A 57,671-nucleotide genomic window follows, 5' to 3' on the forward strand; every position below is an offset into this window, starting at 1 on the left:
TCCCTTTAAGCCTTGAATATTTGAGGATTTCCCCATGCGACTTCAACCTCCTGTGGTAGGGTAGGTATAGATTGAAGCTCTTTGTCAGGTGCTTCGTATCTTCGATAGTTGCTGGGGATTTCCCTTCATTAGTGGATTATATTACACGCCAGAATTTATATGTTTCGGGGCTCCCCGCAAAGTATCTGAATCAACTTCGAAGCAAGACCCCACTTTGTTGGGATATTTTATGGTATACAATATACCGATATTGCATTATTATTATCTGAAAACGACCCAAAGGTGATCATGATGAGAAGTTATTTTATTTTGGCGATGTGCGTGTTGTTCTTAATTCAATATTTTGTTCAATCGGAGTGGTTACTCTATATATTGGCGGTTTTTGCGAGTGTTGCTTTTATGGGAAGCCTGACATTGGCGAGGACGGTTCCCCGCGTTTTTAGCATCCTTATGTTTATTGCCGGCGTTGTACTGACTGGGTTAAAGGGACAAGGACTGGACGCTATCGCGCAAGGAATCACATCCAACATTCCATTGCTGACTCTTTTGGTTTTAGTGCCTTTATTATCGATCCCATTTAAAATGGGTGGTTTTTTTGATTCCATATTGATCTATTTAAGAAGATATCAGAATAAACCGGGAAAAATGTTTGCTGGAATAACTGTGGTGCTTTTCTTCCTGGGTCCTATACTTAATCTGGGTTCCATTCGAATAGTCCATGAGCTGCTCAAGGACTTGCGGTTAAATGCTGCCTTTTTGTCCAAAGCATATCTTGTAGGATTTTCCACAACCATTTTATGGTCGCCCTATTATGCAGCGGTGGGGGTAGTGCTGCTGTATCTTCATGTATCAATCGGGAGCTATATGGCTTATGGATTTGGAATAGCCGTTTTATTTTTGCTTATCGGTAATGTGATGTTTGGACTCTGGGCAAAAAGGAATAAGCTCGAAACAAATTATAATGAAAGTGGAGCAATCACACTTGACCATCGTAAAAGAATGAAGCTGCTCCCTGTTGTAATCATTGCGCTGATGCTCATAACCATTGCTGCTGAATACGTGACTCATTGGTCGATGCTCGTATTAGTTAGTCTTCTGGCCCTTGTATTTCCGCTGCTCTGGTGTATGTTCTCGAAGCAATGGGGGATATTCAAGCATCAAATTATCGAATATCGGGATAAGGCTGTACCCGTCATGAACAATGAAATCATTATGTATATTAGTGCTGGCTTCTTTGGGCAATCGCTTAAGGGATCAAGCTTTGGTCAAGGGATTCAAGTGTTTATGAATCAATTATCGCAAACTTCGTTTCTATTATTTGCCCTATTTATTATGATCACGATGGTTTGTATTACCTTTGTGGGGATTCATCAGGTGGTTGTAGTCACAGTCCTTGCCACTCAAATGGATCCTGTTACGCTGGGAACATCCAAAGAAATTTTGGCAATGGTATTGATGCTGGCCTGGTCCGCCTCCTCCATATTGAGTCCTGTAAATCCGATTAACCTATTGGTTAGCAACCTGGTGAAAAGGACGAGTATAGATGTCGGAATCAGGGATAACGGCCTCTATTTACTCATTGTGTCTGCAATTGGACTCTGTATCCTTACGCTTTTTCATTAGTTTAAAAGAAAATGTACAGGTTTCGCTTAATGAGGATGGAATGAGGTCTCGTCAAACCATTCTAGAGAAGATCCTCATTCCATCCAATATCAGCATATCATTCCTGTGTTCTGAGGATTAACCTAGTAATCCGGATTGCTTGACTTCTGTGTAGAAGCGGTTGAACTCTTCAATGTTGAGCTGTTGGGCCGCATCGGACAGTGCGGCAGCAGGGTTGGGATGCACCTCGACCATGATGCCGTCCGCTCCTGCGGCCAAGGCAGCCTTCGCGCAAGGAGCGAAGATCGCTTTGCGGCCTGTTGAATGCGTGACGTCCACAAGCACCGGCAGATGGCTTTCCTGCTTCAGTATCGGAACAGCAGATATATCGAGTGTGTTGCGCGTCGCATTCTCGTACGTACGAATTCCACGTTCGATTAGCATCACCTGTTTATTCCCCCGGGAGAGAATGTACTCGGCAGCATGAAGGAATTCATCAATAGTAGCAGCGATGCCTCGCTTCAGCAGAATGGGTGTCCGTACTTCACCTGCCGCCTTCAGCAGTTCGAAGTTTTGCATATTTCTGGCTCCGATTTGAATGACGTCTATATAATCGCAGGCTAGCTCAATATGAGCGGGGTCCACGATTTCACTGATGGTTTTAAGACCAAACTCTTGGGAGACCTCTTTCAAAATTTTCAAGCCGTCTATTCCTAAGCCCTGAAAATCATATGGAGATGTTCTCGGCTTAAACGCACCTCCGCGCATTACCGTAATTCCCTCTTGTTTCAGAGCAGCTGCGACTTGCCGAACTTGCTCGTAGCTTTCGACTGAGCAAGGTCCCGCGACCATTACCGGGCGACCCCCTCCTACAGCAATATCCCCGATAGTAACAACGGTGTCTTCCTTTTGCCTTTTCCGGCTGACAAGCAGATGATTTTCTCCGATTTCTTGAGTAATCAGAGCTTTCTCAGATAACAAGTCCTTCAATTGCAGGTTGATTTCATCTAATCGTTCTCTTAATTGCACAGCATGTAATTGACTCATACCCATTCAGCTCCTTCAAATAAATGAATGTTGGAAAACGCAAAAAAACTCCATCGCAAGGGACGAGGAGCCGTGGTACCACCCTTATTAGAAAATCACCCTTCAGGACAAATTGAATGGAAGGAATGCTTTTCTCACTTTGAGCCCGTTAACGTCGGGATTACGGGTACTCCTAGAAGCTGCCGGGGAAAAAGCAACTGTTCAGAGACCAGCTCAGGAGTGAACTTCGGCGGACTGTTCGTTCGGGTGCTTTCAATCGGTGGCACTCCGTCCCTGTAATGAACCTGTTCCGCGTACTCTTTCCATCATCGCTTGTTTGTTAATGCAGTTGATTAATCTGGTTTTCGTATGATTAAGATGCATTGTAATCCAAAATGAGATGAGGATGCAAGAAGCTGAATTAACGCAGGTCTGCTTTATTGCTGCGAAGCAGCTAACTCATCCATGAAGGAGACAGGGCAGCCTGTTGTCTTAGTTTAGTATATGCAGGGGTTGGCAATAATGGAATTCATAATAACTGGAATATAGGTGAATTTTTTATGAATCCTCAACGTTTTTCTTTTTTACAAATAAGCACCATTCTGATGCTTTCCATCGGCATGATGAACCATGTCATTGTAATCCCGGTTCTAATGGAGGTTTCAGGTCGGGATGCCTGGATAAGCGTGCTCGCAGCAACCATTGTTTTCGTTCCCATATTTTTTTTGATAGCCTACATTATTCAAAAGACGACTGGTAATCGGAATTTATCTATTATTGAGTGGCTTCGCGAGAAGTACGGCAAATGGGTAGCTGGCTGTATCGCACTCGTACTTACTCTTACACTGTTTACGTCAGCGCTGTTTACGGGAAAGGACTTTAAAATTTGGACGAACTCCTCTTATTTACCTCAAACGCCGCCTAGTGTCATTGCAATTATTCTTGTTGGGGTGGCGTACTACATATCGCTGCAAGGGATTCGTGCTATAGCTTATAGCTCTGCTATACTTTTGCCGCTTGTTATTATATTCGGCGAATTTGTCATGGTTTCTAACTATCCCCACAAAGATTACTTGATGCTGTTTCCACTTTTTGAATACGGAAAATCCCAGGCCATGAACGGCATTCTTTTTGTAGGCACGGGGTTAATCGAGGTTATGTATTTAATTTTTTTGCAGCAGCACATTAAAGCGAAGATTAAGAAACGGCATGTTGTTATTCTAGGCTTAATAATGGCGGGATTGACTATTGGACCTGTGATGGGCTCTATCGCCGCGTTCGGGCCTGTTGAAGCTCAAATCCAAAGGTATCCAGCTTTTGAAGAGTGGAGATTGGTTAAAATTGGTAATTATATCGAACATGTGGACTTTTTGTCCATTTATCAATGGGTGTGCGGTGCTTTCATCCGGATAAGTCTCGCCTTGAATATGATAGGAGAGCTGATTCCCAAGCGGAAAAAGCTTCTCTCAGCTTTAATAGCCGTTGTAATGGCCGTATTACTCATTAGCGAAATTGGAGATATTACCTTTCTCTATATAATGAAAACCTATTATTTTCCCATCACGTTTTACACTTTGCTCGGTCTGCTAGTCATTTTATTCGTATTCGTTCTGTTTGCTAAAGGAGATGAGGTGCGGAAAATTAATGAGTCTTAATTCACTTAAAGTGGAATTTAAGGATTGCTCGGATGTTATTTTCTACAGCCACCCCTTTTCTGAATACTGTGAGGTGACTTTGGTATATTGCAGTACGCTTTGTGATGCGAAACTTATCAACGATATGGTTCTGCCGGCATTGATGCGCATCTGGAGCTCCACTACATTCGCAAACGTTGATAGTATTAACACGGCTAAAGATATTAATATGCTCTACGAAACATCAGGCTCTGCATACAGCTCCAAAATTTTTACCGGACATGTCATGATATGGTTTAGTCATTTGGAAGCTGTCTTTAGCTTAAATATTGAAAAAATTCCTAACCGCAATACGGAAGAGACCAATATCGACGTATCCATTCGTGGAGCTAAAGATGGTTTAGTCGAGAGTTTTGATACGAATGTTGGCTTGATCCGCAAAAGATTGCCCACATCAACACTGGCTCTGGAAAGCTACAGGATTGGAGCAGATAGCCAAACCAGGGCAGGTTTGATGTTTCTTAAAGATAAGCTTGATGCAACGATTCTGGAAACCATCCGTGAAAAGCTGGCCAAGGTGCAGCATAAGCTGGATGATCTGTCCAGCGCTACGCAGCTGGAGGAAATTATTTCGGATAAGCCTTACAGTATATTTCCACTTACGGCTTACTCCGGCAGAGCCGATTTCATAGTCTCCTGCTTGATGAAAGGAAGATTCGTAATTCTATTGGACGGTGTACCGGGGGCTATTATAGCTCCTGCTTCCTTATCGTTGCTTTTAAAAACGCCGGAGGATATGCACTTTAATTTTATATCATCGACCTTCGGACGTCTTTTGCGTATATTCAGTCTCATTTTTTCGATTTTTTTACCGAGCTTTTTTGTCGCGCTGACTGGATTTCATCAAGACCAAATACCGTTTCCTTTATTAGCAACCATTGTTATGACAAGGCTTGGCATCCCTTTATCTTCACCCATGGAGATGTTTCTCATCTTATTATTGCTGGAAACCTTTAAAGAAGCGGGCTATCGGCTTCCATCGATGATCGGACAAACCTTGACGGTTGTGGGTGGATTAATTATTGGGGATGCAGCGATAAGAGCTGGATTAACTTCGCCCTCCATGGTTGTCGTAGCGGCAATATCAATTGTGGCAGGGTCGACCTTGATCAGCCAGACCCTATCGGGAACTGTGAGCGTGTTGAGATACTTTACTCTGTTGCTGGCTTCATTTCTTGGTATGTATGGCTTTATGGTTTCCTTGCTGTTGGTCACTGTCTATTTGTCAGGTTTAACGTCTTTCGGCGTGCCTTATTTAGCTCCTGTATCGCCCATTACTTTTAAAGATATGCTAAGAGCCTTTATTATGTTGCCAAGAAAGCTGGGAGGCTTCGTTCCTGCACATCTAAGAAGAAAAGACAAAGGATAGATGACCTTGAAAAAGATGGCTTCGATAATCAAATTAAAGCTGGTCATCCTGCTGATGTTTTTGCTCTCAGGCTGCTGGGATTATAAAGAAATTCATCAAATAACCTATGTAACGGCCATTGGAATTGATTATAAGGATAAAGTGTTTACGGTGTACCTCCTGGCCTTGAATTTTGCCAATATTGCTCAAAGAGAAGGTGTGCGTCCACCCAAGCATAATTCTTTGGTAGGAACAGGAAAAGGGGCTACGGTTACCGAAGCGATGTTTGATTTGTATAACTCGGAGCAACAGCGTGTTTATTGGGGACACGTATCGACAATGATTATAGGGGAAGCCGCGCTCAAGGAAATTACAGTCGAGCAATTGACCGATACCATTAACCGATACCGTGAAATCCGCTATAACATCTGGATCTACGGAACCGATGTACCGATTAATAAATTATTGGATATTCAGCCGAACTTCGGTTATTCTCCCTATGATTCCAAATTAATGAAGCCGGATAAAACGTATAGTCAATTCTCCACCATAAAACCCATGTATTTATATCGTTTTTTATCCGAGTATTACGAGAGGGGAGTAACAGCAATGCTGCCCAAGCTTGTATACGAAAAATCCCATTGGACGGAAAACAGCAAACCAACGCCTCATCTTGTCATTGATGGAGCTTACTTTTACTCCTATAAAAAATTCCGCGGGGAAGTCTCTTTCTCTCAAATGAATGGTAAAAGGTATTTGGACATAGAGGCGGAGCGTATGCTTATAACGATTAAGCAGAATGGGCAAGCGACCGCAACCTTTGTATTAAATCGACCGGAAATAATAACCAGGCACACTATTCAAGATGGACAAGTTTATTACGATATAGAAATTCTTTTGACAGGTTATTTGGATGAACTAATCAAAGAGATGAGCCAAGCAACGATGAATTCACTTTTACAGAAAAAGGTGGAGCAGGAAGTCAGGAAAACGTTTGAGGCTGGAAAGAAAATAAAAGCAGACATATTAAATTTGAATACGCCTGTATTTCGTTTTGATTTTTCGGACTGGAACGAATTTATTTGGCCGAATCCGGACATGGATAATATTCATATCAGAAATATTGATGTCAAAGTGCTGATCAAATACACGGGGAAATATAAGGGAAGAATTGATTGATGAATTACAAAAAAATGGAAAAAAAGCCCCGTGAGCCAATCTGGCCAAGGGGCTATTTCCTTATGTTTTATGTTTCTACTAATGAATGTCTTTCTTCTTGAACCGTCCGCCTTTGACGTCATGGATGTTGCCAATTGCAAGAAAAGCTTTAGGATCAAGCTCGTCGACAATGGATTTAAGCTTAGCTTCCTCCAGACGGGTGATGACACTGAAGATGACCTTTTTATCATCGCCGGTAAAAGCTCCCGAGCCATTCAGATAAGTTACGCCGCGTCCAAGCCGGAAGGTTATAGCTTCACCGATTTTCTCATACTCATCGCTGATCAGCCAAACCGATTTGGATTGATCCAATCCTTCGATTGTAATATCAATCAATTTAAAAGCAATATAATACGCAATTAGTGAATACATGGCATGATCCCAACCAAATACAAAGCCGGCGCTGCCGAGAATGAAAAAGTTGAAGAACATGACGATCTCGCCCACTGAAAACGCGGACTTCTTGCTAACGAGAATGGCGACTATTTCTGTACCATCCAAAGAGCCTCCTGAACGGATAACGAGACCAACACCGATTCCCAGTATAATACCCCCGAATACGGCAGCGAGCAGAGGATCGATGGTTATTGGCTTCACAGGATGAAGAAGCGTAGTTCCGATAGACATTATAATAACGGAAAACAGGGTTGAAAAGGCAAAGGTTTTGCCTATTTGCTTATACCCGATTAATAAAAAAGGCAGGTTCAGAATAACCAGAAACACACCAAGCGGTATATTAGTCAAATGAGAAATGATGATGGAAATACCGACGATCCCGCCGTCAATGATGTTGTTAGGTACAAGGAATATTTCCAAACCTACTGAGAATAAGGCGGATCCAATTATCATTAAAAGGGTGCGACGCAAAAATTTGGCCCAGGATTGCTTGCGATGCTGGGAATGGGGCTGTTCATTTTGATATGTGCTGGATGACATGTAGGGCTCCTCTTTTCCGAATCTCATTCATTTGTATTGTAGTTTAACGTTATGGATTTGAATGAGTGCGGTATGTAATAGAGGAAAATTTAAGAATAGCGAGCAGATGCCTCTTGAGTAATTCACGAATTCTGGAATGCACAAAGTATAAGAAAAGGACAAGTAACAATAAGTAGAAATAAAATGATTCCAATGGTGAGGTTTCGTTTCTCGGCAGTAATGATTTATGTAGATATAAGGATTGTTTGGACAATGAAGGCTCCAGGTGCATGAAGGTATGAGTATCATTATATTGCCCTAGTGCGCTCTGTTCATACGGGAGATGTTGAGAAATGGGAGGAGTCAACGGAAAGACGAAGAAACCAATGATGATCCAAATTAATACAATCCTATGACGTTTTCGTACATGCAAAAGTAGCCCCTCCAAACCCCGAAAATCCTAGTTGAATTGCTTGAATTGTAGCATTTTCCGATAGTCTGAGTCAAACCAGAAGAGCCTGGGCCAACGTGACGACTCATTAAATCTTCAGCTAATTTTAAAGTTAAATTAATAAAGCTAGTCCATAATGGGGTCTATCAGCAGCAACGCTGAAGGAGTAAACCACATCTTAGATACTACAACTTTAGAAAGGGAGTCATACTATTGAACTACAAATTATCGAACCGTAAATGGATGGTAGCTACCCTGCTATTATTTGTTGCATTAGTCGTTTATATTACTGTGTATCCTCCGAAAAGTACGGCAGCAGAAACTTTGGCTGTAGTTAATGGAGTGAAGATCGACAAGGAGCAGCTTTATAAAACAGTGCTTGCAAGCAGCGGCGCACAAACAGTGAACAGCATGATTGAGAAGGAACTGATCCGGCAGGAGGCCGTGAAGGCGGGCGTTCAGGTTCAGCCTGCTGACCTGGATAAGGAGCTGGCAACCTTGAAGCTTAATTTCCCTTCCGAGGCGGAGTTTAATCAAGCCCTTGCTGCGAATGGTCTTACGCTGGATAGCTTGAAAGAAGAGATGATGCCTCAAGTTATGATGCAAAAAATATTGGAGCCGCAAGTGACAGTCAGCGACGATGAGATTAAGCAATATTACGATGCCAATTTGGAAACTTTAAAAATCGCAGAGCAGGTTAAGGCATCCCATATTCTAGTTGCTACTAAAGAAGAAGCAGATGCGATTTTGGCTGATTTGAAGAATGGGGCAGATTTTGCAAAGATAGCGCAAGAAAAGTCTCAGGATGAGGGCTCGAAGGAAAATGGCGGGGATCTTGGCTTTTTTGGACGCGGGACAATGGAAGCTCCTTTCGAAACTGCAGCGTTTTCCTTGAAAGTCGGCAGCTTAAGTGATGTGGTTTCAACGGATAGCGGCTTTCATATCATCAAAGTAACGGATCATAAGGATGCATCGACTCCTACCTTGGAAGATAAGAAGACAGAAATCCATGATAAGCTGGTCAGTCAGAAAGTAAGCGAAATGTCGAGCACTTGGTTGAACCAGAAGAAATCCGAGGCTACAATTGAGAACTATTTAAGCAAGGGTGCGGCAAGTTAATTTGAGCTAACGTTGGCGCACATAGGCGTTACTTGCAGGGACTGCTTTCCAAGTCTAAGGACTTAGGGAGGCGGTCTTTTTTTTGTGATGTAAAAGTGGTTTATTTGTCCAGATTTGAAACTGAAAATTTGCTGAAAGAAAGCTGAATAAAAGCTGATAGCCAATCCGAGTTTATTTTCTCAATTTTCTTGTAAAACGCAGTCACAGCAAGGCTTTAGCACTTTCAGGGTTCTTTCAGCTAGCCATCAAGTTCAATTCAGATACAACCATCATAATGAAATCATTAATAAACCAAAGAAGAAAGAGGCGCGGTACGGCTACAACATCCAAAACTAATTCGTATGAGCAATCTGTATGCTTACATAGTCACAACGATATAGCAGGAGATAACGATGTGATTCGTGTAGGGTAACAGGATTCGGCTTGCGTGCGTAATTTGGGCGAAGGTCATTAAGTAAAAGAAAGATACTTGCGTTAGTTGAAGCCAAGTTTTAAGTTGGGGAGGCATATCGTTCATGAAGAAAAAAGGAATTATTATAGCCATAGCTGCTGTAGTAGTATGCGGTGGCGGCACCTACGCTTATTTAAATAAGGGAACGTTGTTTCAGAGCAAGCAGCAAACGGCAGTAAAGGAAACAACGTATACGGTTAAAAAGGGCAATATCCGCTCGGTTATTTCAGGTACAGCCCAGCTTGAGGCGCAAGAGCAGCAGACGATTGTTCCCCCCAAGGAAGGCATGATCAAAACAATCAACCTTACTCGAAATCAAACGGTGAAGAAGGGAGATTTGCTTCTCGAGCTTTCCGACTCCTCCTTGGACGAGAAGCTGGATCAAGCAAAGCTGACACTCAGCGGCTATCAATCCGATATGGAGGATTTACAAACCCAATCCGCAGCGTTGAAGACCTTTGCGCCAGCCAGCGGTAAGCTAATTCTTTCAACTAATATCAGCGAAGGTGCATCGGTTTCCAAATCCACTAAAATTGCCACGATTGCGGATACAGATACATTGACGGTCACCCTTCCCTTTTTGCAAGAGGAAGCCGCACAAATTCACAACGGAGATAGTGTCCAGTTAACTATTGATGGGTACATGCTAACCAAATCAGGCGTGGTCAATTCGGTATCCCAGTCCGTGAAGTCCGATGCGAAGGGCAATCGGTTGATTGACGTAGCCATACGTGTTGATAATGACGGATCGATGGATGCCGGCCAAACTGTGAAGGGCTCTATTACGGTCGAAGGCTTGAAGATTGAATCGAAAGGCTCAGCCGCTTTGCAATATAAAACCTCGGTTACGGTATTGGCAGGGGTAACGGGTACTGTGGATCAACTGGTAATTAAAGAAAATCAAATGGTCAATAAAGGTGATTTGATCGATACGATCATAAGCGACACACTGAAAAAGGACATTACAAATAAACAAAATCAGATCGATCAATCCCTCAAGAGCATTAAAGACATAGAGGATCAGATTGAGAAGCTGAAGGTTCTTGCGCCCTTTGACGGAGTATTCTCTACTGATTTCGTCGACCAGAAGAAAAATGTGCTGACGGCTTATCCAGTAGGAACAACCATTGCCAGCAATGTACAGCTTGGCGCTGTAGCCAATCTGGAAACTTTGCAGCTCCCGATCAAGGTAGATGAGCTTGACCTGCCCAAAATCAAAGTTGGACAGAAAGCGGAGGTTAAGGTGGATGCTGTAACAGGCAAAGTATTTAACGGCGAAGTAACTCAGGTGTCAACCGTAGGAACGGTTACCAATGGAGTTACCTTCTATACAGCAGTAGTAACATTGAAAAATGTATCCGAGCTCAAAAACACGATGACAGCTACGGCTGATATCATTATAGAAGACAAAAAGAACGTTCTCGTATTGCCGGTGGATGCGGTTAAACAACGGGCTGGCAAACGCATCGTTACATTGAAAAATGCCGACGGAACTACCGAAGCGGATCACGAAGTAAAGATTGGCTCGAACACCAGCACGATGATGGAAATTACAGATGGCCTGAAGGAAGGCGACTCTGTCGTTGTCCAGTCAGCCAACTCAACGAAGAAGCTTTCCCAATCTGAAATTGATGCCATGAGAAATCAGTTCCAGCAAGGCGCACGCAACGGTAACACCGGTGGTGGTGGAGGTGGCGGCGGATTCCAGGGCGGACGTCCTCCAGGCTTCTAAATCTCCGAGGGAAGGGAAGGTGATAAGATATGAAAATGATAGAATTACAAAATATTAAAAAATCTTATTCCCGCGGAGTCGAGGAACTGATGATTCTCAAAGACATTTCTCTCTCTATAGATAAAGGAGAATTCGTAGCGATTGTCGGCCCCAGCGGATCCGGTAAATCCACTTTGATGAATACCATCGGGCTGCTGGATGTGCCCACCTCCGGGTCTTATATACTTGATGGGGTAGCAACGGAAAAAATGAAGGACGACGAGCTCGCAGGACTTCGGAATCGCAAGATCGGATTTATATTTCAACAATTTAATCTGCTGCCGCGCCTCACAGCTATCGAAAATGTGGAGCTGCCGATGATCTATTACGGAACTCCGAAGAAAGAACGGAGAGAACGGTCGCAGAGCATGCTCGAAATGCTGGGGATGGGCCAACGCTCCCACCATAAACCGAGTGAATTGTCAGGCGGCCAGCAGCAGCGTGTAGCGATTGCCCGTGCTTTGGCTATTGGTCCCTCCCTTCTGTTGGCAGACGAGCCGACAGGGGCGTTAGACTCCAAGACAGGTCAAGAGGTGTTGGAGCTGATGCTTCACTTGAACGAAATCGGAAATACCATCGTATTGATCACACATGATCTGCATATTGCGGAAAATGCCAAAAGAATTGTTACGATAAGGGATGGATTAATTGTCGGTGATCTGATCAATGAACCTCAAACGCAGAAGGCTGAAGCGGTAGAGGTGACCGTATGAGAATCATGGAACTGATGCAGATGGCGCTGAAGACCGTAAGCGCGAATTGGATGCGAACTTTGCTGACGATGCTGGGCGTTATCATAGGCGTCAGCTCAGTAGTGACGCTGGTTGCGATCGGTAAAGGCACTTCAGCCCAAATTGCCAAGCAGTACGAAAATATGGGTACCAATCTGCTGGTGGTTAATTTATTGAATCAAGGACGAGCCACGCAGCTTAATTATAGTGATATCATGACCTTTGAGCAGTTTCCTGAAATTGCTGCAATTGCTCCTACCGTTTCTTCCAGTCTGAACGTTAAATACGATACTACACAAGAATCCTATTCCGTGTTGGGCTCCAATGAACGTTATATGAGCATCTTGAAAGCATCGATTAACAAAGGCCGTTTTATTACGGAAGCCGATCTGGATTTACGAACGAATGTGGCGGTGCTGGGTGCTACTGTATCCAAGGAGCTTTTCGGTACAGCGGATCCACTGGATAAAATTATTAATATCAATGGGTTTCAGTTCACTGTTGTCGGTCTGCTAAATACTAAAGGATCCAGCATCGGTGGAACATCAGCGGATGACTCAGTCATCATTCCTTTGACCACTGCGCAGCGCCAGTTGAGTCTGGGAGCCATTAGAACTACGTATGTTGAAGCCACAACAAAGGAAGATATCACCACGGCTCAAAGCACTTTAACATCCTTTTTGACATACAAGTTTAAAAGCTCTTCCGGATTTCGCTTTACCAACCAGGATCAACTGCTTTCGGCGAGCACGGAGGCTTCCAATACTTTAACGAGCCAACTCGTGAGCGTTGCTTGTATCTCGTTGCTGGTTGGCGGTATAGGGATTATGAATATTATGCTTGTTACGGTAAGTGAACGGACCCGAGAGATTGGTATCCGTAAGTCGATAGGTGCCAAGCGGAAAAATATTCTTCTGCAATTTCTGTTCGAAGCCGTCGTAATAAGTGGATTAGGCGGGCTTATCGGGCTATTGATAGGAGTAGGGCTTGCCAAGGCGTGGCCATATTTCAATCCCAAGCAAATGACGGTCGTTTCTTTCGATATCAGTATGTACGCATTTCTGTTTTCTGTTCTTGTTGGTGTTATTTTCGGATTGTATCCGGCTAACAAAGCATCCAAGCTGCGGCCTATCGATGCTTTGCGCACTGATTAATCCATTATCAAACCCAAGCTCTTCTTCGAAAAACCAGCAAACTGCTTACGAAGTAAGTATTGCTACAGCAAAACTCCAAGGAGGTACATCCTATGATTATTAACCGACTACGCGAGGCGGCTTCTTCACGAATCGTCCGTATAACGGCCATCCTATTTACTGCACTTTGCATCGCTTTCTCCGCTTGGACATCGGGGATTTCATTTGCAGGAAAAGAAGGCGTGTTTATTAACAGCTCCGTCTATTTCACCTTGGAGAATGTGTCTATTTCCAAAGGCTCCAGCAATCAAACGATGCAATTTCAGCTCCAGTTAAATAATGATGGAGATTCCATCCTGGATTACAACTATTACGGTGTGAAAGTAACCTCGGCTTCGGGGGGCAGCTATTATGCTCAACTGAGCAAGCAGGCGAATGCTCAAGTGCCTGGTCATACTGCTGTAAGCTACTACTATGTGTCTACTATTCCAGCAGGTTTAGATGCCTCACAGCTGCAGGTAACGGTATTTGAACGCAATGGAAATGGCTCCAGCGTACGGGATATTGGTTCGCTTTCGGTAGCAAACGCACAATCCATTGGACAAACCAATAACCAGCTGCTTGTAAATTTATCTGATGTGGATACGGCTGTCACAACCAATTCCTTTGTATCTTATCAAGCCGTCAAGGCAGTTACTCTTCCCCAGGACGGCAAATGGACGCTGCTTGTGGATGCAATGGTAACTCCTACAGGAACGGAAACGATAACTTTACCATCAGGCATCAAATATTTACTGCATGATGGACAGGGCAGAACCTTAACCCTATCGTCCAATGCCGTTCAAGGCACTTCCATTAATGCGGGTCAATCGAAGCATATTTTGTTGACTACGACTATGGATACATTGCCTTCAACAGATGCCATGACCCTCGATCTGTCGCTTGACAGCACCGGCATCACATCCTTGGGCAAGCTATCCTTAGCGCCGCTGTTCCAATTAGCCAAAATGGGGGAACGAGTTCCTTATGTTCTTAATGGGCGCGAAGGAATTACCATCGAGCTGCAAAAGGCTGATGCTCAGGAGATAAACAACAAGAACGGCGCGCTCCTTACCGCTGTGCTGCATAATGACAGCAAGAGCACCATTAAAGCTCCTACACTTCAAGGCGTATTGATTTCTAAAGAAGCAACACTTTCCGTAAATACTTCTGCAGTGGTTGTGCCGGAAACGTATCTGGCTCCCGGTGAATCAGGATCTTACAGGTTCGCGGCGCAGCTGCCCGAAGGCACTGCTGCTGAGAAACTTCAATTTCTTGTATCCGAAGCGGTAACGGATGTTTCCGCATCTAATAAGACGAATACGAACACCAATACAGGTACAAATACAAATACACCAGCCTCAACTGGCAGCAACACTACAGCTAATTCAACTACGACAGGTTCAAATGCTTCATCCGGCGGAACCCAGAACAGTACAGAAGCTGGTTCAATTCCGATATTAGCGGCTAGCTTGTCAGAAGGTCTGTCTGCTGGGTCAAACATGAACAATATTCCACAATATGAGCTGGGACAATCCATTGTGTTCGATTCTAGCAGCGAGCTGATTGATCCTAATCTGAAGGTTTCATTGGTAGAGCTTAATGGCCATACCGATTCAGAGAACGGATACCAAACCGTTGTTGCCAAATTCAAGCTTATGAATAATAGCAATGAAACGCTGACCATTCCGAATTTCGGTACTTCCTTGACCGATTCGAGCGGTACGACTTATCCGGGTGCCCGCCAAACGACTACTTTGCAGGAGCTTATCCCGAATACAGCTTACGTTTACAGCTATTCCTATATGCTTCCTCCAGCTGCTACAGGCCAATTTAAGCTTAGCATAACGGATGCTTCCAATACTTCGAGCATTAAAGTGCCGATTGCTAACTATAAGGTGAGCGTGGCTCAAACAGGAGAAGAAGATCCGCAAGCAGTGGCCAAAAAGCTATCGCTCTATCCATTCGATGTAACATTGGACTACTGGGCTATTAACGCACAGTACAGCAGCGGCAGCTATACCTATACGCTCAAAGGAAACTTTGACATTAAGAAGTCAGAACAAGTCATTGTAGACGATTCCTTCTCTACACTGGAATTTGAAGTGGTTGACGCCACTAATCGTATACTTGGCAGCACGACTAACAAGCTGCAGGGAACGGGCAAGCTGATCAGCGGGCTACAAACCATTACATTTGCCAATGTAAAATCAGAGCAGCTTGAATATCCGGTAACCATCCGGGCCTACGAGGTCATCACGACTTCTACAGGTACAGCGAAACGACTGCTTGCTACTTTAACACAATAAAATTAGTGCGAGTTCAAAAAATCAATGTGTTAGCATAAAAGAAAGTGCTCTATTGCAGAACTATTGCAGTAGAGCCTTTTGTCGTAAGAAAATGGAAATTTTCAGCAAATCTTCAGCTTCCTCTAAAGAAACGTTCAGTTTTCCCTCAGCATGGATTCAGGCATGAAGCTTATGATTGGAATGTATTCAGGTATAAACAATAGCGGAGCGCTGAGTTGAGCGGATATCGCTTTATAGATGATAAGAAAAAGGTTAGTTTTATAAAAAACAAGAATTGTGAAAGTGTGGATGAAGTACATATCGATGGAGGCTGATGGATGAATATTTCAAGCAGCAGTTATTTCAGGTCTCGCCATTCAGGAATGAGAAGTTGATAATAATTCTTGTCGGTTTAAGTGTGTTTTTTAATATAAATCAGTATAATATAGATCACAAAGACTACTATAAGGCGGTAGATCCATATGCAACAATTAAAAGGAATAAAAATATTGCTCGTAGATGACGAGCCCAATATCGTTCAGTTCCTGGAGCTTGGCTTACAAAATGAAGGCTTTGAAGTACAAACAGCTAACGATGGCATGACCGCTATTAGCATGATGAAGCAATTTCAGCCTCATGTCGCTATTCTTGATGTGATGATGCCGGGAATGGATGGCTTCGAGGTGTGCCGGATGATCAAAAAAACAGAAAATGTAGCCGTAATAATGTTGACCGCCAAGGATGAGGTAGATGACCGTGTGAAGGGGTTAACGTTAGGTGCGGATGATTATATGATAAAACCGTTCAGCTTTGAAGAGCTGCTTGCGAGAATTTATGCCAGAGTCCGCAACCAGTTTCCGAACCTGTTCGGGGAGGTTGTTATCGGAAAATTTAATATTGATGACCGGCGTAAAGAGATCAAGCTGGAAAATCGGGTGCTGGAGCTCTCACCGACCGAATATGAGCTGCTTAAATTTTTAGTCGTCAATCATGGCTTGGTTCTAAGTAAAACGGTAATTTTGGATAAAGTTTGGGGTTATGATTTTGGAGGGGAAGAAAATATTGTAGAGGTGTACATTCGTGCTTTAAGGGATAAATTAAATGACAAGAACCATCAAATCATAAGAACCCTGCGAGGGCTAGGATACCGAGTTGATCTGGTATGAAGGATGCTCTTAAAACCATTTTCTCTCCCAATTCACTCCGGTTTCAACTATTATCCCGTTCCTTATTGATTCTTGCCTGTTTGCTTGTCCTTATTGGTCTTGTTCAATATGCTTTTATGCGGGAGAACATTTATAGAAATAAAGCTACCAGTATTCAAAGCCAGATTCTTTCGATCCCACCGAATGCCTGGCAGCAGTTTGGCGCAAATTCCAACAATAATACTAATAATAGTAATGGTAACGGAAATAATAGCGGTGGCGAAAATCGTGCTGAGAATCGTGCTGAGAATCGTGCTGAAAATCGTCTTGATAATCGAAATGATAACCGTCCGCCAGATAATCGTAATGATAATAAAATCGACAATAAAGCCGATAACAAGCCTGAAAATAAAACGGACAATAAACCCGAAAATAATCGTCAAGATAACCGGCCTGGCAACAGGTCGCCTTTCTTTTTCATTCCTGAGGCCAATCTGGCCTACATTGATTCGAACGGCAATCATACCGTATTGACGAATGGGCCTAGTGATACGGCTCCTCCTGAGCTTGAAACCCAAGAGTATTTGGATGTGCTGGCTCAGGGCAAACCTAAATTAAACTACAGAGTCATTAATTCGGGTGGTCACGAACAACTGATGGTCCTGCAAGCGGTTGGCTCGGCATCAAGACAAACGCTGGGGCTTGTTCAGGTCAGCACGATGACAGGTCCCCTCAGGGAGCTGCTCATTCGGCAGCTGCTTACCTTCTTGTTTCTTGCTGTCGTTGCTATGCTGTTTGGATTGTTAGGCTTTCTGCCGGTGCTTAGAAAAACATTAGTCCCCTTATTCAACATGGTTAAAACCGTGGAGAAGATTAATGCAGGGAATTTGGAGACACGCTTCCCAACTCGACAGGGCCAGATGGAAATAGACCGGTTATCCGAATCGTTTAACGGAATGTTAATGCGCTTGGAAGCCTCCTTTGAAGCGGAGAAAGAGACTAAAGAGCAGATGCGCCGATTTATAGCCGATGCTTCTCATGAGCTTCGTACACCATTAACGTCTATCAATGGATTTCTGGAAGTATTGCTCCGCGGCGCGGCCAGCCAGCCGGACCAGCTGCATAAAGCATTAACAAGCATGCACAGCGAGTCGGAGCGCCTCAATAAGCTAGTCCATGATTTGCTGGTGCTGGCTAAGCTGGATAAATCTCCTCACATCCAGCTGTCTGATGGTATGTTGGATTCGGTTGTTCGGGATATGGAAGCGCAGCTTCGTATATTGGCAGGCAACAGACAGCTAAGCTTCAAGATTTCACCCAACATGAAATGCAAATTTGACTCGGATAAAATGAAGCAAGTGATACTGAATTTATTCCAAAATGCGGTACAGCATACGGACAATGAAAAGGGGCATATTGAAGTTTCGTTATCATGGGAGGACCATGGAATTTTATTATCGGTTAAAGATAATGGACATGGGATTTCCGAGGAGCATTTGCCGCATGTGTTTGACAGATTTTACAGAAGCGATTCTTCAAGGACGCGAAAATATGGAGGGGCAGGCTTAGGCTTAGCCATTACCCAGTCCATCGTTGACATTCATGGAGGCACCATTCGTGTCGAAAGCCGCGAGGGGGAAGGCTGTACATTTTTGGTATGGATTCCCGAGTAGGCTACTTGGGAGTTAATCCAATCAAGCCAGCTCCGATAGACGCGTCTTCAAAGCGTAAGCCTGACATAACCTATGGTAAGCCTAACCTAAGCACAAGGCGAGCCTTGGCGAGTGAATCTCAAATAAATGTGACGAAACCTTCTAATCCACTTGAAAAAGCAGGATTGAAGGTTTTTTTCTGCCCAATCGTTCGGATAAGGTCAAGGCTGAAGTTTTCTAATATGAGGTTACCTGGAATTTCTGGAGCTAATTCCAGGATTACATGACTGGTTAGGTGCCTGGAATTGCTCCTTCTAATCAAGTGCTCAGTGAGAAAAAGTCTTTTATAACATGGAATTAACGGGATATTTTCCTGTTTTATCCCCAGTTTTGACCCTCTTGCCTAATATTAACTGGAGGATTTCCAGGTATTCTTACGGGGACTTATAGCTGTCGCTGTTTGCTATTGGCACTCATCTTTTGGGATTCATTGTGTACTTATTCATTTTCAGCCCACATTCAGCAACTATTCAATTAATGCTCAGTTAGCGTTAAGGGACGATTCAGATTGAGGGGCTATGATGAAGGTACAGGAGGAGAGGCCGTATGAGTACTCAATATTCCATCATCGTTCCGGTCTTTAATGAAGAGGGAGTCATTTATACAACTTATCGATGTTTGAAACAGGTTATGGAGCAGATAGGCGAGGCCTATGAACTGCTGTTTGTTAATGATGGAAGCCGTGACAACACTGCTTTTCTGCTCAACAGCTACAGTGAATGGGACGAAACCGTCAAGCTAATTAATTTCTCTCGTCATTATGGTCATCAGATTGCGATTACAGCCGGCATGGACTATGCGGTTGGAGAAGCTGTGGTGATCATTGACTCTAATATGCAAAGCTCATCAATAGAGCTAATTCCAGATATGATCGCAAAGTGGAAAGAAGGCTTTGACGTTGTATATATGAAACGAGCTGCACAAAAAGAAGCTACGTTGCTTAAGAAGCAAATAGCCGGGTTATTCTCACGTATACTGCGGACATCAACGGATAGTATCATAGCATTGGATTCAAGTGAATTCCGTTTATTGGACCGCAAGGTTTATGAGGAATTGAGGCAGTTCTCAGGTAAAAACCACTTGCTTGATGGTATGGTCAGCTGGGTGGGCTACAGTCAAACGATTATAGTAGATGAACAAGGGGAACAGGTGGCGGAAAAGCCGCAGCTCCCTTTTAAAAAGCTGCTGAAGCTTTGTCTGAATGTTATTACCTCCTACTCCTTCAAGCCGTTGAAGATTGTAGGCTATTTGGGAGGAGTTCTTTCAAGCGTGGGCCTCCTTTATCTCGGGGCGTTTGTATATTTCAAACTCTTTATAGATGCGGCACTTCCGATGTGGCATTCGCTTGCTGCTTTTCAGTTGTTTTCAACAGGTTTTATTTTGATGATCATGGGTATCCTCGGGGTGTATATCGGTCGTATTTATGCTGTGGCTAAAAGTCGTCCCTTATACATGGTGCGTGATTCCAGCGGCGTTGCGATAAAGGAAAGCAGAATGAAGGGTGTGAGCTGATGCGTAAAACTCATACCAAAATCCTTCTGTTGAAATCCGGTTTGGTAGGAGGAGTGAATGCCTGTATTGACTTTGCTCTGTTTGCCCTTCTTACTTATGCTGGAATTCCGTATTTGGCTTCCCAATATATGTCCTCCATATTCAGTGGAATTAACAGCTTTCATCTTAATCGAAGATGGACCTTCCAAAGCACTGGAAACACAAATGGAGGGGAAATTGTTAAATTTCTGGTGCTTAATATTTTGAGCTTGCTGCTCACTTCGGGACTGCTAATTCTTTTTCACCAATATATGGGTTGGCCTGTCGTTGTGAGTAAATGCTTTTCGATGGGATTTGGATGGTTACTGAATTTCTGGGGTAATCGCCTATGGGTATTTGAACAATCTCATCAAGCGTATGCCGGGTATCTGTTCAACTCAGATCAACCAAATGATTCTTCAGATAAGCTCGACGGTTATTTATGAATCGAATAATATATTCGGTTTCCATGTCAAAACTTGAAATATCCTTACTTTTAAATGGATCCAAAAGAATGTAGGGACGAATCATGCTTTGTAAGGAGAATATATGTGGTTCTAAGTAACTAGCATTAAATTTGGTTTCCAAGATGTTCTCAAGGAGAGATTTGTACTTTTGACGAAACTCAGGCACATCAATTAGTCGAGAGATTAAGGTGTTATATCCTTGGATAGGAACATAATCGTACTCCATTACTTTACCATGTATATCTCTTCCCCAGGTCGCATCGTAATCCCAAGGAATAATCTCAAATAGCCCAGACTCTCCGCTTCGGTAAAGGGCATAGTTTTGGATGAAACCATCATAATTTTGCGTGCAGACAATTCCAACCAGCCATAGTAAAAATTTATTCACATCTATCAAGTTGGAGATTTCATTTTTAAATTCAGACTGAGGGACCGTATTTATTTTATAAATAAGTTCCCGTATATATCGAAAATCCTCTTTGAGTCCGACTTTTAGGCTGTAGCCTGCTTCAAGGGAATGTTTGATCTTATTTTCCGGTGTTATTAAAGAAAAGTTAGCATCATCATTGCTTGCATAAAAAATTTGTCCGGGTTGTAAACCTCTTTTTTTTAGAAATAGGTCATCTACTGATTCTAATTGTAAATAGACTCCTATAGTAGAACCGTTCAGCTTTAATAGAATGTGTTCCGCGGCAGGTGCTAGATTTCCAATATCTTTAAAAAAATCAAAGGAAAGTTTACTGCGTATCATCGAGGGGTCTAAATACTCGGCATTTAAATGATATTCTCTAGCACCTAGAAATAATTTTGGTGAGTGAATAGTGAGTCGTAATGATTTTTTCTTTAGTTTTCGAATGTGGTATCCACGGTAAGCAACACCAATGTCATATTGCTTTTGGCTAGCTTTTAGTTTTGCAGGGACGGGGTCTTCGCTCCACATATGATCTCGAAGAGTTTTATATTCATTTTTTTTTATAAAAATTTGATAAATAGGAACTTCTTTGGGCAAATCCACTATATCACCTACCTTTATTTTTAAATTAGAATATGCGGAGTTTCAATATTTCGTGACTTTGCCTAGATCAACAATAGTACACTCGCATAAAATATTTTACTCCCGTCATATAGGGAAAACGATAAGTGAGGTGGTTTTGTTGGTAGCCCTAACAGAGCACGAAATACAAGAATTGGTTCATGAAACTATAGGCACTGAGCTTGAGAAGTTTTTAAAACAAAATCCAAAGGAACCTGAATTACGCAAAAACTCTAAGGGATCCAAAGACTCTGAAAGTTCGAAGGGTTCGAAAGGTTCTGGAGGTTCGAAAGGTTCTAAGGGTTCGAGAGGCTCTGGAGGCTCGAAGGGTTCGAAAGGCTCTAAGGGCTCGAAAGGCTCAAAAGGCTCGAAAGGCTCGAAAGGCCAAAAAGGACCGAAAGGTCCGTTAGGAGGTCCGCTAGGAGGTCCAAAAGGTCCGAAGGGTTCGAAAGGTTCGAAAGGTTCGAGAGGCTCGAAAGGCTCGAAGGATGAGAAAGGCTCGAAGGGCTCGAAGGATGCGAAAGGCTCGAAAGGCTCGAAAGGCTCGAAAGGCTCGAAAGGCTCGAAAGGCTCGAAAGGCTCGAAAGGCTCGAAAGGCTCGAAAGGCTCGAAAGGCTCGAAGGATGCGAAAGGCTCGAAGGGCTCGAAGGATGCGAAGGGCTCGAAAGGCTCGAAAGGCTCGAAAGGCTCGAAAGGCTCGAAGGATGCGAAGGACTCGAAAGGGGCCAAAGACTCTGAAGGAACAAAAGGGTCCAAAGGGTCTAAAGACAAGGAGGGTCCGAAGGGGAAGAGGTAGTGAAAATAGTGGATTGTTAATATATCCCAATGATATAAATTAGGGCTTTTCCCAATCATTATGACTGAGGGAAAGCTCTTTATTTTTTGAGTAAAGAAAGTGCGACTTCCCTAAAGTGGATTGTTCATCCTAATGAATGTAAAAATATAGAAATTATGCCCTGATTGTCGCTTGATAATAGGGGTATTGGCGGAAAAATAAAGATACTGGGTACATGTACCATTCACTAAGGCACAGAATTTAATATATATGAGGTGTAACCCATTAATCAAAGAGATGAGGGATTGAGTTCTATGGATAAAGAAAGTCTTAGTTTAATGATAGGTAGAACTGTACGTATCAACAGGGGAGGACCTGAGTCCAAGAAGGGGAAACTGTTCTCCGCCAAGGATGACCATATCGTAGTAGACATTGAAAATGAAGGGATGCTCTACTGCAAGATGGATCATATTAAAAGTCTAACCTTGGATGCTCGTGACGTTTCAGACCTTACAGAAGTGCCACCTACCCCTGTTGAAGAACAAGTTGTGCTGCCTAAGTATATCGATGCGGAAGATTTTTATTCGGTCATGGAAAACATGAAATATCGTTGGGTTCAGATCAACCGCGGGGGTCCCGAGAAAACCGAAGGCGTGTTGGTCGAAACTACTGCTGATCAAATAAGAATGGTAGTAGGCAATGAAGTTGTTCATATTTTACCTTTTCATATCCGGAATATCAGCTATGGTTTGAAGAAAAATGATCAAGATAATAACAAAGATAAACAGGATGGAAACAAGGATGCAAAAGACGGTAACAAAGATGCAAAAAAATAAAAGATTCAGTAACATGTGGGATCTGCAGGAAACTATAAAAAGAATTGAATTATTACAAATTATTAAATAGTCGCCTTATCGCGGCTATTTTTTAATCCAAATGTTGTAACAAATTTGCAGAGATATTTATCTTGCCAAGGGCAGTTTCACTATGCAGCTGTAAGGCTTGGTGCATATATATGGGATAAACTATCCATTCCATGATGTTTGAAGGGGGATGTTAAATGCAGCCTGAAAATTCAGATGGCCTCAAGCGGTTGGTTGAAAAAGTTGTGTGTATTAATAGGAATGGGCCCGAGTCTAAAAAAGGATTGCTCGCTACTGTCAAAGATGATCATCTGGTGTTACTAACTGAAGAGCAGTATTTATATTATCAAACGAATCATGTAAAGAGCATAACTTTTGATAGTACTGAACCTTTAGGAGCAGAAGCTCCTTTCAATAAAAAGTTGGTTTATTTGGATGCTGTAAATTTTAAAGGAATTCTGGAAAAAATGATCTTTAGGAGGGTCCAAATTAACCAAGGTGGTCCTGAAAGCATAAACGGGATATTAAGCCGTCTGTTTGAAGACCATGTTGATCTTGTTCAAGGGCACGAGGTAATTAAAATAGCGACGCCACATATTAAGAATGTAAGTTATACCCTCAGTAAACAAGATGCAAATTCGAATTCAAATTCAAATTCGAATAAGGACTCACAAACGAAAGTGGTTGCAGATGACAAAACTAATGACCTATCCCAGCAGACAGAATTGAAAGAACAGACAATAGTGGAAGAGACAAAACCGGCAGAAGTGGAGCAAAAATCACAGATCCGTAGGAGGAAGCGCTCGGAAAAGAGAAAAATGCGACTCGTTCAAGAGTCTAAACCAATTACTGTGGAAATACCGCCCGACCAAGAGTCGAAACCCATGATTATGGAAATACCGCCCGTTCAAGAGTTGAAACCCATGATTATGGAAATACCGCCCGTCCAAGAGTCGAAACCCATGATTGTGGAAATACCGCCCGTCCAAGAGTCGAAACCCATGATTATGGAGATACCGGCCGTCCAAGAGTCGAAACTCATTGATCCTGTGAATATAGATCCGTCTCAAGCTCCTGATTCCATTAAGGGAGATGAATTTACGGATACCCTGCCTGTAATTGCAAACGATCAAAGTCAGGTTACCACAGAGCAAATAGTCGTAGCCCCTAGCCAGGAAAGTTCGTTCATTCATAACCCGGTCTCTAATAATTCTGATTTATTATTTCATCTTCCTGTTGTTGAGCAAACTGCTAAGAAGGCTGGAAGAATACGTTCTCGTAAATCAAAGCTTATTAAACGGAAGCGTAAAGCTATCCAACCAACAGTACCTCAAAGAAAAAGACAAGTGATCGAGCCTAAATTGCCAAGAGTTTTAAAGACCACGAAGAAAATCAAAAAGATTAAAGTTGCAGAAAGAATTAAGGTTACAAAAAGAACTAAGGTTACAAAAATAGTTAAGGCAACAAAAGGAATTAATGTTACAAAAAGATGGTTACTTTTGAGCAATAAGCGGCAGCCTCTGAAGGCTGTAGTACTTGGTTCAGTATGGCTTGCTCCAAGTATAAAAAAACATTTCCCTCGGTAATAACATTATGAAAGTAGGGGGATTAATTCAAAGACAGCAACCTCCTATCAGTGATTATGATAGTGAATCCATAATTTAATATATGTATTAGGAAAAGGAAAGTACTGGTTATCAATCTATTCTTTTAAAAGTCCACTTCTAACTATCCAAGCTATACAAGTACTTGAAAGATTCAATTTATATGATTCGCATCTCTCCAAAGTGTGCTTAACATAGATCAAAAGTGAAGCCCCCATTCCGCTCTGCAGTGGTTTTGGGGGTATTTGGGTGTTAAACAAAATGATTCATCTTGACATGTATACAAGGATACAAGTATATTTCAAGTAGAAGTGAATGAACTATTTAATTCTAAAATTTATCATTTTGGGGAGAATGAGCGGATGAGAATGGTGTTTAGATGGTATGGTGAGGGTAACGATACGGTAACTTTGCCGCAAATCAAACAAATACCTGGGGTGGAGGGTATAGTGTGGGCGCTTCATGATTTGCCTGCAGGGGAAGTATGGCCGTTGGATCGAATTATCGAAGTCAAAGAGCTTGCAGACAAACACGGCTTCCATGTTGAGGTTGTTGAAAGTGTTAATATTCATGAGGACATTAAGCTCGGTTTACCGACAAGAGATGTCTATATTGCAAATTATAAAAAGACGATTGAACATTTAGGCAAGATTGGCGTTAAGGTCATTTGTTATAATTTCATGCCTGTTTTCGATTGGATTCGGACTGACCTGTTTAAGGAATTGGAAGACGGCTCTACAGCTCTTTTCTATGAAAAGGCGAAGGTTGACAGTATGGATCCAATGGAGCTTGTTGGCAAAATTGCCGCCAATCCGGACTTTACAATGCCTGGCTGGGAGCCTGCGAGATTGAAGCATCTTTCCCGTTTTTTTGAAGCCTATAAGCATGTGACGGAAGAAGATTTATGGAATAACCTGCAGTATTTTTTGGAGCAAATCATACCTGTAGCCGAAATTAACGATATCAAAATGGCGATACATCCGGATGACCCGCCTTGGTCCATTTTTGGCCTGCCGAGAATTATGACGAACCAGGCGAATATTCGCAGGCTCTTGAAGCTAGTGGATAACCCTTATAACGGCGTTACCTTATGCAGCGGGTCGCTAGGCGTCAATCCGGACAATGACATCATAGCGATGGTAAGGGAGTTCGCGGACCGGATTCCATTTGCCCATATTCGAAACGTAAGGCTTTATGAGAATGGCGATTTTATCGAGACCTCCCATAGGGCATCTGACGGCACGGTAGATATTTGCGGTATAGTGAAGGCTTATCATGAGAATGGTTTTACAGGTTACGCAAGACCGGATCACGGCAGACATCTGTGGAATGAGCAATGCAGACCAGGCTACGGGCTTTATGATCGGGCGCTCGGGATTATGTATTTGTGGGGCGTTTGGGATTCACTAGAAAGAAGTAAACAGGAGGTAACCTCATGATAACCCTTAATGAGAATTTAAAAGGAAAAGTAGCCGTAATTACCGGTGGAAGCGGGGTTCTTTGTTCAGCGATGGCCAAGGAGCTTGGCAGACATGGGGTAAAGGTTGCTATTTTAAATAGAACTGTTGAAAAAGGCGAACACGTAGCTAATGAGATTAGAGAAGCTGGCGGGGAGGCCATTGCCGTTGCCTGCGACGTGCTGAATGTGGAGAGTGTTAAGGCAGCGGAAAAAATGGTTGCGGAAAAGCTCGGTATTTGTGATATCTTAGTAAATGGGGCTGGCGGCAATCATCCGAAAGGCAGTACAACGAATGAAACTCTGAAGTTGGATGATTTAGCCAATAAAGAGATTACTACGTTTTATGACCTGAGTGCTGAAGGTATTGGCTATGTTTTTAATTTGAATTTTTTAGGCACGCTTATCCCCACACAGGTTTTCTCCAAAGCAATGATTAACCGGAAGGGCGCAGTAGTTATTAATATGTCCTCAATGAGCGCACCAAGTCCGATGACCAAGGTGCCAGCGTACAGCGCAGCCAAAGCGGCAATTGATAATTTCACACAATGGCTGGCTGTTCATATGGCGGATGCTGGAATTAGAGTGAATGCGATTGCTCCCGGTTTTTTCTTAACGGAACAAAATCGTAGGCTGCTGACCCATGAAGACGGGTCTTTAACCGAGCGGTCTCACAAAATTATTACTCATACCCCAATGCGAAGATTCGGCAAGCCGGATGATTTGCTCGGTACGTTAATATGGCTGGCTGACGATACGATGTCCGGCTTCGTAACCGGCATTACGGTTCCGGTTGACGGTGGTTTTATGGCCTACTCGGGTGTGTAGATTAAAGAACGGATTAGGAGTGAAAGGATCACATGCTGTTTGATGAGAAATTGGATGAAGCCTATGCAGAAGGTAATGAGAAATGGAAAATCGACTTCTATGCTCCTGAGGCTCCTAGAGAGGAAGTAGCCTTGCTGTTTATTCATGGCGGAGGATGGGCAAAAGGCAGTAAAGAACAGTGGCACGATGTTGCCAAGTATTTCGCTCAATTGGGTTATATGTCTGCTTCCGCGGGCTACCGATTAACGGATATGGCGGTGTATCCCGCCCAATTGGAAGATGTACATAGCGCCATGCAATATATGAAAAAGCAGTCCTTCAGATTCGGCTTCAATCCGGAACGGATTGTCGTTATCGGCTCATCGGCGGGCGGCTACTTAGCTGCTATGTTAGCATTGGATGCTGCGTACAAGGAGTCATATCCGCAGGCCGTCATTCTTTATTGCCCTGTGACAACCTTGGAAATGAACGGGGATTTCATTCCTCAATTTATGGGTTGTCCATGGGAAGGCAATGAAGAGCTGTATCGTGAAGCCTCCCCGTATAACCGAATTACGGGAACAGAGCCGCCATTTCTGATTATTCAGGGGGATGCGGATGTGACGACACCGTATGAACAAGTGGCGTATTTTCATGAAGCTCTGCTCGAGAGCGGAGTACATTCAGAGTTAGAGGTTCTGGAGGGAGTAGGCCATGGCTTCGGATATGGCGTTGCTACTCCTGCGCAGCAAAAGTCAGTCCAAACAATGGAAGCGTTCTTGAAAACTCATTTTTCTGCTTAAGTATTGTTCTGTTAGATTGAAAGGGTAGGAGGGAGCTGCAATAATAGCTTTTGGACAATTGCTGCTATAATTGCAGAGCCCTCCTGTTCATTAGCTTAAAGCTCCAGCTTGCCAACTGCAGTATGCAGCCGTCTATTATCCCCGCATTTCCATGAATCAAGCATTTCCGCTGCCATTGCTGCGCGGCCGTTTTTCACGATGAGATCCAGGATTCGATTCTTCCTCTCCTATGTTGTCACGATTTCCTCATGCCTTTTACAGCAGGAAGTAGGTTTAACAGCTAATTGGTTCGTCTTTAGTAATAAAAAAATAGCAGGGAGGAAGTTTGATGGTCAAACATTCTTGGCTGAGTTGGAGCAGCGGCATGTTCATCCTGCTTCTCATATGTTCCATAGGTGCAGGTTGTACGCTCGTATCTACACCGGAGATCCAAACGGATACAATGAAAGGCGGGGCGGACGGTAAAAATAAGATCGTGCTTACCGTTTGGCATGATTGGATGGGACAAGACTCGACCTCCGAAACGATGCGCAAGCTGCTGGAGCGCTTCCAGAAGGACAATCCGCATGTAGAGCTGCGCGCTCAGCCCATCATTCGGGATGTTTACAGATCACGCCTAAAGACGATGGCATCCGCCGGAGAGCTCCCGGATGTGTTCCTCATTTGGCCTGATTCCATGACACGCGAATTTGTCAGAGGAGGATTAATCCAGCCCATTGATGATTTGTTAAAAGCCAAGCCCGAATGGACAGCCGGATTTATGCCGCGATCCTTCGATTCGTTTACTGTCGATGGCAGTAAATACTCGGTTCCCATGTCGATGGCGCCATCTTCCTTCATCTTCTACAATCAAGCAATCTTCGATCAATACGGCGTTAAAGTACCCGAAACATGGGACGAGCTGCTGAGCGCTATCCGCATATTCAACCGTCAAGGGATTATCCCGATTGCACTGGGCAACAAATCATCTTGGGTTGCGCAGTCTGCTATTTTCAGTACGCTGGCTAACAGAGTGACCGGAACTGGATGGTTTATGGATGTTCTGGGGCAGAACGGTGCAAGATTTACAGATCCGATATTTGTGAATGCGCTTTCTCGAATGCAGGAGCTTGCCAAGGCACAGGCATTTCAAAGCAACTTCAACTATATCGATCATATTCAGATGGAGCAGCTGTATTATCAGAAGCAAGCTGCGATGTTTATTGATGGCGGCTCTGCTGTCAGCAATCTGATTGCCGGAGCGCCCAAGGACGTGCTTGAGACTACGCACATTACGTTGTTTCCTACTGTAGCCGGAGGTAAAGGCTTGCCTCTATCAACATCTGGTGTTGTGGGAAATGGGTTTGCTGTCAACAGGCAGCTGCAAGGAGAGCAGAGGGAAGCGGCATTCAAGCTTATTTACACTTTGTCCGACCGTGAAGCGCAAAGAAGCATATTGAACAGCAACACCTTGGTAAGCTATCAGCTTGAAGTGGACCGGAAAAAAGCTCATCCATTATTTGTGGAGCTTCATCAGCTGACCAATAAGGTGACGCTGCTGCCTGCATATGAAACCCAATTAACAACAGCGGCAGTCGAAGCTTTGAGCAACGGAATTCAAGAGCTGCTGAAGGGCGGATCTCCTGACGAATTGGCCAAGAAGCTGCAGGACACACAAGCTAATGTACTCGGAAAATTTCGATGAACGGATGAAAGGGAGGATCCAATGAGGCGTTTTTTCAGCACTTCCCTGCAAGGCAAGCTGTCTGTGATGATGCTTATATCGACGGTTATTCCTCTATTTTTTCTGGGGGCGTTCTCTTATACAACTTCTGCACGGGTGAATGAGGAGAAAACGAAGCAAACCGGGATTGATTCCTTGCGAAGAATTCAGGCGACGCTTCAATTTATAGCGCAAGATGTGGAAGGCATGTCCATATTTCTGACAGGGGATAAAGATGTGCAGCAGTATATGAGCGGTTTTGACTTCGATTCTCCTGAGCGATCGCGAATATTAGCTATGACGAGCAACCTGATTCAATCCAAAGAGTATATATCCAACATTACGATCTACTCCAAAAACAAAACGATGCCGCTGCATACGCAAAGCATTTACTTTTCCAATTTATCGAAGGTGATCGAGGATTGGGATTTAAGCGGGAAAAGATGGACTTCTTTATATGAAAATCAGACTATTCACGGATCCGAGCATGTATTTTCTTTTCTGCGTGCCGTCAAGAGCGGAGAGAATTATGATCAGCTTGGCTTTATCTCGATCAGCCTTAATGAAGCGGTGCTTTCACGCTATTTGGGAAGCCCTAATTTTGGTGTCGGGCAAGGTGATATCATGCTTTTAAATCGTCAAGATGCTGTTATTTCAGGCAATAAAAAGGAATGGCTCTCGCAGCAGTGGGAATCCTTGTTTCCGGACTCACTCTTATCCGGGATGACCCAGCCGGACGGTTTTTTCAATTATGGGCAAGGTCATGAGAAGAAAACGGTGCTGTATAACCGGATACCGGACTTGGATTGGACGCTCATAGGCTTGGTGCCTTACGAGCTGTACAGTAAAGAAAACCAATTTATATGGCTGCTTACCGGTACTTCGGTCACTTTGGCAGCTGTGTTGACGTCAGGCTTAATTTTATTTGTTGTACGCCATGTTACCAAACCGTTGAAGGTACTGCGGCGTCACTTGGTCCGCTTCGATCCGAACGAGCCTATGCCGTTATACCAATTCGAGTCTCCGGATGAGGTTGGCCAACTGGTCGGCAGCTATAACAAGCTGGGCGAGCATATCAAGAGGCTTAAGGAGCAGCTGATTATGCTGGAAACGCGGAAAAAAGAAGCGGATATCCGTGCTCTGCAAGCGCAAATTAACCCTCATTTTTTATATAATACACTTTCATCCATCCATTGGATTGCGCTGATGAGTAAAGAACAGCGGATCGCCGATATGGTGGGAGCGCTTAGTGATTTTCTGCGATTCAGCCTGAATAAGGGAAAGGATTACTGCACGGTGGAACAGGAAATCAATCATGTGAAAAACTATGCTTTGATTCAATCCATCCGGTATCCAGAAAGATTCGATATTCAGTTCCACATTGATCCCAAAGTAGCAGCTGTTCCCATGCTGAAATTGCTGCTGCAGCCGTTAGTTGAAAATGCGATGATTCATGGTCTGAAGAAAAGTAAACGGGGAGGTACGATTTATATTAGTACCGTGCAAGAGCCGAGGGGCATGAGGTTTATGGTCCATGATGATGGGGTAGGCATGGCGGAGGAGAAGCTCTCCAAGCTGTCGGTAGAGCTGCTGCAGCCGCTGAGCGGCAGCACGGCGGATCAATCGGGAAGCTATGGATTACGCAATGTGAATGAGCGGCTGCTGCTTCACTACGGCCGTTCCTCCCAATTGCAGCTGGAAAGCCAGGAGAGCCAAGGTACGCGGGTTTCATTTATCATTCCGATAAAGGAGCATGAAGATGAAGATTATGATCGTGGATGATGAAGTGATTATTAGAGAAGGTCTGTCTACGGTAATTGATTGGAAGCAGCTGGGCTTTCAATTTCTTGAGCCTGCTGAATCTGCAGAGGAGGCACTGGAACGGATTCCGGTAGAGAAGCCGGATCTGTTGTTGACGGACATTCGGATGGAAGAAATGGATGGTCTAACTTTAGCTAAAGAGGCTAAAGCGATGTTCCCCGATCTGGAGATTATCATGCTGTCGGGCTATGACGATTTTAGCTATATGCAGCAAGCGATTCGTAACGATGTAAGTGATTATTTGCTCAAGACGAGCCGTCCCGGCGACATTATACAAGCGGTGCTTCGAGCAGCCCAGCGTATCCGTTCCAAGTGGAACTCCAACAGCAAAGTGTATCATAAGGAAAAAGAAATGAGGAAGCATTGGTTTGAGAAAATATTGGCCGGAGACGGTGGAGCGGACAAGCAAGTGATGGGCGAATATTTCCCACTGTTCAAGGACTCAGACAATGTAGGTAAGCGAAGCTGTTATCAAGTGGTATTGATTAAGGCGGAGGGCTGGGGAAATGCCGATGGCAGCGGGCTTCTGCTGCAATTCGCTGTAGAGAATATGCTGCGTGAGATCGTTTCCTGTGAGACGTTGGCAGGTAAGCGGTATCTGGTGGCAGTCATGAAATATGACGAGGGTTCAAAGGAAAAGGAGTGTTACTGTGAGCTGTTTCCGGAAATCGAGAGGCTATTGAAATGCACGCTGTATTGTGCTTCCGGACCGTCAGTGGGAACGATTGAAGAGCTTAGCCTCTCTTACCATAAAGCTTTGCAGACTGCAAAGTACTGGGAAATATTTATGCAAGAACGAATATTGAGCTACGAACGTATCGGAGAGCGGAAGGGCTGGAGAACGGTTAGCTCGCGTCAGGAGGAAGCTGAATTATCGCAGCTGCTATTGGCTAACGATTCTATCAGGCTTAACCAATGGATCGGTACTCGTGTTTCCGAGCATTTTGAGCATCCCGAGGTCACGTATGAATCGTACTCCTCCTATATCCAGTCTCTTGCCTTGTCAGGGTTTCGTTGGCTGGAGAGAATGGCCGCAGAGCTGGAAGCGTTAAAGGAAGGCATCGCTGATTATTCCTCATTCGGCGAGAAGGGCGATGTGGCTCTGCGCGACAAGCTGCAGCAATATTTGGAAACCATTATGAACGCTTATCATTTAAATGTCTCCAAAGGCCCAGCGGTTTATGTTCAGCAGGCTATCGCTTATATACAGCAGAACATCGGAAACCAGAAGCTGAGTCTTCATGAAGCGGCACGCTACGTTCACCTTCATCCCGGACATTTCAGCGAGGTGTTTAAACGTGTGACTGGAACTACCTTTGGAGACTATCTGATACAAGAGAAATTGGAGCTCGCCAAAGAGATGCTTATAGATCCGTCCGTCAAAATCAGTGAAATCGCCCGCTCGGTGGGGTATGAGGATGTCAAATATTTTAGCCAGCAATTTAAAAGATATTACTCGCAAACCCCTTCGGAATATCGAGATGAGCTGTTTGGCAAATAGATCGAGCCAGGCTGTGGCATATCATAAGTTCAATTTCCCGAACATTCTCTAACCTGAATCTGAGGATACTCTCCTTTATCAAAAGCCGAGATCTTCTTACAATAAGAACTACGAGGACAATTTGGCAAAGTCAAAATGAAATCGTTTGCAGGAAAAATAGGGAGGTTGAATCATGAAAAAAGCAGTAACATCATTGACGCTTTCGTCCATGCTTTTATTGGCAGCTTGTGGCGGCGGAGCACCGGCAACTACTTCAGCTGGCAAAACGGATACCCCTACTAACAATGACAAGAAGCCGGCTGAGACTAAAGCAGCGGATGCAAGCAAGGCCGGAGAGAAAAAGACATTGGAATTTTGGTATATTGATCCGGGCGATAAGGAAAAGGTGTACTTGGAAGCCGTTGAACGCTTTAAGAAAAAACATCCGAATGTTGAAGTAAAGGCATTACAAACCCCTAATGATACCTACAAACAAAAGTTCGCTGTTGCCATGTCGGGCGGCAATCCTCCTGATGTGTTCCATTCCTGGGGCGGAGGCTGGTTAAAGGAGTTCGTTACTCAAGGCAATGTACTGGACATCACCGGCAAAATCGATGCTAATTCATATGTAAAGACGGTGCTGGATAACGCTACATTTAACGGGAAAAATTATGGAGTTCCATTGGGCCTCTCCGTTACTATGGTTTGGTATAACAAAGATATATTTGCCAAATACGGCATCAAGCAGCCTGCTACATGGGAAGAGTTTATGACCGTGATTGATACATTGAAGCAAAATAAATTAATACCATTCACTTTGGCTAACCAGCCTAAATGGCCGGGAGCTTACTATTTCATGTATTTGGCCGATCGCGTCGCAGGACCTGAATTGTTCAAAAGCGCCCTTGGACGTACCGGCAAAACCTTTGATGACGATGGATATGTACAAGCTGGAAAACTGATTCAAGATTTGGTTAAGAGAGATGCCTTCAACAAAGGCTTTAACGGAATTCCATGGGATGCGGGGCAGGGCAGACAAATTCTTTATACAGAGCAAGCCGCTATGCTCGTTATGTCTAATTCTATAGTGAACAATGTAAGGACGGAAGCTCCTACATTTGAGAAGAAGCTTGATTTCTTCCCATTCCCAACAGTTCCCGGAGGTAAGGGCGATCCATCTGACATTGGTGGAGCATCCGCACCGGTGTGGTCTGTATCCGCTAAAACTAAAAACCCGGATCTGGCCATCGAGCTTATTAAAGAGCTGTCAAGTCAAGAAACGGCACAAAACTACTCGGATCGTACCGGATCTCCTGTCGGTGTAAAAGGTGTTACTTACAAGGATGAATTCGCGAAACGCCTCGGGGTATACGTTGACAAGGCCAAGGATATTCACTGGCCGTATGACCAGACACTGCCTCCTGACCTGGCTGAGCTGCACAAGGATACAACGCAGGCTATTTTCGGATTGTCCATGACTCCGGAAGAAGCGGCTAAGAAGATGGAAGAGAAAGCGAAGCAAATTCTTAAATAAGAATAGCAGCCTTAGGTGGATAAAGAGAGGGGATATCCTCTCTTTATCCTGATGGCATGGAGGATGTGATAGTCATGGATACAACGGTTGCTACCCTAGCCAAAGTAACACAAACGCAGATGAGAAGAAAAAGAGTCCTGACCAAAAGAGTAACCGTGGCCTTATTTATAGCTCCTGCTTTGCTGGTCTATTTGCTCTATATGGTGTATCCGATTATCGGAACGCTTCAATACAGCCTCTATGATTGGAAGGGCGGGCCTGACAAAACGTTTGTAGGCTTGAATAACTATGCCAAGCTGTTTGCTGACTCTGTTTTTTGGAGCTCTCTAGGCAATAACCTGAAAGTGGTACTGGCTTCCGTATTTCTGCAAATTCCTCTAGGGCTGCTTATGGCGCTTCTGCTGTTCGCTCCGATTAAGGGAATGCGTTTTTTTCAAACGGTTTACTTCATGCCCTTCTTGATGTCAACCGTAGCAATCGGCCTACTCTGGGTATTTATGTTCGATCCGCTGAACGGCTCCATTAATCGATTAATAGGATTGTTTGGCATTGAAAATGTAGCATGGTTGAGTGAAGCAAAAACAGCTATGGCTTCAATATTGCTTGTAGTTGTATGGCAATATGCTCCTTTTTATATGATATTGTTTAAAGCAGCTATAGTAGGGATTTCCGAGGAATTATATGAAGCTGCGTCGATTGATGGAGCTGGACCATGGACACGTTTTTCACGGATAACCTTCCCTATGCTGGTTCCAACGATTGTAACGTCTTCTATATTAGCGATAGTCGGTTCTCTTAAAGCATTCGATATTTTCTACATAATGACTGGTGGCGGCCCCAACAACAGTACGGAATTGCTAGGAATTTATATGTATAAACAAGCCTTCGTCCATTTCAATATGGGATTTGCGAGCGCAGTTGCCTTTATGATGTTCTTGCTTGCCTTTCTCGTCGCTGGAATTATTCAATATATGGAATATAACCGGAAGAAGAAGGGGGCGGTCTAATGGCGCTGAGAACCTTCAAGACCATTCCTTTATATATCCTGTCCCTACTTTTACTAGTCTTTACCGGATACCCTTTCTTGTACATGGTATTGACCTCATTTAAAACGCAGGAAATGTTTTTTATGGATCCTTTTTCTTTATTCGTGCCGGTTCAGTTCAGCAACTATGTGATGGCATTTGAGAAAGGTTTGACCAGCTATTTTGTAAACAGCTTTTACGTTACAGCCATATCGGTTTTGCTAATCGTCTTGTTTGCAGCCTTGGCGAGCTATCCGTTAAGCCGAATTCGATTTCGCATGAGCAAGGTGCTGTTTATGCTATTTGTATCAGGGATGATGCTGCCTATCCATTCCACATTAATTCCTATATTCAAGCTGACTCAGGATATGGGGCTGTATGATTCGCTGATGGCGCTGCTTGGACCCTACATTGCGTTCAGCTTGCCGATTTCGATCTTTATCCTTACTCAGTTTATGTCAGAGCTGCCGCGCGAAATTGAAGAAGCTGCTGAGATTGATGGCTGTACGCATGCGCGAATCTTTTGGAATATCATTCTGCCAATGATTACTCCTGCGCTATCCACCATTGTTATTTATAATTTTATTCATATTTGGACTGAATTTATATTTGCGCTTGTATTGATCACCAGTCCTGAGAATATGACGCTTCCTCTCGGCATGCAAAAATATTATGGCGAGCTGACAGTTAATGTTCCTGCTTTAATGGCTGCTTTAACAATGGCAAGCATGCCGATTTTGCTGGTTTACTTCTTCGCCCAGGAAAAAATCGTCAAAGGTTTGACAGGCGGAGCCGTTAAGTAAACGTTATGGAGATCCAAACCAAATCAGCCATGCCGCAAACGCTGCGGACATGGCTGATTTGGTTTGGTATATTTTCGTTAACCCAGCACGACGCGGTCATCGGATAATTTGCTGCCGCTAATTTTCTCGAATTCGCCAAGCAACTGCTCGATAGTTAAATCTTTTTTCCGCTGCTCGTTTACATCCAGAATGATTCGGCCTTTATCCATCATGATTAGGCGGTTGCCAAGACGAATAGCTTGCTCCATATTATGAGTAACCATAAGGGTAGTCAGCTTCATTTCATAAACTATATCCTTGGTCAATTGTGTTATTAATTCCGCTCTGGCCGGGTCAAGCGCAGCAGTATGCTCATCAAGCAGCAATATTTGCGGTCTCGTGAAGGTAGCCATCAAGAGGCTTAGAGCTTGTCTTTCTCCACCGGATAATAATCCAACCTTAGCCCGAAGCCTGTTCTCCAGACCTATACCCAGTCGCTGCAACTGTTCATGGAAGTACGAGCGTTTACTCGAAGTAACTCCAAAACCAAGCCCTCGTTGTTTCCCTCGAGCATAAGCCATTGCAAGATTCTCTTCAATGGTCATACGAGGCGCTGTACCAGCCATTGGATCCTGAAAGACACGCCCAATCCATTGGCTGCGCTTGTATTCAGGAAGCTGGTGGATTGTATTTCCCTCAATCCGAACCTCGCCCGTATCCGGAGTCATGACGCCGGAGATGATGTTCATTAATGTTGATTTACCTGCACCGTTGCTGCCTATAACGGTAATGAAGTCGCCTGGATTCAGCATCAAGTTGATATCGATTAAGGCGATCTTCTCGTCGGCTGTTCCGGGATTAAATAACTTGGAAACATTGGAGAGCTGAAGCATCAGCGTTCACCTCCCGTTTTTTGACCCAGGGCGAAGGCAATCAATTCGGCAGAGCGTTTCTTGGCCAAAGCACGCTGCTTGATAGTGCGCCGTAGTGAGGGAAGCACTAAAGCAACAATAACTATAATGGCGGTGATGAGCTTAAGGTCGGATGTTTTTAACCATTCCACTTGGAGAGCGAGTGCAACGACAATACGATAGACGATAGATCCAAGCACCGCAGCAAGCGTAGCGAAAAAGACGGTACGCGCTCCAAAGATAGCTTCACCGATAATAACGGAGGCTAATCCGATTACAATCATGCCGATTCCCATTGAGATATCTGCAAACCCGGATTGCTGGGCAATGAGTGCACCTGAAAGTGCTACCAGTCCATTGGATAGGCTAACTCCCAGAATGGTAGTGGTATCTGTGTTGGCACCGAGGCTTCGTATCATTCTGGAATTATCGCCGGTAGCTCTAAGAGCCAGCCCTAAATCAGTATGGAGAAATGCATCGAGCATCAGCTTGACAACAATTACGATGTTCAGCATGAGAGTAAAGGGGGAAATATTAATGAATAGGGTGTCAGAGCCGAGCAAGGAAATATTCGGCTTGCCCATAATTCGCAAATTAATCGAATAAAGCGCAATCATCATTAAAATTCCGGATAGCAATCCGTTGATTTTACCTTTTGTATGCAATAGTCCTGTACATGCGCCAGCCGCGAGACCGCCAACGAAAGCAGCTAAACAGGCGATTACAGGTGCATAGCCGTTGGATATCATGATGGCCGCAATAGCCCCGCCCGTTGTGAAGCTGCCGTCCACAGTCAAATCGGGGAAATCCAGGATGCGGAACGTGATATATACGCCAAGCGCCATCAAGGCATACAGCAGGCCTAATTCAACCGCGCCGTATAGCGATTCAAACATAATGAATACCTCCTGAGAGTTTTCGTAGAAAGCTTACCATAAGCTTTAATCAAAACAGGAGTGAACGAACAAGACGTTCACTCCCGTAATCAGTTTTACTTACTGGATGATGTTTTTTTCTTTATCCTTAACAACAGCTTTCATTGCTTCAGTAACTTCAATGCCCTGATCTTTAGCTGCTTTTAAATTTAGAATAAGGTCCAGCTTATCAGGAACCGTTACTTTCATATCAGCCGTTTTTTTGCCGTTTTTTAGAATATCAACAGCCAACTGTCCGACTTGATATCCATGATCGTAATATTTGAAGCCAAATGTAGCAAAAGCACCTTTTTCAACCGTATCACGATCGCTGGAGAAGAAAGGAATATGCTTATCTTTTGCAATTTGCAGTAAAGTATCCACTCCGCTTACTACTGTGTTGTCTAATGTGATGTAGAGAGCGTCAACCCGACCGACTAATGATTGCGCCGCCTGCTTAACCTCTGAGGTATTAGTTACTGGAGCTTTAATCAGCTTGATACCGTGCTTGGAAAGTGCTTCCTCGGCTTTATTCCCCATAACAACCGCATTGGATTCACCTTCATTAATGACTAGACCCACCGCTTTTACCTTGGGAAAATTGCTTGCTATGAAATCCATCAGCCGTGTAATGGCTTCCGGATTTGTATCGGATGCCCCGGAGACGTTGCCGCCCGGCTTGTCCACATTGCTAACAACTTTGGCAGCGATAGGATCGGTCACAGCTGCGAATAAGATAGGAGATTTTTTTACTTGCTGCACGACAGCCTGGGCCGAAGGTGTTGCAATAGCGAACACAAGATCATTATCAGCAGAAGCTAGCTTCTGAGCGATAGATAAATTATTAGTTTGATCACCCTGAGCGTTATTGTAATCGAGCTTCAAATTGCTGCCCTCTGTTATTCCAGCATCCTTTAATGCTGCCAGGAAGCCTTGTCTGGTGGCATCCAGTGACGGGTGCTCGACGATTTGTGAGATGGCAACTTTATACGTCTTTTGTTCAGGTTTGGCGGAACCATTGGCTGCTGGAGCTTCTGTATTACTTGCTCCCGGTTTTTGCCCACAGCCTACAGCGGTTAATAGGACTGCTGCCAATACTAGCGATACCCAAGTTTTCTTTTTCAAAAATAATTCCCCTCTCGATAAGTTAAGTAAGTTTGCTTGTGCATGTTTATCGTAGGGACATCGGAATATGATCCTGCTATTTAATCGGGAAAAGCGCTAAAGCGAAGATTGATCAAAAGGACCTACGCATGCGCAAGCATATTTAACCATAGTTTAATTCTACATCCTAGTTTCGTCAAATATTTTCACTTAAAACAGCCTATTTTGGAACAAATTGTATGGAATGGATCTTTTTATTTATGTAATATAATGGGAATTGTTTTTGGTTAATAAAGCTGATTCAGCAAGGTTCATAGAAATAAATTCAAGAGCAGTTATTTTAGAAATAACGGTCAAATACATTATTCAGTAGATGACTATGAGAAAGGCGGTTGGTACCATGTATTACAATCAAACCTTGCCCCCGGCTCCGATGATGAATAGTCACACCCTAATGAATAATCGTCCAACTATAGAAGTCACTGGTGAAGGGACGGTTTCTGCGGCTCCTGACAAGGCAGTTGTCGAACTGGGTGTAATAATGGAGAACCTGAGCCTATCTGCAGCCCAAAAGAAAAATGCCGAAGCTATGGCTAAGGTAATAGATGCACTGCTAAAACTCAGCATTCCACAAGAGAACATTCAAACCTTCGATTACCGAATAGATATGGAATATAACTATGAGGAAGGAAAACAAACCTTTCGGGGGTATAAGGTGACGCATCTGCTCCAGGTTACTATTAATAAAATTGACCAAACCGGCATTGTTATTGATACAGCCGTTAACAACGGTGCGAATTCAGTATCAAACATACAGTTTACTGTGGCGCACCCGGAAGCTTACTACAACCAGGCTCTAGCTTTAGCTGTTAAAAATGGTGAACGCAAGGCACTAACTATCGCTAGCACTTTAGGTGTGACTCTGAATAAATTTCCAGGTAAAGTTGAAGAAATGTCTCCATCGGCGGTTCCCTCTCCCTATCAGGCCAAACTGTTTGCTCAAGCTGCTGCAACCCCGATTCAACCGGGCGAGTTGAAAATTGCCGCTTCCGTAAGGTCACAATATTTTTATTATTAGTTACGAAGTACAACGATGTTGTATATGAAGAACCGGTGAATGAATTCTCTGGTTCTTTTTTTGTTGTCGTAAAAAATAAAAATGTGTAGATTAAAGAAAAATATAGAAGAATAGGGACTTTATGCTTATATATTTATTGGTTAGTATTTACTATAATCATGACTTAATAACTAATTTTCCATTTTTTGGACCTGGCTAGTCATTTATTACTAAATAGAAAGAGAATAGGAGAGATTTCATGCTGTTCAAAGGTATACGTCGTAAAATCAGTGCGGTTCTTGCTTCAGTTCTGTTGTTTAGCTCACTTGCTCCAACATTGGTATGGGGGGCTGCAGTAACTCCATTGAAGGACATTTCGGATTCTTACGCACAGAAGGAAATTCTAGCATTAGTGGATGATGGAGTTATTTCAGGTTATGAGGATGGCTCTTTCCAACCCCGCAAATCAATGAGTCGTGCTGAATTAGCTAAAATTATTGTGCTGTCCTTAGGGTTAAAGGAAAACGTAGACAAAGCATCCGTATTTAATGATGTTAGTACAACCAGTTGGTACCGAGGATTTGTAGGTGCTTTGGTAGAGTCAAGTGTTACACAAGGAACTTCTGCCGGAACTTTTTCGCCGGACGCCAAGGTTACACGGGAAGAACTGGTTGTATTTTTTATTCGTGCATTTGGTTTGGAAACAACAGCCGCTAAGCTTCCGATTGATGCTAAGCTAGCAGATTTGAACGAAGTATCTGATTGGGCTAAGGCTCAAGTATCATTGGCTTATAAGATCGGATTTGTAAATGGTATTGAGGGTAAAGACAGCTCATTGAACTTCAATCCCAAAGAGAATGCGGAGAGACAAGCGCTTGCTCGTCTGGCGTATGAATTCAAAAATAACAAAGAGAAGTTATTAGAAAAAGCTACGGAGCTTACGAAGAGCAGCATAATAACAAGCGCTGTTAGTTCAGTTTCAGCAATCAATAGCACTTCAATAGAAGTTACTTTCAATCAAGCGGTTTCTAATGTAGACAAGGCTGACTTTACGTTCGATAACAGTTTGACTGTCTCAAGTGCAGAGTTGAAGAGCGGCAGCCAGACAGTGGTTGTGCTGACGACGAACTCGCAATCAGCTAATACTGTGTACAAGCTTAGCTATAAAGGAAAAGACACAGGTATTACATTTACGGGATTCGCTTCTATCGGTGGCGGAGGAGGTGGCGGTGGAAGCAGTAATAGAGGTGCCACACCAACTGCAGAAGTCCTAATGAATCAGGGTGGCACATATTCAAATCTGACTCTCAACACAGCTGGAGAATATGGCCCTTTAAGCGGTACAACGACTATTACGGGTACACTGACGCTTAATCCAGGTGAAGGTGGAGAAATAACGCTGCGAAACGTCCAAGCCAATAGTATCGAGATCTTATCTGGAAGCTCGAAATCAATTAAATTGAAAAAGTCAAAAGTTAATTTCTTGAAAGTAGATGCTAAGAATCAAACTCAGAAAGTCAGAGTCGAGTCATCAGAAGGTACTGAAGTTGTTACTACCAGTGTATATTCCCAAGCAATTATTGAAGCCATTGATGGTTCACTTGGCGACATTACATTAGGGAGTGGAACTTCAAACCAAACCGTAGTTTTAAGAGGCAGCATTAATGGGACAGTAACTGTTGCAGCGGCTAACACAGCAATTAAGCTGGAGGCACCTACAGGAAGCCCAACCGGAAAAACTGCTATTAAATTGCTTAATATCGAGGCAAGTGCAACAATATCTACGGATGCCAACGCTAGTCTAGAGCAGGTTAATGTATCCGCTGTAAATACGAAGCTGGAGTTGAATGGACCAGTTAATATAGATAAGGTTACGATTGCTGCCACTGCGACAGGGGCTGCCTTATCTATTGGATCTGGAACTAATGTGCGAAGTATACAAGCAAATAGTAAGGTCTCTTTATCAGGAGACGCAACCATTATCGGGACCATTGCCATAACAGTCGGAGTGGGAGGCTCAGTATCCGTTTCGGATGACTTGAAGAATGGATTGATTCAGTTTGCAAACAATGCTATTGATGCCATTGAAGCATTTACAGAATATAGTAATGCTGTTGAAAAGCAGATCTTAGCAGCCGATATTGCAACTAACAATGCTTTGAAGGTAGGTGCTGCAGAAGCTAGTCTTAGTAATTATCAGTTTCTGAAGGATGCTAAGGAAAAAATCAGCTTATTGAAAAAGTATGTTTTAGAGGATTTGGAAGCAGCTAAATCGAGTGTCTCTATCCAATTCAAGGCTGGCGATGATGCAGAGAACGTAACCAAAGACCTTCAACTGGAGAAGACAGGTCTGTATAACACGACCATTGCTTGGTATTCAACAAATGCAGCAATTGTCAGTAATGACGGCGTCGTAAAGCGCCCTAGTGCAGGGGAAGAAGATGTGGTAGTAGCTTTGACAGCTCTCATTGAGAAACAGGGGCTTAGTATCAAAAAAGAATTTAACCCTATAAAAGTAAAAGCGTTGACCAGTACTCCAGGTGTAAACACTGGTACAATAAAAGGGTACGTGTTGGGAGCAGATGGAGTACCGATAGAGCAATCGGCAACTGTTACTGTAGAAGGGACTGTTTTTACAGCAAAAGCTGGTATTGATGGGCAATTTATCATCACGAATGTCCCTGCAGGTACAAATTACACTTTGACTGCAAAACTAAGTGGCTTTACTGAAGGGACTGCTAATAAAATTAGTGTGCTCGCCGGTGAAACAACAGTGTTGGAGAAACCGCTTTTTCTGACAACAGGCTCGATCGGTACTTCCAGACTATCTTTTGGCAGCTATTCGTACACATTGGCTGAAGGAGATAGATATATAGATGATATGGATACAGATAAGAAATTGTTTGTTCCTATCCTATTCAAGGATGCATCCGGAAAACCATTTACTTCTGAGGAGATTGTAAATGCATTTTATAGTGGTTTATTTGAGATCAGCAGTACAGTCGGAATTAGCCTGATTCGTGGCTCTGAGATTGTAACTTCAGGTGACTTTTTGGGTCAAATTTGGATAGCAAGTGTAGACCGTAAAGGACTTCAACGTATTAAGATTAGTCTGAAGGAAGATCCCAGCATACAGGCAGAACTAAATGTATTCGTTGGTTCAACTCGCATAGCGCAAGAGGTACGTTACTCTAAAATACCTAATAAATATATGGTTGATAATGCCGATAATGAGTTTAAGATTAAAATATATGACCAGTATGGGGAAGAATTTAAGTTCAGTCAATTTTTGGGCCGATATTTCTTTGTTGAGATGGGGATTAAGGGTGCAACTTCTCTAAATAATAATAGTAATTACGGTTTCACGTTAAGCAGCAGTGATGTAGCAAATCCAAATGGGAATTCTTCCGCAAGAACATCCAAAAAGTTTAAATGGGTTCCTACAGTTGCAGGTGAAGAAGTATTTGCAACCAGATATGTGGAATCAATAGGTAATTATGAGGATAATAGATCCATGACATTGGAAGATGTATTCGATAAATCCTTTAAATTCACTACTAAAAATGCTTTAGCTGACTCTGCTTACATTTTTACAATAAAATTATATGAGAGTATACCTAGTAATTTCAGTTCTGCCAGCTCTGCTGGAAATGTCAGATCAGGTAGCAGTGGAGGAGGTGGCGGTGGCGGTGTAGCGACTAGAGTAGAACTTGATACCTTATACACTAATTTGGAAGTACTCGATCCGAATAAAGCGGAGAACCAACTATCTTACACTGCTTATGTTGATAATGGGGTTAACAACACTCTATTGGCTGTAGGTAACTATCTTAACGCAGTAACAGATGCTACTTATGTTAGAGTAAATTATCCTAAATTCACTAAAGAAATTAAACTAAGCGCTACAACGAGTGACGGTTCTTTTGTTTCAATACCTACAAACAATATAGTATCTGTCACCAGCTCTAATTCAACTGTTATTGATGCAACGTATACGAAGTTCATTGCAGGCTTAACTGTAGGAACAAGTAAAATGAATATAGTTTATAAAACGGTTGTTGGTGAGCAAAAATCACAGCAGTTAGATGTAACTTCCAAGAATGAACCTTTAAATATTACAAAGTTGAAACTTGAAAGACATGATGTAAGTGTGAATAAGTCTAGTCTTTTACAGAGAATAAGTAGTGGGCTATACGTATGGGATACTCTGTTAGGGACCAAGCTAACAGCTGTCGACCAATTCGGTGATGAATTTATATCTGACCGTACACCTGGCACTTATAGGGACGACAATGGAAACATATTGACAGATCAGCTAATTCAAAAATATGCATCGTTCTTAAAGCTCACTTACACGATTTCTGATGCTCGAACTCTTGGTGGTAGTATAGATGGAAAAGTTATTATCAATTCACAGGGACAAATTATATACATGGATCCTTATATGTATAGATTTACAGTTAATATAAAATCACCAAGTGGTATTATTGAATCTATTGTAGTAGTTCTTTATAATAATTAATATTGGGATACTGTGAGGAATCGGAGGCTTGATAGAGCTTTCGGTTCCTTTCTTTTGAGTTAATTCCATCGATGTCACACAGCTTATCTAATGGGTATCATTTTATGAAAATATGACATGTTTCTGAACGCCCTTTCTTTGGGATTCGTGCATGATATACTTATATAAAAAAAGACTTGGGTGGATAACCATGTACCAGTATATAGATCAAACTTATGAAGGAAAAGATTTCAGCCACGTTGATCAAAGAGATGGGGAGCTCATTAGATGTACGTTTACACGCTGCAGCTTTAGCCATACCAATTTGCAAGAGGTGAGCACGAGCAGCTGCCGTTTTATCGAATGTAATTTTAAAGGCGCTTCACTTAATGCCTCCACACATGCGGAAACCGCATTTTTGAACTGCAGCTTCTATGGTGCGAATCTGTTTGTGGCTGCTTTTACGGAATGTAAGATGACAGGCTCTGATTTCAACACGGCGCAGCTGGACGGGATTACGATTCGTGGGGGGGATTGGTCGTATACGAATCTCAGGAATGTAAACTTGGCGAAGCAAAATTTGCGCGGGGTTCGTTTTTTTGAGGCTGATCTGAATGGCTGCAGTATGGAGAAAGCTGATTTAAGAGACGCGGATTTATCCAGAACACAGCTTGGAAAGGTGAAGCTTCAAGGTGCTGATCTGAGAGGGGCTATAATGGAAGGTGTCGACATGAAGGCGATGGATGTCAAAGGAGTTCGTATGGATGCCTTGCAGGCAGTTGCATTTTTGCGCTCCTTTGGTGCGAAGATTGATTAATGGATTTGCATCCGTAAGCAGACTTATTATAGAGCCTGCTTACGGTCTTGGGACACCTTGCCGGCCCACCGCAGTAGCACAGGGGACAGTATAACCAAGAAGCATAGTGAGCCGACGACTCGGGCCGAGCCGAGCAGGGTCATACAGGCTTCGTAGGTTACATGGGAATACAGCTGCATACCGACGATGGGCGCAAAGATGGCAGATACCTGGGTTAGCGTAGTGTAAACGGCTATAGCTCTCTGACGTCTGGAGTCCGTTACAATTTCCAGCAGACGGTTAAATATAGATTGTTGAAAGCCTGCTGTAGCAATGCCGCCGATAAAATCGTAGACATATACCCAGTTCATATTAGGAACATGCAGCCAGAAGTAGGGTGTGATGGCAAGCAGTAACGCTGATCCGAACAAAGTCCACCCTGTTCCCCTACGATCTGCTATACGCGCGCACAATTGGAAGCCCAATAAAGCTCCGACAGCACCGATGATAGTATCTATACTCATCATAGTATTGGTAGCGAGCAAAGTGTCTACCTTGACTTTGGTAAATATCGGCCAAACCGCTTGCCAGGAAAAGATGAATATGATGGCACTTAAGCAAAATAAATAATAGGCTCTTCCATGGTTTAAGTTGTACCGCTCCATCCATTTGACAGAAGTATCCTGGCGATTGGCCTGTAATTGCAAATCTGATTCTGGATCCGTCCCCTTAATTTCCTCGCTTGGAATACGCAGCTTCATAAAATACCAAGTTTCCACTATAGCCGCGGCAAAGCCGATGCTAAATGCAATCTGATAGCCGTAAGGAAAAGGGAGCAGGTCAATTCCCCAGCCCGCGACAAATGCAATGATCATTCCGCAAAATCCGGTCCAAATATTACGCTGCGCTAATACGCGATTGCGGTAAGAGGCTGGAAGTATCTCTCCCATCATCGATTGCCAAGCTACAGCGATAACTGAATTGAAGGCATTATATAAGCCGACCAGTAAAATTAAGGCTATGATTGGCGAAACATTGAGATAAGGAACGAAGATCAAGAGAAAATAAAAAAAACGGCATAATAAAATTAAACCGCCAACGATACGTTTCTGCTTACGGAAGCGGGATATAATCATAGATGCCGGCAAGGTCAGCAATAAGGTCAGCAATGCTGGAATCGAGGACAAAAGTGCGTAATCGCTATTAGTAGCTCCAAGACGTGACGCTAGCACACCGATAAAAGGCGTGACAAAATTAAAGCCAATGGACCAGAAGATACCATTCCACAAGTTATTTCTTATGTTGTCCCTAAGAACCTTATACTCCGACTTCATCCATGTCACCTGAATTCCTCTTGATGGTATTTTACGTTGCCCTCCCCTATTGTATATGAAGCCATAGACTCCTTCCATCATAAAATTTCCAGGCTTGCCTAACTTAAACGCATATTCAGGATCCAGAGAATTGAAGTAGTCGTCGCGGCAGCTTTGGCTTTCTGTTATAATAGGTATTACGAATCATGATTACGTTTTCATACGTATATTTAATACTGCTAGAGTAGGAGCTGTCTTACATTGCCTAAATACTTGTATCGATTGCTTGTGTTCACCTTATTGCTGGTATTCATACCTGTTGCTTCTATTGGGTCTGTTTCATACTATATCGCATCACAGGATATTGAGTTGAAAGTTAATAAAGGAAATGAACAAATTCTTTTGCAAAATCAAATGCGAATCGAGCAAGTATTAAAAAGTGTGGAATTGGCGGCTGTGCAATATTTGAATTCCACTATGGTATTGGATTCACTTTATAGTAATTTGACGAGTGAAGATTTTGGCCCCATAACTGACCTCGCCAGAGGCTTGTACCATGTGCAGTCCCTATCGGGAGTATCAGGAACTTATCTGATCAATTTGGAGCAGGATTGGATGATCAGCAACAGCGGCTTTACTCCGGCCTCAAGCTTTGCTAATCAAGAGGCACTTGTTGAATACGGGAAGTATTCCAAAAATTTATTCTGGATTGCCTCAGACCCCGCCAAAGAGAAGCCTCCGGCTAACGGAGATAAACTAGCCATGGATACAATCCGGCTGGTCGTTAAGCTTCCCATAGTAACTGCCAGCTCCAAACCTAGAGCGTTATTGATAATCAACATGTCATACAGTGTCTTGGAAAGCTATTTGACCCAAAACGCTCAATTGGGAAGAATTTATGTATTGAATGCTGAGCGAGAGCCGTTTCTGGCTAGCTACAGCTCGCCACCCCTGGATCAAGACATAATAAATAACTTGAAGCTTGCGTCCACGACAACAGGTTTGTTTAAAGGCGATGATTTAGCCGTCAATTTCAAGGTTGCCCAATACAATAATTGGTCTTACGTTTCGGTTGCTTCCATAGATGAGATAACTAAGGAATCTAAGAAAATTGCTCTCATAACTTTGAACGCTTGCTTGGTAATTATTATTTTATTCGCTGCCGCTGCTTTCTACGGAAGCCGGAAAATGTATACACCCATCCGCAAATTGTTCGTTACTATGGAAAAGATGGAAGGCGAATCTACAGACCTGAGGCAGAAGGATGAATTTGCTTATTTGGAGGATCGCTTCAATAATTTATTCAGCACACGTAAGGAGCTTCAACAGCTTCATAATGTTCAGCTGCCCCAGATGAAAGAATTTTTCCTGCTCAAGCTATTTATGGGGCAAATTACAGAAAGTGAATTTACATTCAAATGCGAAACCTATGGCTTCACGAACCAAAAGAAAGCTTTAGGAGTGCTAACTCTGCAGATCGATACGCTGCAGGATACGCGGTATTTGGAGCGGGACAAGGAGCTGCTGCTATTTGCTATCAATAACATAGTGGGTGAGTTGATCCCCGCAGAGCGGATGCTGGGTACGCTGCTGCTGGACCAATCGCAAGTATCGCTGTTGGCGAGTGACACGGTTGATCCGGAAGAGCTAAAGGCAATCTTCTATGAGACGTCCGAGCTGATCAAGACAAAGGTACATGAGCTGCTGCAGTTGGATATTAGCATTGGCATCAGTCGTCCTTTCTACAAATACACCGATGCTATGGACGCTTATACGGAAGCATTGGAAGCCTTGAAGCGAAGAATCAGTCTGGGCAATGATATCATTCTTCAATATGATGATATTGATTCGGTGAACGGGAATAAGGGAAGCGCCATCGCTTCTCTGAACCATATAGAGGAGTACTTTATTAATGCGCTTAAAGTAGGGGACGATGTTTCAGCTTTCGAGCATTATGATAAGTATGTGGCCTCGATCATGGAACGGGGCGTCAAGTTCAACGATTATCAAATATTAATGCTCCAATTGATTACCCGAATCTATCAGCTGGTTCAGCAGCAAGGGGGATCGTTGGACAGCTTAATTGGTACCAATTCAATCGTTAGCCAATTTATGAAGCTGAATACAGCACAAGGCATATCGGCTTGGTTCAAAAAGGAGCTGCTGCCTCCAACCCTTGCGTTCGTGAAGCAGCGCGTTGAGTCACAGTACTTGAATACAGCTCATCAAATGGTTCAATTGATCCATGAGCAGTATGATCAAGACATATCATTGGAATCATGTGCAGATCAGCTCAAATTTCATCCTGTTTATTTAAGCAGAGTATTTAAGAAAGAAATCGGCGTTACTTTTATTGATTACTTGACGGATTATCGTGTTAATATGGCCAAGAAGCTGCTGGAAACGACTAATCTTAAAATTTCCGAAATTGCCGAACGCCTCAACTATAATAGCTCGACTGGCTTTATCCGAACCTTCCGCAAGATTACGGGAGTGACCCCAGGTCAATATAGGGAAAGCCAAACGAAACTATAACATAGCCTCAATCTGCCGGTATTCCTTTGTAAAGGAATAGCCGGTTTTTTTGTATCCACCGAAAGCTAAATCAATTCTGATAATTTACAAAAAATTAAAATATTTTTCCACACTTTGGTAATTTTCTGCTATAATAAGACGAATTTCGCACCAGAGAGGGGTTTGGAGCTATGCCGTTGATTGAAGTGAACCAAGTAAGGAAGGTATTCGAAACGACTGTCAGAAGAAAAGGCCGTTTCGGAATGCTAAGCAGTTTGATAAGTCCCGAAAAGCGGGAGGTTGTAGCTGTAGAAGGGATTAGCTTTTCTATTGAAAAAGGGGAAAGCGTCGCTTATCTGGGACCCAATGGTGCGGGGAAATCGACTACGATCAAGATGCTCACAGGCATTTTGGAGCCGAGTGGAGGAAGTATTCTTGTAGCCGGCATACCGCCGCATAAAAATCGTAAGCTGAGCAGCTATCAAGTCGGAGTTGTGTTCGGTCAACGCAGCCAGCTGTTATTTGATTTGCCGGTCAAAGACTCCTATGACCTGTTGCGGTATATGTACAGTATTTCGTGGGAGAACTACAATAGAAATTTACAGGAGTTTACTGAGATTTTGGAGGTAGAGCATCTTCTTGAACGTCCAGTGAGAACGTTGTCATTGGGACAACGAATGCGATGTGAGATTTTAGCTGCATTGCTGCATGATCCTGATATCTTATTTCTCGACGAACCCACCATTGGGCTGGATGTAGTTGCCAAGGAACGAATCAGAGCCTTTATTGAAAAGATCAACCGGGAAAAAGGAGTCACCCTTCTTTTAACAACACATGATATGAACGATATTGAAAGACTTTGTCACAGGACCATGATAATTGATAAAGGACAGCTTATCTATGATGGCAGCCTACAGTATATTAAGGATAACTTTGCGACGGAGCGGCAAATTAGAGCGGTTTTCCATGAGCCGTATACGGCAGAGGCAGCCGCCAAAGTATTTGCAAATAAACTGGGAGTTAGTGTTCAGGTTGAAGAACTGGTTCTCCGAATTACATACGATCAGAATTTGACCGATACATCCGAGTTATTGAAGCTGCTGCTGGACAAATATAATCCGCGTGACTTGACGATGCAAGATGAGAGTGTGGATGCACTGATCAGCAGGATCTACCGGGAAGGATTAGAAGGCAGTCCGAAGAAGCAGCGCCAACTGACCCTTGAGGGGGCTGTTAACTGATGCTGCAAGCTGTACAGCGCCTAACAGGTATGTCACGGATTGCGGTTCGCCAAAGGATGCAATTCAGGTTCGACTTTATTATGACCTTGGTTTCAACGCTCATGTTCAGTGTTCTATACTTCATGCTTTGGAAAGCCATCTATCAGTATTCAACGGATGCCGTGATGCCGTGGCAGCAGCTTATCACTTATGTGATGGTAGGGCAAACCATTAACTTTGCCAGATGGTCACCGGCAGAACGTGCGCCTACCTATGAGGTTGCGAGGAGGGTTAGATCAGGAGATATAGCACTTGATTTGATCCGACCTGTAGATTTTCAATTGCAGCGATTTGTGGAAGCTGCGGGTTTCTTCGTCGTAGAAATGCTGTGGGTAAATGTACCGGCCATGCTGCTGCTTATTTTTATCCTGGGCATATCGCCACCAGCGGATCTGTATGCGGCGCTTGGCTTCATGGTCAGTTTAGTCATTGGCTTTCTGGTAGCTTTTAGCTTGAACTCCATTGTGATGATGATATCGTTCTTAACGACGAATACGTTCGGAGTTCAGATAGCTAAGAGAGCTATGGTTGATATTTTTGCCGGCACCCTGATTCCATTTGAATTTTTCCCGGCTGCTATGAGAACTGTGCTGGAATATTTACCGTTTCAAGCTATGGCTTATATTCCTCTTTCCATATATACAGGGCGCTTATCCGGTTGGCATATGGTTGAATCCTTATTTGAGCAGCTTGCGTGGGCTATTGTGATGATTATCATCAGCAGGCTTCTCTGGATGAAAGCAGCCAAACGCTTGACAATTAATGGGGGGTGATACTTGTGTTAGCGCCAAGACGGAATATGTTTCAGCAGATGATGTACTTGATTGGTTTGTATGGACAATATTTAAAAGTATACGTAAAAACGTTAATCGAATATCGTGCCGACACGATGATTGCCATAGCAGCTGGGATTGTCGCGCAAGGAAGTACATTATTGTTTTTAACCGTTATTTTTCAACGTATCCCCAAGCTGGCGGATTGGAGCTTCTATGAGATGGTGTTTATATTCGGTCTCGCGGCGACAGCCAAGGCGCTGAATCAAGCTTTGTTCAATGCGCCGTTTTCACTGACAGGTTTAATTCGCAGAGGGCAGATGGATGTGATGATGGTCCGTCCTGTAGGGGCACTATTTCAAGCGATAGGCAATTCACAGGAATTGAATGGAGTAGGGCAATTGGTAACGGGAATCGCTATTATGATCTATTCGGCAGGACACCTGGAGATGGACTGGACGGTATGGTCGCTGCTGTATGCCGTTATAGCCCTGTTCAGCAGCGCAGTCATTCAATTCGCCATATTGCTGACGATTAGTGTATTGACCTTCTGGGTTCTTGAAATTCGGTCGCTCATTTATCCTATCAACTGGTTGTATGATTTTACGCGGTATCCGCTAGAAATCTTTCATCCGGTGCTGCGGGTATTATTGACCTATGTGATTCCTTACGCACTCGGCAGCTTTTTCCCGGCAGCTTTCCTGCTCCGTTCCCATCAGTATGAGTGGGCAGCTTGGGGAGTGCCTGCTACGGCAGTAGTAGTAATGACGCTTGCTTATTGGCTGTGGTCTGCGGGACTTAGGCGCTATTCGAGCGTTGCTGGTTAAAATTGTTGAGATTTTTAAGTATTAAAACATCAGGTGGGTTCCTCTTTATATTCAGTTAGCGGGGAAGTAGCTATGTACTCTTAATGTCCTGAACGGAACTGAAATTCCGTTATGCAGGCCAATGATGAATACTATGCAGAAAACAGAGAGATAACGGAATTAGTTCTCCGGTATCTCTCTGTTTTTTGTGCTTTCCAAGTTATAGTGGAACGAACACGTCCGCTAATGCTTCGACTCATTGGTATCCGGAATATGACCAGACGAATAGCAGCTTTTCATACCGGCTCCTATTGCGCCTTTTTTTCCATAACGGTATCATTATTGGGAACAAAGAATGGGGAGCGGAATAGGTGAATGATGCAGCAGATATGGAAATGGGTGAAAATGTTGTCAGCAGATAGCAAGCTGCATTTGAATATAGTGAAGTATTTACTGCAATGGGCACTAATAGGGAGTGTGGTCGGATTATTAGCCGGATCCGCATCGGCGTTATTCCTATATTGCCTGGATGCGGCAACGGAAGCAAGAATGAATGATCCTTGGCTGCTGTATTTGCTCCCGCTAGGTGGTGCCTTAGTGAGCTGGGTATATTGGAAATACGGCAAAAGCAGCTCAAAAGGAAATAACCTCATTCTGGAGCAAATCCATCACGGAAGTGAGACCATTCCGTTTCGTATGGCTCCGCTTGTGTTGGGTGGCACGGTGCTGACGCATTTATTCGGCGGCTCGGCAGGTCGTGAGGGGACCGCGGTACAGATGGGGGCAAGCCTGTCTGAATGGCTCGGAAAGCTCATCCGCATCGGTCCCATTGATCGTAAAATCCTGCTAATGTGCGGCATTAGCGCCGGGTTTGGCTCCGTGTTCGGCACGCCGCTCGCCGGTACAGTCTTCGGCCTGGAAGTGTTAGCCATCGGCCTTATCCGCTACGAGGCTCTGCTGCCTTGCTTCATCGCAAGCCTTGTTGCGAACAGTGTTACGACCGCATGGGGAATCAAGCATATGCATTATGTGATGGGGCCAGTTCCTGAGCTAACTGCAGGGGTGCTGCTGAAGGTAACGGCAGCATCGATTGTATTCGGCTTGGTCAGTTTATGCTTCAGCGAGTTGACTCATAAACTAAAGCAATGGTTTACGGGTGTTATTCACAATCCGGTTGCCAAAAGCTTTATCGGAGGTTGTATCATTATCATCCTGACCTATTCGATTGGCACGAGAGACTATCTTGGCTTGGGGCTGCCGCTGCTTAAGGAATCTTTTGAAGGAACAGTAACAACTTTCGCTTTTCTAGGGAAGCTGATTTTTACAGCAATTACATTAGGTACAGGGTTTCAGGGGGGCGAAGTCACACCGCTGTTTGTTATTGGGGCAACATTGGGCAATGCCTTGGCGCCAATGCTGGGGCTATATATGCCGTTTCTCGCTGCTCTTGGGTTAATTGGGGTCTTTTGTGGGGCGACGAATACACCACTTGCCTGTTTTGTGCTTGGTATTGAGCTGTTCGGCTCAGAGGGTGCCATCTATATGTTCCTCGCCTGTATCGTCAGCTACTTATTCTCGGGACATACCGGAATTTATACTTCCCAAAGACTGGGAGTATCCAAGAGCCGCGGCTTCGACTTTCCAGAAAACATGACCCTTGGTTCATTGAAAAAGAAGAAATAAAGCAGTGAACTAATGAAAATAAGCACAGTCAGCTTCCGCAAGGCGGTCTGATTGTGCTTATTTTCATATGCTGGAAGTCAGCGTGTGATCCTTAAGAACTACCTTTCAGGCGGCAGAAAATTCTCAGTATGTATTGAGCTTTTCCTCATCCTTACTTTACCCTACCGTGATCAGCTTCTTTTCTTCGCTATCCTCTTTTTTAGCCTCAGCTTCAGACTTTTTGTCCGAGCTGTCTCCGGGCGCTGTTTTAAGTTCCTTCGAATGCTCAATCGGGGCTTTCACAGAGGATTCAAGCTTCTGCTCAGCTTCCTGGAGCATGGACGGATCTTTTTCAGCAGTTAGGCGAGGGGTATCTGCATGCTCCAGTATTTCACTCTCTATTTTACCCTCTTGTGAAGATATGCCTTCCAGGATCGATTTGTTATCCTCATTAATATGTTCCGTATTTATAGGATCCGAACTCATTTCGTCCAAGTCACCAATTTGGAATTTATTAATCTCCTCGAACAGCTTCTGCGATAACATAAGGATATCGTCGGCTTGGGCGGCGATTTGGTGAATGGCGCTATCCTGCTGGGAGGCTGCTGCGCTAACCTCTTCCACTCCAGCAGCCGTCTCCTGAGCGATAGCAGCCACATATTGCACAGATTCAACAAGCTGGCCGTTCTTCGACTTTGCTTGCGTGATCTGCTGTTGAATATGGTCGATTTGAACGGATAGCTCGTCCATCGAACCACGGATTTGTCCGAAAGCTTCCATACTTTCACCCATCTTGCTGTTTTGTTGATCAAATGACTTTCTTGCATCGCCAAAATAAGATTCCAAATCCTTGGTTTGCGCTAAAAGTGAGCTGATAATGGAAGAAATCATCTTGGATGATTCATTGGTTTGTGCAGACAAATGTCTTACTTCTTCAGCAATGACGGAGAAGCCTCGGCCATGAACGCCAGCACGCGCTGCTTCTATAGCTGCATTAATAGCGAGCACGTTAGTCTGATGCGATATATCGCTTATTGTATTTACGATTTTATTAATTTGAGTAGTACTGGACGAAAGGCCTTCCATAGCGCGATATACTTTCTCAAGGATGGCCTCTGACGTTCCGGAGGCTAGCTTCAATGCTTCCATAGAAGTCGAACCGGCATGAGTGTTGAAGGCTGCTTCACGACTGCGGTTCTGTACGATTTGAATAAATTCGGAAATGATTATGATTTCTTGCTCCAACTCCGCGATGATATAAGAGCTTTGTTCCGATTGTGAAGCCTGCTGGTCAGCACCATTCGAGATTTCTTTAATGGCACGGAGGATGTCTGCATTAGCCGCGGCAGTTGAACCTGAGAAGCTGCGGAATGTGTTGGAATGCTCAGACAAGTAGGAGGCAATGCCTTGCGTGTTAGCGAGCATGCTGCGGACTTGATCAATCATCTGATCGAAGCTGCTGCTGAGCGCTCCTAATTCATCTTTGGAGCTGCTGTTGATTTTAAACCTCAAATCACCAGCTGCAATTGACTGTACCGCCTGCTGCAATCTTTTAATAGGAGAGATGAAGGAACGGATCAACAGTAAAGCAATCGCAATTGAGAAAAAGATAACAAATACAGAAGCAATCAGCATGACCGTTACCGTGCTATTCAATAAGTCTTGTGTGCTGGCCACTGCGAGCTCTGCGTCATGGGAGTAGGCCACGTAAAATTGATCTACATTAATGAAGATGTCTCCCATTAGCTTTTGCGATTCGTTATATAAATACTCCATATTGGTGTCCAAATCTTTGGGAGGCAGGTTGTTTTCTTGAATCAATTTAGCTGCAACATCGAAAGTATTCGTGTAGTCACCGGTTAGTGAGATTAGCTTGCTGCGCCACTTGGCTTGCTCGGGTGTCGTTGCTGTTTCACCAATTCGTTTGATCATCCCGTCGTAAATTTTTCTTTTTTCATTATATTTAGGTATGTATTCAATTTTTTTGGAAATCTCCAAGCCAGAGGCGATGATATTAAGCTCCTGTACCATTTCCTTGAGTTCCAAAGCCATTAGCTTGAGCTCTACCTTATCGTTTTGCTGATTCAGATGCTCTTTAATATCGTGCACTTGCTGTAAGTTGTACAAGGCTACAGCCAGAAAGAGGATCAGCATACCGGAAAAACCAAGCAAAAGCTTCATCCTCAATGTCATGCTGGGTCTTTTGGACATCTTCCTTAATAGTGTGTTCATTGTTTGTTTCAATTAAAACCCCTCCATCCTTCTCATAAATTTAGATGAGACAAGAATCTACTTTTTTCTCTTTATTTCTCTCATTATATGGAAGGTTTATTAAACCTGAGTCTGTTTTTTGTAAAAGAAGAGTTAAAATCCGACAGATTAAAAGTTTTACATTCCGTTAACGTTTTGTGGGTTCATACTTTACAATCGCTTGATAAGATAACCAAGTAAACAAAAAACAGAAGGTTAAAGGGAGGACATACAGAGATGTTGAAGCAGTTTTCGAAAAAAGGGTTCGGTTTTGTACTTATGGCGATTTTAATGATGGGGGTCCTTGCAGCTTGCGGAACCACAGCAGCACCTGATACGAAAACACCAGCAGCACCAGCACCGGCAGCAACACCTGATAAGAAGCCTGAGCCAGCTAAAGAAATTAGCGGTACAGTAACAGCTTCTGGTTCCAGCGCGCTACTTCCATTAGTTAAACAAGCAGCTACTGAGTTTATGGAGAAAAATCCTAAAGTAACTGTGAATGTAACTGCAGGCGGTTCAGGCACAGGCTTGAAAAACGTAGCTGACGGTACTTCCGATATTGGTAACTCCGACATTGAAGCGGGTCCTGAATATAAAGACAAAGGCTTGGTTGACCACGTTGCGGCTATCGCTCCTTTCGCATTGATTGTTAATAAAGATGTAAATATCGATAACCTTACTAAAGCTCAGGCTGCTGATATTTTCATGGGCAAAATCACTAACTGGAAAGAAGTTGGCGGCAATGACGAGAAAATTGTTGTTGTTCACCGTCCTGATAGCTCAGGCTCTAAAGCATTAGTTAAACAAATCGTTCTTGATGGTAAAGAATTTACTAAAGACGGCGTTACTCAAGAGTCCAGCGGTGCAGTTGCAACTACAGTTGGTTCAACTAAAGGTTCTGTTGGTTATGTAGATACACCTTACCTGAACGACACTATTAAAGCTTTGAAATTCGAAGGCGTTGCTTTCAGCAAAGATACAATTAAAGACGGTAAATATCCATTGTACGGTGTTGAGCATATGTATACAAAAGGCGAGGCAAAAGATGCGGTTAAAGCATTCCTTGATTATGTAACAAGTGCTGATTTCCAAGGTAAAAGAGTAGAAGAGCTTAAATTCTTACCTGCAAATCTATTGAAAAAGTAATAGAAGCATTGCACTGCAAAGGCATGGTTTATATAACCGTGTCTTTTTTTGTATGTACATAGCGAAAAAATGGAAAATGTCATCTTTTGAGTAAATTTTACATTCCCTTAACAATTCATTTGTATGGTGTTTACAATCGTCCACTATGATGAATAAAGCAAGTAAGTGAACTTCGATTTATAACGCAGCTGAGCGCGGTCGTAATTTATCGTGATTCAGTTGATTACAATAAGGGGGCAATGGTTGTGAATTCTTTTGCTGATAAACTCACTGAAAGAGAAAAGGTTAATAAAAAGGTAAGCCTATGGACTAAAAG

The 57,671-nt window shown here is 43.4% G+C and carries 43 protein-coding genes (1 of these 43 running past the window's edge); 35 read left to right on the forward strand and 8 right to left on the reverse strand.

Going from position 1 to position 57,671, the window contains the following annotated elements; all coding sequences use genetic code 11:
* The first annotated feature begins 288 nt into the window (after positions 1-288).
* Positions 289-1,623, forward strand: a complete 1,335-nt coding sequence (locus tag NV381_RS06690; RefSeq protein WP_258212499.1) for a hypothetical protein — start codon at positions 289-291, stop codon at positions 1,621-1,623.
* 117 nt (positions 1,624-1,740) lie between these two features.
* On the opposite strand, the gene NV381_RS06695 is transcribed toward NV381_RS06690, so the two are convergent.
* Positions 1,741-2,649 (reverse strand): bifunctional 3-deoxy-7-phosphoheptulonate synthase/chorismate mutase, encoded by a 909-nt coding sequence (locus NV381_RS06695; protein WP_258212500.1) that lies wholly within the window; start codon positions 2,647-2,649, stop codon positions 1,741-1,743.
* 539 nt (positions 2,650-3,188) lie between these two features.
* On the opposite strand from NV381_RS06695, the gene NV381_RS06700 reads away from it, so the two are divergent.
* From NV381_RS06700 to NV381_RS06710, 3 genes are read left to right on the forward strand one after another with little or no spacing between them, the layout of a single operon-like run.
* Entirely contained in the window at positions 3,189-4,283 is a 1,095-nt protein-coding gene (locus NV381_RS06700) for a GerAB/ArcD/ProY family transporter (RefSeq protein ID WP_258212501.1), read from the forward strand.
* Positions 4,273-5,691, forward strand: coding sequence for a spore germination protein (locus NV381_RS06705; protein WP_258212502.1), 1,419 nt, complete (start codon positions 4,273-4,275; stop codon positions 5,689-5,691). Before NV381_RS06700 ends, NV381_RS06705 begins: the two co-directional genes overlap by 11 nt.
* Before the next feature lie 15 nt (positions 5,692-5,706).
* Positions 5,707-6,849 carry a Ger(x)C family spore germination protein gene (locus tag NV381_RS06710; protein ID WP_258212775.1) on the forward strand — a complete coding sequence of 381 codons (1,143 nt, stop codon included), beginning with the start codon at positions 5,707-5,709 and terminating at the stop codon, positions 6,847-6,849.
* Positions 6,850-6,927: 78 nt separating this feature from the next.
* On the opposite strand, the gene NV381_RS06715 is transcribed toward NV381_RS06710, so the two are convergent.
* Positions 6,928-7,824 (reverse strand): YitT family protein, encoded by an 897-nt coding sequence (locus NV381_RS06715; protein ID WP_258212503.1) that lies wholly within the window; start codon positions 7,822-7,824, stop codon positions 6,928-6,930.
* Between the two features lie 643 nt (positions 7,825-8,467).
* On the opposite strand from NV381_RS06715, the gene NV381_RS06720 reads away from it, so the two are divergent.
* The 9 genes from NV381_RS06720 to NV381_RS06760 all read left to right on the forward strand — a co-directional run bounded on the left by NV381_RS06720 (position 8,468) and on the right by NV381_RS06760 (position 20,619).
* Positions 8,468-9,373 carry a peptidylprolyl isomerase gene (locus tag NV381_RS06720; protein ID WP_258212504.1) on the forward strand — a complete coding sequence of 302 codons (906 nt, stop codon included), beginning with the start codon at positions 8,468-8,470 and terminating at the stop codon, positions 9,371-9,373.
* A 515-nt stretch (positions 9,374-9,888) separates the two neighbouring features.
* A complete protein-coding gene (locus NV381_RS06725) occupies positions 9,889-11,556 on the forward strand; it encodes an HlyD family efflux transporter periplasmic adaptor subunit (protein ID WP_258212505.1) in 1,668 nt (555 codons plus the stop codon).
* 29 nt (positions 11,557-11,585) lie between these two features.
* Complete coding sequence (locus NV381_RS06730) at positions 11,586-12,308, forward strand: ABC transporter ATP-binding protein (protein WP_308861684.1); 723 nt, start codon at positions 11,586-11,588, stop codon at positions 12,306-12,308.
* Positions 12,305-13,480 carry an ABC transporter permease gene (locus NV381_RS06735; RefSeq protein WP_258212506.1) on the forward strand — a complete coding sequence of 392 codons (1,176 nt, stop codon included), beginning with the start codon at positions 12,305-12,307 and terminating at the stop codon, positions 13,478-13,480. Before NV381_RS06730 ends, NV381_RS06735 begins: the two co-directional genes overlap by 4 nt.
* Before the next feature lie 92 nt (positions 13,481-13,572).
* Positions 13,573-15,807, forward strand: coding sequence for a hypothetical protein (locus tag NV381_RS06740; RefSeq protein WP_258212507.1), 2,235 nt, complete (start codon positions 13,573-13,575; stop codon positions 15,805-15,807).
* 461 nt (positions 15,808-16,268) lie between these two features.
* The gene (locus tag NV381_RS06745; RefSeq protein ID WP_258212508.1) at positions 16,269-16,952 is read left to right on the forward strand and encodes a response regulator transcription factor; all 684 of its coding nucleotides are present in this window, start codon (positions 16,269-16,271) and stop codon (positions 16,950-16,952) included.
* Positions 16,949-18,604, forward strand: a complete 1,656-nt coding sequence (locus NV381_RS06750; RefSeq protein ID WP_258212509.1) for a sensor histidine kinase — start codon at positions 16,949-16,951, stop codon at positions 18,602-18,604. The genes NV381_RS06745 and NV381_RS06750 overlap by 4 nt, the downstream gene beginning before the upstream one ends.
* A 585-nt stretch (positions 18,605-19,189) precedes the next feature.
* Complete coding sequence (locus NV381_RS06755; protein ID WP_258212510.1) at positions 19,190-20,155, forward strand: glycosyltransferase family 2 protein; 966 nt, start codon at positions 19,190-19,192, stop codon at positions 20,153-20,155.
* Positions 20,155-20,619, forward strand: a complete 465-nt coding sequence (locus NV381_RS06760) for a GtrA family protein (protein ID WP_258212511.1) — start codon at positions 20,155-20,157, stop codon at positions 20,617-20,619. Before NV381_RS06755 ends, NV381_RS06760 begins: the two co-directional genes overlap by 1 nt.
* On the opposite strand, the gene NV381_RS06765 is transcribed toward NV381_RS06760, so the two are convergent.
* On the reverse strand, positions 20,567-21,655 hold the full coding sequence (locus NV381_RS06765) for a CotH kinase family protein (RefSeq protein WP_258212512.1): 1,089 nt from the start codon (positions 21,653-21,655) through the stop codon (positions 20,567-20,569). The genes NV381_RS06760 and NV381_RS06765 overlap by 53 nt on opposite strands.
* A gap of 139 nt (positions 21,656-21,794) precedes the next feature.
* Here NV381_RS06765 and NV381_RS06770 point away from each other — a divergent pair, with 139 nt between their 5' ends.
* The 12 genes from NV381_RS06770 to NV381_RS06825 all read left to right on the forward strand — a co-directional run bounded on the left by NV381_RS06770 (position 21,795) and on the right by NV381_RS06825 (position 36,346).
* The gene (locus NV381_RS06770) at positions 21,795-22,469 is read left to right on the forward strand and encodes a hypothetical protein (RefSeq protein ID WP_258212513.1); all 675 of its coding nucleotides are present in this window, start codon (positions 21,795-21,797) and stop codon (positions 22,467-22,469) included.
* A 293-nt stretch (positions 22,470-22,762) separates the two neighbouring features.
* On the forward strand, positions 22,763-23,284 hold the full coding sequence (locus NV381_RS06775; protein WP_258212514.1) for a spore coat protein: 522 nt from the start codon (positions 22,763-22,765) through the stop codon (positions 23,282-23,284).
* 224 nt (positions 23,285-23,508) lie between these two features.
* Positions 23,509-24,897 (forward strand): hypothetical protein, encoded by a 1,389-nt coding sequence (locus tag NV381_RS06780; protein WP_258212515.1) that lies wholly within the window; start codon positions 23,509-23,511, stop codon positions 24,895-24,897.
* 380 nt (positions 24,898-25,277) lie between these two features.
* Positions 25,278-26,354: a mannonate dehydratase gene (gene uxuA, locus NV381_RS06785; protein ID WP_258212516.1), complete on the forward strand. Its 1,077-nt coding sequence runs from the start codon at positions 25,278-25,280 to the stop codon at positions 26,352-26,354.
* Positions 26,351-27,199, forward strand: coding sequence for an SDR family oxidoreductase (locus tag NV381_RS06790; RefSeq protein WP_258212517.1), 849 nt, complete (start codon positions 26,351-26,353; stop codon positions 27,197-27,199). Before uxuA ends, NV381_RS06790 begins: the two co-directional genes overlap by 4 nt.
* Positions 27,200-27,231: 32 nt before the next feature.
* Positions 27,232-27,981 carry an alpha/beta hydrolase gene (locus NV381_RS06795; protein WP_258212518.1) on the forward strand — a complete coding sequence of 250 codons (750 nt, stop codon included), beginning with the start codon at positions 27,232-27,234 and terminating at the stop codon, positions 27,979-27,981.
* A 328-nt stretch (positions 27,982-28,309) separates the two neighbouring features.
* Positions 28,310-29,665: an extracellular solute-binding protein gene (locus NV381_RS06800; RefSeq protein ID WP_258212519.1), complete on the forward strand. Its 1,356-nt coding sequence runs from the start codon at positions 28,310-28,312 to the stop codon at positions 29,663-29,665.
* Between the two features lie 21 nt (positions 29,666-29,686).
* Positions 29,687-31,465 (forward strand): sensor histidine kinase, encoded by a 1,779-nt coding sequence (locus tag NV381_RS06805; RefSeq protein WP_258212520.1) that lies wholly within the window; start codon positions 29,687-29,689, stop codon positions 31,463-31,465.
* Positions 31,443-33,005: a response regulator transcription factor gene (locus tag NV381_RS06810; protein ID WP_258212521.1), complete on the forward strand. Its 1,563-nt coding sequence runs from the start codon at positions 31,443-31,445 to the stop codon at positions 33,003-33,005. Before NV381_RS06805 ends, NV381_RS06810 begins: the two co-directional genes overlap by 23 nt.
* A 172-nt stretch (positions 33,006-33,177) precedes the next feature.
* A complete protein-coding gene (locus tag NV381_RS06815; RefSeq protein WP_258212522.1) occupies positions 33,178-34,518 on the forward strand; it encodes an extracellular solute-binding protein in 1,341 nt (446 codons plus the stop codon).
* A 74-nt stretch (positions 34,519-34,592) separates the two neighbouring features.
* Positions 34,593-35,525, forward strand: a complete 933-nt coding sequence (locus NV381_RS06820; protein ID WP_258212523.1) for a carbohydrate ABC transporter permease — start codon at positions 34,593-34,595, stop codon at positions 35,523-35,525.
* Positions 35,525-36,346 carry a carbohydrate ABC transporter permease gene (locus tag NV381_RS06825; RefSeq protein ID WP_258212524.1) on the forward strand — a complete coding sequence of 274 codons (822 nt, stop codon included), beginning with the start codon at positions 35,525-35,527 and terminating at the stop codon, positions 36,344-36,346. The genes NV381_RS06820 and NV381_RS06825 overlap by 1 nt, the downstream gene beginning before the upstream one ends.
* Positions 36,347-36,423: 77 nt before the next feature.
* On the opposite strand, the gene NV381_RS06830 is transcribed toward NV381_RS06825, so the two are convergent.
* The 3 genes from NV381_RS06830 to NV381_RS06840 all read right to left on the reverse strand — a co-directional run bounded on the left by NV381_RS06830 (position 36,424) and on the right by NV381_RS06840 (position 39,275).
* Positions 36,424-37,218, reverse strand: coding sequence for an ABC transporter ATP-binding protein (locus NV381_RS06830; protein WP_258212525.1), 795 nt, complete (start codon positions 37,216-37,218; stop codon positions 36,424-36,426).
* The gene (locus tag NV381_RS06835; RefSeq protein ID WP_258212526.1) at positions 37,218-38,132 is read right to left on the reverse strand and encodes an ABC transporter permease; all 915 of its coding nucleotides are present in this window, start codon (positions 38,130-38,132) and stop codon (positions 37,218-37,220) included. The genes NV381_RS06830 and NV381_RS06835 overlap by 1 nt, the downstream gene beginning before the upstream one ends.
* A gap of 99 nt (positions 38,133-38,231) precedes the next feature.
* Complete coding sequence (locus NV381_RS06840; protein ID WP_258212527.1) at positions 38,232-39,275, reverse strand: ABC transporter substrate-binding protein; 1,044 nt, start codon at positions 39,273-39,275, stop codon at positions 38,232-38,234.
* A gap of 379 nt (positions 39,276-39,654) precedes the next feature.
* Here NV381_RS06840 and NV381_RS06845 point away from each other — a divergent pair, with 379 nt between their 5' ends.
* The 3 genes from NV381_RS06845 to NV381_RS06855 all read left to right on the forward strand — a co-directional run bounded on the left by NV381_RS06845 (position 39,655) and on the right by NV381_RS06855 (position 45,629).
* Positions 39,655-40,332, forward strand: a complete 678-nt coding sequence (locus NV381_RS06845) for an SIMPL domain-containing protein (RefSeq protein WP_258212528.1) — start codon at positions 39,655-39,657, stop codon at positions 40,330-40,332.
* A gap of 238 nt (positions 40,333-40,570) precedes the next feature.
* Positions 40,571-44,833 (forward strand): S-layer homology domain-containing protein, encoded by a 4,263-nt coding sequence (locus NV381_RS06850; protein WP_258212529.1) that lies wholly within the window; start codon positions 40,571-40,573, stop codon positions 44,831-44,833.
* Between the two features lie 190 nt (positions 44,834-45,023).
* Positions 45,024-45,629, forward strand: a complete 606-nt coding sequence (locus NV381_RS06855) for a pentapeptide repeat-containing protein (protein WP_258212530.1) — start codon at positions 45,024-45,026, stop codon at positions 45,627-45,629.
* 26 nt (positions 45,630-45,655) lie between these two features.
* Here the strand turns inward: NV381_RS06855 and NV381_RS06860 are convergent, their stop codons facing one another.
* Positions 45,656-46,942 carry an MFS transporter gene (locus NV381_RS06860; protein ID WP_258212777.1) on the reverse strand — a complete coding sequence of 429 codons (1,287 nt, stop codon included), beginning with the start codon at positions 46,940-46,942 and terminating at the stop codon, positions 45,656-45,658.
* Between the two features lie 240 nt (positions 46,943-47,182).
* Between NV381_RS06860 and NV381_RS06865 the strand changes: the two genes are divergently transcribed.
* The 5 genes from NV381_RS06865 (at position 47,183) to NV381_RS06885 (ending at position 53,977) form a co-directional block, all read left to right on the forward strand.
* Positions 47,183-49,456 (forward strand): AraC family transcriptional regulator, encoded by a 2,274-nt coding sequence (locus NV381_RS06865; RefSeq protein WP_258212531.1) that lies wholly within the window; start codon positions 47,183-47,185, stop codon positions 49,454-49,456.
* Between the two features lie 170 nt (positions 49,457-49,626).
* A complete protein-coding gene (locus tag NV381_RS06870) occupies positions 49,627-50,676 on the forward strand; it encodes an ABC transporter ATP-binding protein (RefSeq protein WP_258212532.1) in 1,050 nt (349 codons plus the stop codon).
* Positions 50,676-51,488: an ABC transporter permease gene (locus NV381_RS06875; protein WP_258212533.1), complete on the forward strand. Its 813-nt coding sequence runs from the start codon at positions 50,676-50,678 to the stop codon at positions 51,486-51,488. The genes NV381_RS06870 and NV381_RS06875 overlap by 1 nt, the downstream gene beginning before the upstream one ends.
* Before the next feature lie 5 nt (positions 51,489-51,493).
* Positions 51,494-52,315, forward strand: a complete 822-nt coding sequence (locus NV381_RS06880; RefSeq protein WP_258212534.1) for an ABC transporter permease — start codon at positions 51,494-51,496, stop codon at positions 52,313-52,315.
* Positions 52,316-52,672: 357 nt separating this feature from the next.
* On the forward strand, positions 52,673-53,977 hold the full coding sequence (locus tag NV381_RS06885; protein ID WP_258212778.1) for a voltage-gated chloride channel family protein: 1,305 nt from the start codon (positions 52,673-52,675) through the stop codon (positions 53,975-53,977).
* Positions 53,978-54,133: 156 nt separating this feature from the next.
* Here NV381_RS06885 and NV381_RS06890 read toward each other — a convergent pair whose 3' ends face one another.
* Positions 54,134-56,200, reverse strand: coding sequence for a methyl-accepting chemotaxis protein (locus NV381_RS06890; protein ID WP_258212535.1), 2,067 nt, complete (start codon positions 56,198-56,200; stop codon positions 54,134-54,136).
* Positions 56,201-56,443: 243 nt separating this feature from the next.
* Between NV381_RS06890 and NV381_RS06895 the strand changes: the two genes are divergently transcribed.
* Both NV381_RS06895 and pstC read left to right on the forward strand, forming a co-directional pair.
* Positions 56,444-57,355 (forward strand): phosphate ABC transporter substrate-binding protein, encoded by a 912-nt coding sequence (locus tag NV381_RS06895; RefSeq protein WP_258212536.1) that lies wholly within the window; start codon positions 56,444-56,446, stop codon positions 57,353-57,355.
* A gap of 245 nt (positions 57,356-57,600) precedes the next feature.
* A protein-coding gene (gene pstC / locus NV381_RS06900; RefSeq protein WP_308861685.1) for a phosphate ABC transporter permease subunit PstC crosses the window boundary here: on the forward strand, positions 57,601-57,671 show its beginning. The gene runs 859 nt beyond the window's last position; only the first 71 of its 930 coding nucleotides appear in the window; its start codon is at positions 57,601-57,603; its stop codon lies off the right edge, out of view.

The sequence above is a fragment of the Paenibacillus radicis (ex Xue et al. 2023) genome (assembly GCF_024722015.1).
GTDB lineage: Bacteria > Bacillota > Bacilli > Paenibacillales > NBRC-103111 > Paenibacillus_S.

Excerpts from the sequence above, each read along its gene's own strand:
- NV381_RS06690 (WP_258212499.1), top strand. The coding sequence starts at position 289 with ATGATGAGAAGTTATTTTATTTTGGCGATGTGCGTGTTGTTCTTAATT.
- NV381_RS06695 (WP_258212500.1), bottom strand. The coding sequence starts at position 2,649 with ATGAGTCAATTACATGCTGTGCAATTAAGAGAACGATTAGATGAAATC.
- NV381_RS06700 (WP_258212501.1), top strand. The coding sequence starts at position 3,189 with ATGAATCCTCAACGTTTTTCTTTTTTACAAATAAGCACCATTCTGATG.
- NV381_RS06705 (WP_258212502.1), top strand. The coding sequence starts at position 4,273 with ATGAGTCTTAATTCACTTAAAGTGGAATTTAAGGATTGCTCGGATGTT.
- NV381_RS06710 (WP_258212775.1), top strand. The coding sequence starts at position 5,707 with ATGGCTTCGATAATCAAATTAAAGCTGGTCATCCTGCTGATGTTTTTG.
- NV381_RS06715 (WP_258212503.1), bottom strand. The coding sequence starts at position 7,824 with ATGTCATCCAGCACATATCAAAATGAACAGCCCCATTCCCAGCATCGC.
- NV381_RS06725 (WP_258212505.1), top strand. The coding sequence starts at position 9,889 with ATGAAGAAAAAAGGAATTATTATAGCCATAGCTGCTGTAGTAGTATGC.
- NV381_RS06730 (WP_308861684.1), top strand. The coding sequence starts at position 11,586 with ATGAAAATGATAGAATTACAAAATATTAAAAAATCTTATTCCCGCGGA.
- NV381_RS06735 (WP_258212506.1), top strand. The coding sequence starts at position 12,305 with ATGAGAATCATGGAACTGATGCAGATGGCGCTGAAGACCGTAAGCGCG.
- NV381_RS06740 (WP_258212507.1), top strand. The coding sequence starts at position 13,573 with ATGATTATTAACCGACTACGCGAGGCGGCTTCTTCACGAATCGTCCGT.
- NV381_RS06745 (WP_258212508.1), top strand. The coding sequence starts at position 16,269 with ATGCAACAATTAAAAGGAATAAAAATATTGCTCGTAGATGACGAGCCC.
- NV381_RS06750 (WP_258212509.1), top strand. The coding sequence starts at position 16,949 with ATGAAGGATGCTCTTAAAACCATTTTCTCTCCCAATTCACTCCGGTTT.
- NV381_RS06755 (WP_258212510.1), top strand. The coding sequence starts at position 19,190 with ATGAGTACTCAATATTCCATCATCGTTCCGGTCTTTAATGAAGAGGGA.
- NV381_RS06760 (WP_258212511.1), top strand. The coding sequence starts at position 20,155 with ATGCGTAAAACTCATACCAAAATCCTTCTGTTGAAATCCGGTTTGGTA.
- NV381_RS06775 (WP_258212514.1), top strand. The coding sequence starts at position 22,763 with ATGGATAAAGAAAGTCTTAGTTTAATGATAGGTAGAACTGTACGTATC.
- NV381_RS06780 (WP_258212515.1), top strand. The coding sequence starts at position 23,509 with ATGCAGCCTGAAAATTCAGATGGCCTCAAGCGGTTGGTTGAAAAAGTT.
- uxuA (WP_258212516.1), top strand. The coding sequence starts at position 25,278 with ATGAGAATGGTGTTTAGATGGTATGGTGAGGGTAACGATACGGTAACT.
- NV381_RS06790 (WP_258212517.1), top strand. The coding sequence starts at position 26,351 with ATGATAACCCTTAATGAGAATTTAAAAGGAAAAGTAGCCGTAATTACC.
- NV381_RS06795 (WP_258212518.1), top strand. The coding sequence starts at position 27,232 with ATGCTGTTTGATGAGAAATTGGATGAAGCCTATGCAGAAGGTAATGAG.
- NV381_RS06800 (WP_258212519.1), top strand. The coding sequence starts at position 28,310 with ATGGTCAAACATTCTTGGCTGAGTTGGAGCAGCGGCATGTTCATCCTG.
- NV381_RS06805 (WP_258212520.1), top strand. The coding sequence starts at position 29,687 with ATGAGGCGTTTTTTCAGCACTTCCCTGCAAGGCAAGCTGTCTGTGATG.
- NV381_RS06810 (WP_258212521.1), top strand. The coding sequence starts at position 31,443 with ATGAAGATTATGATCGTGGATGATGAAGTGATTATTAGAGAAGGTCTG.
- NV381_RS06815 (WP_258212522.1), top strand. The coding sequence starts at position 33,178 with ATGAAAAAAGCAGTAACATCATTGACGCTTTCGTCCATGCTTTTATTG.
- NV381_RS06820 (WP_258212523.1), top strand. The coding sequence starts at position 34,593 with ATGGATACAACGGTTGCTACCCTAGCCAAAGTAACACAAACGCAGATG.
- NV381_RS06825 (WP_258212524.1), top strand. The coding sequence starts at position 35,525 with ATGGCGCTGAGAACCTTCAAGACCATTCCTTTATATATCCTGTCCCTA.
- NV381_RS06830 (WP_258212525.1), bottom strand. The coding sequence starts at position 37,218 with ATGCTTCAGCTCTCCAATGTTTCCAAGTTATTTAATCCCGGAACAGCC.
- NV381_RS06835 (WP_258212526.1), bottom strand. The coding sequence starts at position 38,132 with ATGTTTGAATCGCTATACGGCGCGGTTGAATTAGGCCTGCTGTATGCC.
- NV381_RS06845 (WP_258212528.1), top strand. The coding sequence starts at position 39,655 with ATGTATTACAATCAAACCTTGCCCCCGGCTCCGATGATGAATAGTCAC.
- NV381_RS06850 (WP_258212529.1), top strand. The coding sequence starts at position 40,571 with ATGCTGTTCAAAGGTATACGTCGTAAAATCAGTGCGGTTCTTGCTTCA.
- NV381_RS06855 (WP_258212530.1), top strand. The coding sequence starts at position 45,024 with ATGTACCAGTATATAGATCAAACTTATGAAGGAAAAGATTTCAGCCAC.
- NV381_RS06860 (WP_258212777.1), bottom strand. The coding sequence starts at position 46,942 with ATGAAGTCGGAGTATAAGGTTCTTAGGGACAACATAAGAAATAACTTG.
- NV381_RS06870 (WP_258212532.1), top strand. The coding sequence starts at position 49,627 with ATGCCGTTGATTGAAGTGAACCAAGTAAGGAAGGTATTCGAAACGACT.
- NV381_RS06875 (WP_258212533.1), top strand. The coding sequence starts at position 50,676 with ATGCTGCAAGCTGTACAGCGCCTAACAGGTATGTCACGGATTGCGGTT.
- NV381_RS06885 (WP_258212778.1), top strand. The coding sequence starts at position 52,673 with ATGCAGCAGATATGGAAATGGGTGAAAATGTTGTCAGCAGATAGCAAG.
- NV381_RS06895 (WP_258212536.1), top strand. The coding sequence starts at position 56,444 with ATGTTGAAGCAGTTTTCGAAAAAAGGGTTCGGTTTTGTACTTATGGCG.